This is a genomic window from Natrialba taiwanensis DSM 12281, from assembly GCF_000337595.1.
GTDB classification, from domain to species: domain Archaea; phylum Halobacteriota; class Halobacteria; order Halobacteriales; family Natrialbaceae; genus Natrialba; species Natrialba taiwanensis.
Map to the genome: position 1 here is coordinate 114745 of NZ_AOIL01000019.1, position 57671 is coordinate 172415.

At 55.7% G+C, this 57671-nt stretch carries 40 protein-coding genes and 8 pseudogenes (2 of these 48 only partly in view); 20 read left to right on the plus strand and 28 right to left on the minus strand.

Annotation, left to right across the window (positions count from 1 at the left end):
* Positions 1 to 708 (minus strand): annotated as a pseudogene (locus C484_RS24200) (IS4 family transposase) (it extends 608 nt beyond the left edge of the window).
* Positions 709 to 1068: 360 nt separating this feature from the next.
* Between C484_RS24200 and C484_RS07265 the strand changes: the two are divergent.
* Positions 1069 to 2310, plus strand: a complete 1242-nt coding sequence (locus C484_RS07265) for an MFS transporter (RefSeq protein WP_049915125.1) — start codon at positions 1069 to 1071, stop codon at positions 2308 to 2310.
* Positions 2311 to 2378: 68 nt separating this feature from the next.
* Here C484_RS07265 and C484_RS07270 read toward each other — a convergent pair whose 3' ends face one another.
* The 6 genes and pseudogenes from C484_RS07270 to C484_RS22100 all read right to left on the minus strand — a co-directional run bounded on the left by C484_RS07270 (position 2379) and on the right by C484_RS22100 (position 10473).
* Positions 2379 to 2840 carry a DUF4383 domain-containing protein gene (locus C484_RS07270; RefSeq protein WP_006825297.1) on the minus strand — a complete coding sequence of 154 codons (462 nt, stop codon included), beginning with the start codon at positions 2838 to 2840 and terminating at the stop codon, positions 2379 to 2381.
* 87 nt (positions 2841 to 2927) lie between these two features.
* Complete coding sequence (locus C484_RS07275; protein ID WP_006825298.1) at positions 2928 to 5423, minus strand: heavy metal translocating P-type ATPase; 2496 nt, start codon at positions 5421 to 5423, stop codon at positions 2928 to 2930.
* Positions 5424 to 5437: 14 nt separating this feature from the next.
* Complete coding sequence (locus tag C484_RS07280) at positions 5438 to 6265, minus strand: sulfite exporter TauE/SafE family protein (protein ID WP_006825299.1); 828 nt, start codon at positions 6263 to 6265, stop codon at positions 5438 to 5440.
* Positions 6266 to 6380: 115 nt separating this feature from the next.
* Entirely contained in the window at positions 6381 to 8369 is a 1989-nt protein-coding gene (locus C484_RS07285; protein ID WP_006825300.1) for a copper resistance CopC/CopD family protein, read from the minus strand.
* Between the two features lies 1 nt (position 8370).
* Positions 8371 to 9580, minus strand: a pseudogene (locus C484_RS07290) (YncE family protein).
* A gap of 155 nt (positions 9581 to 9735) precedes the next feature.
* Positions 9736 to 10473: a uroporphyrinogen-III synthase gene (locus C484_RS22100; protein WP_006825303.1), complete on the minus strand. Its 738-nt coding sequence runs from the start codon at positions 10471 to 10473 to the stop codon at positions 9736 to 9738.
* 202 nt (positions 10474 to 10675) lie between these two features.
* Between C484_RS22100 and C484_RS24205 the strand changes: the two are divergent.
* Positions 10676 to 12049 (plus strand): annotated as a pseudogene (locus tag C484_RS24205) (pyridoxal phosphate-dependent decarboxylase family protein).
* A 33-nt stretch (positions 12050 to 12082) separates the two neighbouring features.
* On the opposite strand, the gene C484_RS07300 reads toward C484_RS24205, so the two are convergent.
* The 5 genes and pseudogenes from C484_RS07300 to C484_RS07315 form a co-directional block, all read right to left on the minus strand.
* A complete protein-coding gene (locus C484_RS07300) occupies positions 12083 to 12304 on the minus strand; it encodes a hypothetical protein (RefSeq protein WP_006825304.1) in 222 nt (73 codons plus the stop codon).
* Positions 12305 to 12584: 280 nt separating this feature from the next.
* A pseudogene (locus C484_RS07305) lies at positions 12585 to 12800 on the minus strand (ISH3 family transposase); the annotation flags it as partial.
* Between the two features lie 365 nt (positions 12801 to 13165).
* Positions 13166 to 13734 (minus strand): annotated as a pseudogene (locus C484_RS22105) (IS6 family transposase); the annotation flags it as partial.
* 163 nt (positions 13735 to 13897) lie between these two features.
* Positions 13898 to 14158 (minus strand): annotated as a pseudogene (locus tag C484_RS24210) (catalase); the annotation flags it as partial.
* 25 nt (positions 14159 to 14183) lie between these two features.
* Positions 14184 to 15380: an MFS transporter gene (locus C484_RS07315; protein ID WP_083867302.1), complete on the minus strand. Its 1197-nt coding sequence runs from the start codon at positions 15378 to 15380 to the stop codon at positions 14184 to 14186.
* Between the two features lie 504 nt (positions 15381 to 15884).
* Between C484_RS07315 and C484_RS07320 the strand changes: the two genes are divergently transcribed.
* Complete coding sequence (locus C484_RS07320) at positions 15885 to 16823, plus strand: hypothetical protein (RefSeq protein WP_006825307.1); 939 nt, start codon at positions 15885 to 15887, stop codon at positions 16821 to 16823.
* Positions 16824 to 17923: 1100 nt separating this feature from the next.
* On the opposite strand, the gene C484_RS07330 is transcribed toward C484_RS07320, so the two are convergent.
* The 3 genes from C484_RS07330 to C484_RS07335 all read right to left on the minus strand — a co-directional run bounded on the left by C484_RS07330 (position 17924) and on the right by C484_RS07335 (position 21613).
* On the minus strand, positions 17924 to 18901 hold the full coding sequence (locus tag C484_RS07330; RefSeq protein WP_006825309.1) for a deoxyhypusine synthase: 978 nt from the start codon (positions 18899 to 18901) through the stop codon (positions 17924 to 17926).
* Between the two features lie 674 nt (positions 18902 to 19575).
* Positions 19576 to 19755 carry a DUF5786 family protein gene (locus C484_RS22870; RefSeq protein ID WP_152422659.1) on the minus strand — a complete coding sequence of 60 codons (180 nt, stop codon included), beginning with the start codon at positions 19753 to 19755 and terminating at the stop codon, positions 19576 to 19578.
* 727 nt (positions 19756 to 20482) lie between these two features.
* Entirely contained in the window at positions 20483 to 21613 is a 1131-nt protein-coding gene (locus C484_RS07335) for a transposase (protein WP_006825312.1), read from the minus strand.
* Positions 21614 to 21768: 155 nt separating this feature from the next.
* Between C484_RS07335 and C484_RS07340 the strand changes: the two genes are divergently transcribed.
* From C484_RS07340 to C484_RS07350, 3 genes are all read left to right on the plus strand, one after another.
* A complete protein-coding gene (locus tag C484_RS07340) occupies positions 21769 to 23175 on the plus strand; it encodes a transposase (protein ID WP_006825313.1) in 1407 nt (468 codons plus the stop codon).
* A 335-nt stretch (positions 23176 to 23510) separates the two neighbouring features.
* Positions 23511 to 24845, plus strand: coding sequence for a Trk system potassium transporter TrkA (gene trkA, locus C484_RS07345; protein WP_006825314.1), 1335 nt, complete (start codon positions 23511 to 23513; stop codon positions 24843 to 24845).
* 46 nt (positions 24846 to 24891) lie between these two features.
* A complete protein-coding gene (locus C484_RS07350) occupies positions 24892 to 25173 on the plus strand; it encodes a hypothetical protein (RefSeq protein ID WP_006825315.1) in 282 nt (93 codons plus the stop codon).
* A 335-nt stretch (positions 25174 to 25508) separates the two neighbouring features.
* Here the strand turns inward: C484_RS07350 and C484_RS07355 are convergent, their stop codons facing one another.
* Complete coding sequence (locus C484_RS07355; protein ID WP_006825316.1) at positions 25509 to 26309, minus strand: IclR family transcriptional regulator; 801 nt, start codon at positions 26307 to 26309, stop codon at positions 25509 to 25511.
* A 97-nt stretch (positions 26310 to 26406) separates the two neighbouring features.
* Positions 26407 to 26832, minus strand: a complete 426-nt coding sequence (locus C484_RS24900; protein WP_394295306.1) for a hypothetical protein — start codon at positions 26830 to 26832, stop codon at positions 26407 to 26409.
* On the opposite strand from C484_RS24900, the pseudogene C484_RS22115 reads away from it, so the two are divergent.
* Positions 26782 to 26967, plus strand: a pseudogene (locus C484_RS22115) (multicopper oxidase domain-containing protein); the annotation flags it as partial. The gene C484_RS24900 and the pseudogene C484_RS22115 sit on opposite strands and share 51 nt — an antisense overlap.
* Before the next feature lie 155 nt (positions 26968 to 27122).
* Here the strand turns inward: C484_RS22115 and C484_RS25145 are convergent.
* A pseudogene (locus C484_RS25145) lies at positions 27123 to 29364 on the minus strand (AMP-binding protein).
* A 274-nt stretch (positions 29365 to 29638) separates the two neighbouring features.
* Between C484_RS25145 and C484_RS07370 the strand changes: the two are divergent.
* Positions 29639 to 30595 carry a transcription initiation factor IIB gene (locus C484_RS07370; RefSeq protein WP_006825319.1) on the plus strand — a complete coding sequence of 319 codons (957 nt, stop codon included), beginning with the start codon at positions 29639 to 29641 and terminating at the stop codon, positions 30593 to 30595.
* A 60-nt stretch (positions 30596 to 30655) separates the two neighbouring features.
* Positions 30656 to 31189 carry an Rrf2 family transcriptional regulator gene (locus C484_RS07375; protein ID WP_006825320.1) on the plus strand — a complete coding sequence of 178 codons (534 nt, stop codon included), beginning with the start codon at positions 30656 to 30658 and terminating at the stop codon, positions 31187 to 31189.
* A gap of 114 nt (positions 31190 to 31303) precedes the next feature.
* Here C484_RS07375 and C484_RS07380 read toward each other — a convergent pair whose 3' ends face one another.
* A complete protein-coding gene (locus tag C484_RS07380) occupies positions 31304 to 32161 on the minus strand; it encodes an MBL fold metallo-hydrolase (protein WP_160164224.1) in 858 nt (285 codons plus the stop codon).
* Positions 32162 to 32423: 262 nt separating this feature from the next.
* Here C484_RS07380 and C484_RS07385 point away from each other — a divergent pair, with 262 nt between their 5' ends.
* On the plus strand, positions 32424 to 33242 hold the full coding sequence (locus tag C484_RS07385) for a transcription initiation factor IIB family protein (protein ID WP_006825323.1): 819 nt from the start codon (positions 32424 to 32426) through the stop codon (positions 33240 to 33242).
* Between the two features lie 90 nt (positions 33243 to 33332).
* On the opposite strand, the gene C484_RS24235 is transcribed toward C484_RS07385, so the two are convergent.
* Positions 33333 to 33716: a DUF7405 family protein gene (locus C484_RS24235; RefSeq protein ID WP_152422660.1), complete on the minus strand. Its 384-nt coding sequence runs from the start codon at positions 33714 to 33716 to the stop codon at positions 33333 to 33335.
* Between the two features lie 552 nt (positions 33717 to 34268).
* Entirely contained in the window at positions 34269 to 34412 is a 144-nt protein-coding gene (locus C484_RS23375; protein WP_160164225.1) for a hypothetical protein, read from the minus strand.
* Positions 34413 to 34645: 233 nt separating this feature from the next.
* Between C484_RS23375 and C484_RS24240 the strand changes: the two genes are divergently transcribed.
* From C484_RS24240 to C484_RS07410, 4 genes are all read left to right on the plus strand, one after another.
* On the plus strand, positions 34646 to 36268 hold the full coding sequence (locus tag C484_RS24240) for a transposase (protein ID WP_006825326.1): 1623 nt from the start codon (positions 34646 to 34648) through the stop codon (positions 36266 to 36268).
* Positions 36269 to 36752: 484 nt separating this feature from the next.
* Entirely contained in the window at positions 36753 to 37112 is a 360-nt protein-coding gene (locus tag C484_RS07400) for a VOC family protein (RefSeq protein WP_006667125.1), read from the plus strand.
* Between the two features lie 110 nt (positions 37113 to 37222).
* Complete coding sequence (locus C484_RS07405; RefSeq protein ID WP_006825328.1) at positions 37223 to 38881, plus strand: transposase; 1659 nt, start codon at positions 37223 to 37225, stop codon at positions 38879 to 38881.
* 505 nt (positions 38882 to 39386) lie between these two features.
* Complete coding sequence (locus C484_RS07410) at positions 39387 to 41045, plus strand: transposase (RefSeq protein ID WP_049915100.1); 1659 nt, start codon at positions 39387 to 39389, stop codon at positions 41043 to 41045.
* 64 nt (positions 41046 to 41109) lie between these two features.
* Here the strand turns inward: C484_RS07410 and C484_RS22120 are convergent.
* Together C484_RS22120 and C484_RS07425 are read right to left on the minus strand one after the other, a co-directional pair.
* Positions 41110 to 42110 (minus strand): IS630 family transposase gene (locus C484_RS22120; RefSeq protein ID WP_086009387.1). Its coding sequence is split into 2 segments (ribosomal slippage): positions 41110 to 41618 and positions 41618 to 42110, totalling 1002 coding nucleotides; the frame shifts between segments, so codons are not numbered across the junction.
* 224 nt (positions 42111 to 42334) lie between these two features.
* Positions 42335 to 44047 (minus strand): L-lactate permease, encoded by a 1713-nt coding sequence (locus C484_RS07425; RefSeq protein ID WP_049915129.1) that lies wholly within the window; start codon positions 44045 to 44047, stop codon positions 42335 to 42337.
* 181 nt (positions 44048 to 44228) lie between these two features.
* Here C484_RS07425 and C484_RS07430 point away from each other — a divergent pair, with 181 nt between their 5' ends.
* From C484_RS07430 to C484_RS24920, 4 genes are all read left to right on the plus strand, one after another.
* On the plus strand, positions 44229 to 44735 hold the full coding sequence (locus C484_RS07430) for a LutC/YkgG family protein (RefSeq protein ID WP_006825333.1): 507 nt from the start codon (positions 44229 to 44231) through the stop codon (positions 44733 to 44735).
* On the plus strand, positions 44736 to 46919 hold the full coding sequence (locus C484_RS07435) for an LUD domain-containing protein (protein WP_006825334.1): 2184 nt from the start codon (positions 44736 to 44738) through the stop codon (positions 46917 to 46919). It begins immediately after the preceding gene.
* A gap of 357 nt (positions 46920 to 47276) precedes the next feature.
* Entirely contained in the window at positions 47277 to 47867 is a 591-nt protein-coding gene (locus tag C484_RS07440; protein ID WP_006825335.1) for a DUF7342 family protein, read from the plus strand.
* A 3-nt stretch (positions 47868 to 47870) separates the two neighbouring features.
* Positions 47871 to 48353: a hypothetical protein gene (locus C484_RS24920; protein WP_083867303.1), complete on the plus strand. Its 483-nt coding sequence runs from the start codon at positions 47871 to 47873 to the stop codon at positions 48351 to 48353.
* 679 nt (positions 48354 to 49032) lie between these two features.
* Here C484_RS24920 and C484_RS07455 read toward each other — a convergent pair.
* On the minus strand, positions 49033 to 49371 hold the full coding sequence (locus C484_RS07455) for a DUF6176 family protein (RefSeq protein WP_006825338.1): 339 nt from the start codon (positions 49369 to 49371) through the stop codon (positions 49033 to 49035).
* A 124-nt stretch (positions 49372 to 49495) separates the two neighbouring features.
* On the opposite strand from C484_RS07455, the gene C484_RS07460 reads away from it, so the two are divergent.
* Positions 49496 to 51154, plus strand: coding sequence for a transposase (locus C484_RS07460; protein ID WP_006825339.1), 1659 nt, complete (start codon positions 49496 to 49498; stop codon positions 51152 to 51154).
* 392 nt (positions 51155 to 51546) lie between these two features.
* Here the strand turns inward: C484_RS07460 and C484_RS07465 are convergent, their stop codons facing one another.
* From C484_RS07465 to C484_RS22130, 4 genes are all read right to left on the minus strand, one after another.
* Positions 51547 to 53277 (minus strand): transposase, encoded by a 1731-nt coding sequence (locus tag C484_RS07465; RefSeq protein ID WP_152422668.1) that lies wholly within the window; start codon positions 53275 to 53277, stop codon positions 51547 to 51549.
* 166 nt (positions 53278 to 53443) lie between these two features.
* Positions 53444 to 53872, minus strand: coding sequence for a universal stress protein (locus tag C484_RS07470; RefSeq protein ID WP_006825341.1), 429 nt, complete (start codon positions 53870 to 53872; stop codon positions 53444 to 53446).
* Positions 53873 to 53910: 38 nt separating this feature from the next.
* Positions 53911 to 55089, minus strand: coding sequence for an inorganic phosphate transporter (locus tag C484_RS07475; protein ID WP_049915104.1), 1179 nt, complete (start codon positions 55087 to 55089; stop codon positions 53911 to 53913).
* Positions 55090 to 55358: 269 nt separating this feature from the next.
* The gene (locus C484_RS22130) at positions 55359 to 55781 is read right to left on the minus strand and encodes a universal stress protein (RefSeq protein ID WP_006825343.1); all 423 of its coding nucleotides are present in this window, start codon (positions 55779 to 55781) and stop codon (positions 55359 to 55361) included.
* 159 nt (positions 55782 to 55940) lie between these two features.
* Between C484_RS22130 and C484_RS07485 the strand changes: the two genes are divergently transcribed.
* Positions 55941 to 57671, plus strand: the 5' portion of a protein-coding gene (locus C484_RS07485) for an SLC13 family permease (RefSeq protein ID WP_006825344.1). It continues 150 nt past the right edge of the window; the window shows 1731 of its 1881 coding nt (coding positions 1-1731); it begins with the start codon at positions 55941 to 55943; the stop codon falls past the right edge of the window.

The following is a 57671-nucleotide window of genomic DNA, read 5'->3' on the forward strand; positions in this document are numbered from 1 at the left end:
GCTGTTCCCTCACCACGTCCGGAGCTCTTCGACGATCTCGAAGTTCGCGTTCGCTTTGGCGCGAGAGACGAACCAGCCGTCATTGGCGTCAATGCGGTCGAACAGCCAGAAATCGTAGTACCTGAGATCGAACAGGATGAGGGCGCCAGCTACCCACCGGAGAGTGGGTAGCTGGCTCCGTTCATGGGTGCTCGCGTCGGTTGTCTGGAATCGCGTCGGAAGCCCAGTCGAGAGCGATTCGGTGAGATGGAGTTTCGCCCCGGCTCGGTCGTCATCGAGTGCGTAGACGTCTCTGGCATCTTGGTAGATCAAGATGATCGTGGCGTCAACGATCAGGACATCTCGGAACCGTTCGAGACGTCCGGTCAGCTCGGTTTGGCCCGTATCGAGATTCTCGATGGCGTCATCGAGAATCTCTCGGAGGAGTGCAACGAACTCCGGTTTGAACCAGCCGTGAAAGGTCGCATACGAGAGTTCGTCACAGTCAGCCATCTCGACGTAGCGTTCGAGAAACGCCTGAATTGGCCGATCAGATCCGGCAGCGAAGCCGAGGGAAAGCGTGTAAAACAGGGCGACGACGTCGAGTTTCCGCTCTCGCTGGATGAGATTCGTTGCGCGAGCACGCTCGCGCAACTCATCGGATGGAAACGCTCTTTGNGAAAGCGTGTAAAACAGGGCGACGACGTCGAGTTTCCGCTCTCGCTGGATGAGATTCGTTGCGCGAGCACGCTCGCGCAACTCATCGGATGGAAACGCTCTTTGTATGCGGTTCACAACTACTGAGTCCGGTGGTTTGTACACACTTCCCACCGGATTCTCACTTTCCTAGTTACTAACTATTCTAGCTCGGCGTCTCTGGATACCCCGATCTGTTAAACTAGAACGGATGGCCACCTTTCACAACAGGGGAAACTTGGAGCGTGTGGCGGGATTCCAAGCTCCACCTTCAACTATAGTTTGCTTCTTGAAATAATTAGCGTAGAAGCATGACCAACTCCACCTACTTTGTCGGAACACTCTCTCGTGGAAGTCGCACTCATTTTTACCCCCGCCCACCTTCTCTCGATCATGAAGAAGAACGACCGGACCATTACGCTCTTCACGATGGTCGGTCATGCGTCGTTCCACCTGTATGAGATGGTGATTCCGCTCTTCGTTGTGATCTGGCTCAACGAATTCGACGTCTCCGCAGCTGTGTTAGGGGCTGTCGTTGCCGTCGGATACGGGGCGATCGGTGTCGGTGCTCTTCCGAGTGGCGCACTGGCCGATCGGTATGGATCGAAGCAACTCGTCGTCCTCTCGATGAGCGGGATGGCTGGTGGCTTCGCTCTCATCAGTGCAGCGCCCACAATCTGGGTTCTCAGCGCGGCTCTTGTTCTCTGGGGCGCTGCAGCCAGTCTGTATCATCCAGCAGGCCTCTCCTTGATTACTCGAGGAACAGACCAACAGGGGACGGCACTGGCATATCACGGTGTTGCCGGGAATGTCGGCACTGCAACCGGTCCACTTGCAGCCGTGCTCTTGCTCACCGTTCTCGACTGGCGGTTCGTCGCAGGCCTACTTATCGTTCCGGCACTCGTCGGTGTACTCGTCGCTTCGAGGTTAACATTCGATGAGCGGGGGGAGACTTCGTCCACGGAGAACAACCCGGTCGCAGGACAATCTCTGGGTCTGAGGAGGTTTCTGAGGCAGTCAAAAGTACTGCTCGTCGGTGGGTTCATCGTCGCATTCGCGATTGCGATGCTCGCAGGCACGTATTATCGGGGTATATTTACGTTTCTCCCGGACATTCTTGCAGATCTTCCTGTGTTCGGATCCGTCGAGGTTGCAGGTGAGCCTCTCGAATCGAGCCAGTACGTCTATGCTGGCTTGCTCCTGATCGGTGGACTCGGACAGTACGTAGGCGGGAGATTGAGCGATTATCGGTCCCCCGAGTGGGCGATATTTGGCGTTTTCACGATACTGGTACTCATCTCGTTACTGTTTCCGTTCTTCGTCGGTGCGGGGCTCGTTGCGACGCTGGTGATCTGTGCCACGCTCGGCTTTTTCGTGTTCATGGAAGCGCCGATACACCAGGCACTGATTGGGAAGTACGCAGCAGCGGATGTCCACGGTCTCTCGTTCGGATATACGTATCTCGGTGTCTTTGGACTCGGAGCTGCCGGTGCCTCGATTGCGGGTATTGTGCTCACGTATGGCGGAATGAACTTGTTATTCACTACTCTCGCCATATTTCCGATAATTGGGCTGATCCTGGCAGGATATTTGATCACTAGAGGACGAAAACGGGTTGAAAAAGTCGTTCAGTGAGCCTCACGTTCCGGAATGAGGGCGGGATACTGCCGACAATCACCTCCGAGTTCAGCAACCTGTTCATACTACTGCGAGTCGGGCTTGATCGCAGTGAGAAAGCTGAACGCAGCTAACAATGTATGGGCCACGTTCGACCAGACATCCAGAGCGAATCCGCCTATCATGTGAACACCGCGTTCAAACCCGAACTCTCTCCAGCCGATAGCAGCAAATGTACCGAAAAAGAGTGTGCCGAACCCCATGTACTGGCGAGCAGCCTCGGGGTCACGGCTGGCTTGCAAGCCGAGCAAGCCGACCAGTACGTGTAACACTGAATGGCGTCCATTGATGGCGAACTCGCCCAGGAACAACCCGGGTTCGATGTTCACGAAGCCGTCGTTATCATTACCCCATACTGCAGGACCGACGAAACCGAGTATCCCAATAGAGAGCATGAACGCGCCGAACTTTCGAACAATAGTTTGTGTCTTGGATGGCTGCCTATTGCTCGATTGGTGCTCATCGAGACGTATTTCTGTAAAAGACATTATCTCCCACGTCGAGAATCCAGTATCCACAGAGAAGTAGCTTGGGGAAATAGAATGTACCACGGAGATCTGTTTGACTTCAGGTGATCACTCCGTGAGCAGCGACCGCGAGGAGTTCGTGACGACCAATAGACTGCTCGTCGCCATTGCGATGGCGGCGAACAGCGGATTGAGCAGCCCAGTCACCGCCAGCGGGATCGCGATCCCGTTGTAACAGAACGCCCAGCCGATGTTACCTTTCACGCGCCGATCCGTCGCCCGCGCTAGGTCGAAGACGGTCTCAACGGAAGCGATGTCGTCATTGACGAGGGCCACGTCTGCGGCGTCGGCGGCCATCGCGGTTCCGCCCCCGAGGGCGATGCCCAGATCTGAGGCCGCAAGCGCTGGCGCGTCGTTCGTGCCGTCGCCGACCATGACCGCCACGCCGGTTGCCCCGAGGCGCTCGACCGTCTCGGCTTTCCCCTCCGGGGGGACGCCCGCGAAGACGCGGTCGACGGCGGAGTGCTCGCGGAACCGCTTGCCAGCGCGCGGGTCGTCGCCGGTGAGGACGACGACGTCGGCGCCGGCGTCGTCGATCGCTGTCACTGTCTCTTCCCAGCCCGTCCGGAGTTCGTCGCCGACGACGACCATCCCTTCGGCGCGACCCTCGCGGCCGACCGCGACCGGGACGCGACCGGTGTCCCGGCTCTCGACGATCCGATCCGCGAGTTCCTCGTGTACCTCCCAGCCACGGGCCGCGAAGAGGTTCGGATGGCCGACGAGAACCTCCTTCCCGTCGACGATCCCTGAAACGCCGTTCCGGTGGTTCTCGAAGGACCCGACGCGGTCTCCGCCCGCTTCCACTTCGGTCGTGTCCCTGGTCGACGAGTCTGCCGTGACCCCGTCATCCTTCACCGAACCGGCGCCGACACCCTCGAGTCGCCCGCCGTCCGCGGCTGGCCGGACGGCGGCGATTGCCTCGCCGATCGGGTGAGCCGAGCGCCCCTCGAGTAGCGCTGCCTGTTCGAGGAGGTCTGCCTCGAGGTCCGTTTCGAGAACGGTCATATCGCCGGTGGTCAGCGTCCCGGTTTTGTCAAAGATGACGGTGTCGGCGTTGCGGATCCGCTCGAAGACGCTGTCGTCGAAGACGACGATCGAGCGTTGCAGTGCGTCGCGGATACCCGCGGCGACCGCCAGCGGCGTCGCCAGCCCGAGTGCGCAGGGACAGGAGACGATCAACACCGTGAGCCCGACGAGCAACGCGCTCGCGAGACCATTGCCGGTGGCGAGGTAGACCGCCGTGACGACGGTCGCGAGGACGAGCACCAGTGGGACGAAGATCGTCGCTAGGCGGTCGGCGAGTCTCTGGATGCCGTGGCTTGAGCTCTGGAGGTCCCAAACGAGCGCTGAGAGGCGATCGAGCGTGCTCGTGGCGTCCTCCCCGACCTCGACCGTGATCGCTCCGTCGGCGGCCAGTGACCCGCCGACGACGACGTCGCCGGATCGCTTTGTAACGGGGAGGGATTCGCCGGTGACGACCGCTTCGTCGACGGTGGCCTCGCCGTCGACGACCGCACCGTCGATCGGGATCCGCTCGCCGCCCCGAACCAGGACGCGATCGCCAGCCTCGAGGTGCTCGACGGGCGTCTCGACGGTCTCACCGTCGTCGAGGACGCGGCGGGCGTCGTCGACCTGCACGATGGTGAGGTCCGAGAGCCGATCCAGGGCTTCCCGTTTGAGCGTCGACTCGTAGTAGCCGCCGACGGAGACGATGACGATGATCGCGACGGTCACGTCGTAGTAAATGTGCGCGTTGCCGACAGCGATGGAGAGCGTGCTATAGAGATAGGCGCTGACCGCGGCGATCGCCACGAGCAGGTCCATGTTCGGCGTGCGCGTTCGGACGGCGACGTACGCCCCCTGCAAGATCGGCTTCCCGGTTACCCGCAGGATGATCGTCGTGAGCGCGAAGATGATGATGTAAAACGGTGTCGCGAGCGAACTCGCGAGGGTTTCCTCGAAGAATCGCATGGTCCGCTCGTCGTAGAACAATCCGCCGAAGTAGGTGGGATAGATGATCACCAGGTACTGCATCATCACTGCCATCCCCATGAGGACGCCGACGGCGATCCGTCCGACCTCCCAGTTGTCCGCTCGGCGGCGGCTGAAAGCGTCCTTGCGGTCGAAGGCCCTGTAACCGAGGCCGCTGATCTCTGCCTTCAGGTCGTCGACGGAAACGGCGTCGGGGTCGTGGTCGATCCGCACCGTGTCGGTGACGTAACTCGAGCTAGCGTTACTGACCCCCTCGGTGGCCGTCGCAACTGACTCGATGAACGCTTCGCAGGTCGTACAGTACATCCCGTCGACCTCGAGGAACGTTGTCTCGTGGTCGGGGTGGGGCTCGTTATCGTGGTCGTCCTCGTCGGTCCTCGCCCGCGTCGAGCGGACGTCCTTTACGTCGACATTCTCCACGTCGCCGAGGACCTCGTAGACGTCGCGGCAGCCGACACAGCAGAAGGGCTCACCATCGAGGACGACATCGCTACCCTCGATTGGAAGATCACACAGCGTGCAGCCGTTATCGGTCGTTGGATTCGAAGTCATCGTAATGTAGCGGTCTAATGGTCGTGTCCACCCGCTGTGGGCGCGTCGATACCGTCGTAGAACGGGAGTTCCGGGTGCGGTACGTGGATTCCGACGCTCATCAACCCGTGTGCCAGCAGGACGTACCCCAGGATGACGAATGCGAGCCCGAGCAGGCGGTGCACCCGCCGGCGGTGGACAACGTCGACGGCCTCGATAACTGTCCCGTAGGCGAAGACCGCGGGAATCGTTCCGATACCGAGGGCCGCAAGTGCGACCGCCCCGCCGGTCGGCGATCCGATCGCGAACGCGTAGAGGTACGCCGGGTAGAGCACCGGACACGGTAACAGGCCGTGTAGTGCCCCTAGTCCGACGATCCCAGGCCCGCTCGCGAGCCGGTCGACGTGACCCGTCAACCGACCAGTGAGCCGCTCGAGCCCCGGCAGGTGAACGCCGCCGGTTGTCCGACCGAGCAGGTAGTACACGCCGGTCGCGACGACGAAGCCGCCGACGACGATTCCGATCCCGCCGCGGACTGCGTCGACGATCGGCGTCAACTGGTCGGTCGTCAGGACGACAGCGGCCCCGAGCGTCCCGAATGCCGCTCCTAGTACGGTATAACTAGCGGCCCGTCCGAGGTTGAACAGTGCGTGCTGAGTCACCTCGTGGACCGTGAGTTGACCGCGTTGCCCGCTCGTTGATCCGGTCGCCGTTGCGGTCCCTCCGTCGGTCGCGGGCTCGGTCATCCGACTCGAGTAAAGTGTCACGAGCGGTCCGCACATCCCGATACAGTGGGCGCCTGCGAGGAGTCCGATGACGACGAAGAGAGCGACGTCGGTGCCAAAGAGCGTGAGAGGATCCATCGTGTCTCGTATCTCGACCGTTCGAAGGTGACCTTGTTTCTATCTATACACCTGGGGATGTTGTGCGTTTCGGCTTCAACGCTTGCCATCGCCCATGATCATCGACCGGCAGTGGCTACGACCGTTTCCGGAACTGTGTCGCCTCGATGGCGACTGCGACTGAGCCAACCACCCCGACCGCGACGGCCCCGAACTGAAGCAGTGTAGTGAACAGCGAGTCGTCGCCGTCACTACTGTGGTCCGTTTCATCGTGGTCGTGGGTGCTGGCATCGGATTCCACGTGAGCGCCGACCGTCTGGGCGACGAACTCGCTGTCGGGCTCACCGGTGATGCGGAGCTCCCAGTCACCGTCCGATGGCAGCGTCTGAACGGTCGCATAGGTGCCGTCTTCGGTCTCGTCGAGTTCGACCTGGAACCTGTCACCGGCCTCACTCTCGGCAAGCAACCGGACGGTCCGTTCTGACTCGAGGTAGTCGTCGCCGTCTGTGAACGCGACCTCGAGGACGACCGGTTCCCCTTGCTGGAGGCGGAGTCGCTCGTCGTTCGCGTCACGGTCGGCGGGCGTCGCCATCAGTTCGATATCAACGTCGTCCTCGCGCTCGATAGTCGCCGTTCCGGGACCGTCGTCACCGCCGACAACGGCTGCCGTCGGGACAGAGGTGAGCAGTCCCGAGAGGAGGACGACCAGGACGAGGATCGCAACCTCGAATCGAACAGCGCGGGTGAAGGCGGTGATCGCGCCGTCGTCGGGCTGACCGCCGTCGTCGCGGATCCGCGTCCCGGCGCCGCCCAGCACTCTGCCGACGAATCCGTCGCAATCCGCGTCGTCGGGCGACTCGAGTCGCCGGAGGAGGACGATCCTGGTGAATCCTCCCAGGCCGAGCCCTAGCAGGACCAGCAGCGTCTTCGTCGAGAGGGTGGCGCCGTAGACGCTCTCGCCGAGCGCCGCGAGGGACGGGACGTGCCAGGAGGCGAGACCGAGCCCCGTCGCGACCGCGAGGGTCACGCCGGCGAGCGCCAGCAGCGAGTAACGTCGGATCGCACTCGCGGCAACGGTCGTTCGGTCGGCGGGTGCCGTCTCACGGAGCAGGAGCGGGACGACCAGGGCGAGGACGACTAGGCCGCCGACCCACAGCCCCGCGCTGGCGACGTGCGCGAAGTCAAGGATCGCCCCCTGCAGGCGATTGATCGCAGTGGCCGAGTGGCTACTCCAGCTGACGGCCGCACCGACCCCGATCGCTCCGACCAGCGAGCCGCCGAGCCAGATGCGTCGAGGAATGCCACCGGCGACGGCGGCCCCGAAGAGGGCCAGCACGGCGGCAGCGAGGCCAAGCTGAACCAGCCACGCTCGGCCGAGGGGCATGCCGGCGAACTCGAGGACAGTCGCCGTCGAGAGCGATCCCAGCGCCGTTGCTCGAGCGAGCCCGAGTGCGGAGACGGAGACGAACAGCAACGCACTTGCAACGGTGAGCAGCCGCTTCAGTCGTCGGTCGACCGACCGCATCGACGAGCCGACACGATCGGCAATCGGGTAGACGGCGACTCCGGCCGTAATTGGACCACCGACGAGACCGACGAGCGCGACCAGCAATAGTCCCTTGGCGGCGGTCTCACCGGGCGGTACGCCTTCGTCTGGCTCGTCGTCCGCGTATGCCTCGAGGACGGCATCCCGGTCGAGCGGTTCGTCGCCGACGCTGAAGACGAACGACCCGGTCACCGTATGGCCGTCGTCGGCGAGAATCTCCCACTTTACGCTGTACATCCCCTCGGCCGCTTCGCCGTCGGTGGCACTCTCGAGGGGCGTGCGTACGAGCTGAGGGTCGTCGGAGTCAACCGTGGCGTCGCTGCTGACATCATCGCCGTCAGGACCGCTGACGGTGACATCAGCGGTTTGAACTCCGTCGCCGGAGAAGGTGAGCGTTACCTCTTGGGGAAGTGCCTCGACCTGTTCGCCGTTGGCGGGATCTGAATCGCTCAGGTAGGCGTGGGCCGCAACCGGCGTCGCAACGCTCGCCAAGACGACGACTACGACCGCGAGTATTGCGAATAGCCACAGCCGACGTCGACTCGCAAAAGCGTGTTCGAGCGATTCGTCCCAACTCATGCTATTCGGGGATGTACTGAACGGTGTCGACGCCGTCCTCGACAGGAACGTGCTCGATCAGCTCACGGTCCGCCATGTCGATCACCGCGACGGTGCCGTCGGCGCTTGCGGGCGTGAAGAAGTAGCCGTCGCCCGAGACGCCGGACCGGTGGAGGCTATGCGCGTCTTCTGGGCGTTCGATCTCGCCTGCGTCGATTCGATCGACTACCTCAAGTTCGTCAACGTCGACGACGGTCGCGTCGGGACTCATCGTGTTTGCGGTGAATCCGTATAGCGTACCGTCAGCTTCGTAGTACTCGAGGGCGTCGGGGCCGCCCTCGACGCCGACGGTGCCGACTTCATCGCTGTCCTCGCTCGTCGCGTCGAGGAAGCGAATCTCCTCCTCTCCGATGTTCCCCAGCAGTTGCTCGTCGGGCGTGAGATACATCCCGCCAGCGAGATCGAGTTCGTCGACGACCTCGTTGGACTCGATGTCGACCACGGCGGTCGTGCCGACACCGCCCGAGCGCTCGAAATAGGCAAGGCTGGTCTGCGGGCTATAGCCCTTGTAGTGGGTGCCGCCCTCGTCGCCGAGTTCGATGGAGTCGATTCGTTCGTAGGCGTCCATGTCGATGACGTGCGCCGCTGGGTCGTTGACGTTCGTCGCATACCCCGTCGAGCCGAAGTCTTCGTGATAGAGAAGCTTGCCGTGACCCTCGGCGCCGAGGCCGGCTTCGACGGTCTCGACGATCTCGTGGTCCGTCGTATCGATGACATAGAACGTTCCCTCGGCGTCTGAGTGAGCCCACATCTCCTCGTCATTCGGGTGGTACATGTGGGTACCGGCGGGGCCCATCGGGACCTCGGCAGTAATTTCACGGGTCTCGATATCGATCACAAGTACTTGGGAGGCCGACGTCTCGATGACGAAGAGCTGGCTCCCATCGTTCGTCACGACCGCGTCACCGTATGCGTAGCCCTCGACGCCGTCGGTGATCTCGTCGACAACCTCGCCCTCGCCCGGATCGATCAGGCCGATCGTCTAGGCCGATCGTCTCCGGGCCGAACGCGTAGGCGAGTCCGGCACTCCCCTCAGCGTCGGTTCCATTCTCGCTGTTCTCTCCATTCTCTTCAGTCTCATCCTCGTCGCCGCCGAGACAGCCAGCGAGGCCGATCGCGAGGCCGCCGCTCAGTACCTGTACAAACTGTCGCCGGTCGGTGGCTCGGTCCATATCGGGGAGACTGTCGCCAGGGTAATCGTGATTGTGGTATGATTTTCGAACCTAGTTCAGTCAGTTGTCAGTATCCGATCACGAGTGTTAGTTAATTAAATAATTACACCATCTAATTATTTATGGATATTAGACCGATGGAAGACGAAGTAAATTCACTGCTGGACCCTCTGAATCTGATCGACAGTAACCTCAACAAGTCGGGTAAAACTGACTGTATCCGGTACGACATTGACAGTACTCCCGTTTTCGAGAACGGCACGCTCTGTCGGGCCTCCAATCGCACCGACCACTGTTTCCTCTAACTCATGTTGTAGTGCAGCGACAGCGTCATATTCGGACGCAATCTGGAAGAAATGATCGACTGTCTTCGGCGATGTAAACAGGATCCCATCCAATTCACCGTCTACAGCGTGTGAAAGCGAGTGACCAGCAGTCTCTGGTCGTCGCAGGTGATACAAGTGCGTTTCGTGAACGACTGCACCCGCTGCATTTAGCCCCTCAATCAATACGTTGCTGCCGTGCGCACTTCGTGCGAGTTCGACGGTTTTCCCGTCGATATCAGCAGATAACTCGTCGACGAGGCCTGTAGACGAGAACGACGACGGAACGACACCGACCGAATATCCGTGGTTGCGTAACGCAGTCGCAGTCTGATCCCCCACGGCACAAACTATGGTTTCCCGTTGTTCCCATCCATCTGCAGCAGCCAGGTCAACACCGGTTTTGCTCGTGAAAATACAGTAATCTGCGTGCCATGGGCTCTGACCGGTCGGTTCTATCGTAAGCATCGGATCTGGGACCGGTGATACATTAAGCGACCGGAGATACCTGACCGCTTCGGCGATTCGGTTGTCGTCTGGACGGAGGACAGCTACTGTTGGTCGGGTCATACTAGTAGGTTAGCTAATGCCGAACTTGTGTGTATCGAGAATGAACTCCCAATCTTGACGATTCAACCGCACTCCTGCTAAAAAAGAGCCGTCTCCTCAGACAAAGAGTAGTAGACTTTAATATAGATACGATCGACATCTGAATCGTATGAATTCTTCCGACAATGTGCTAGAGCTCTCTCCAGAGGACCGGTCCCAAATGATGAAAGAGACAACGAATCGCATTTGGGACCACTTGGAGAGTCTACCGGATCAACCAGCTGCTGATACCGAGAAAAGTGCTGAATTGGCGAAACAGATACAAGAGCCGTTACCTGAGGAACCAACTTCCTTTGAAGAACTGTTAGAGTTCCTCTTCGAAGATGCTATTCCCTGTTCCGTAAATACTGCCCACCCGGGGTACCTCGCTTACATTCCCGGCAGTGGGCTCTTCCATGCTGCAGTTACGGACTTGATTTCGAATCCGGTCAATAGATACGTCGGTGCTTGGCTAACTGCACCGGCACTAGCCCGTATCGAAGCGAACGTAGTAGAGTGGTTCTGTGAGATTACCGGTTACCCGGAAGAGGCGTTCGGACTCCTTACGACAGGAGGGTCAATAGCCAATCTCATTGCGACAATCACTGCGACGCGAAAGTCTGTCAGAGGCGTTTCTTGACGGCACAATTTACACAAGCGATCAGTCCTACCACTCGGTAGCCAAAGCCGCAGTATTAGCCGATTTCCCGCAGAAGACGTCCGTTCAGTCTCAACCGATGAAGACTATCGAATTGAAGTGGATACCCTCGAAGAGATGGTAGAGGAAGACCGAGCTGCTGGAAAACGCTCGTTTCTCGTCGTCGGTAGCGCAGGGACGACTAATACAGGGGCAGTCGAGGATCTCGATGCGCTTGCAGAGATCTGTAACCGGGAGGATATGTGGCTTCACGCTGACGGAGCTTGCGGCGGCTTCTTTACGCTTACCGAGAAGGGGCGCAAGCAACTGGCAGGAATTGAACGATGCGATTCGGTCACCTTAGACACTCACAAAGGGCTATTTCTCCCTTACGGCACTGGTGCGTTATTGGTTCGGGACGGGCAGTCGTTGACTCGAACTCACGCAATCGATGCAGACTATATTCCAGATTGGGATCCTGACTCCGAGTTCGTCGATTTCAGCCATCTCAGTCCAGAGCTCAGCCGTGATTTCCGTGGGCTGCGTGTTTGGTTACCGTTGAAAATGCACAGTATCGAGCCGTTCCGGACGAATCTCGGGGAGAAACTCGAACTCGCGCGCATAGCTACGGCCGAGATTAAAAACATCGATCACGTTCGCGTAGTAGCAGAGCCACAACTTTCTACACTTGCATTACGCCTCAATCCGCCAGGTGTGGAGGGAGAAGAACTCGATAAACTCAATCAGGAACTACTTGAAGCGATCAATCGTCGAGGTCGTGTCCACCTATCGGGAACGACATTGAATGATCGGTTCACAATCCGTATTAGTGTACTCTCTTTTCGAACCCACGAAGAACACATTATCCATTGCGTAGAGGATTTAAAAGAGGGGATCAACGAAATCACTGCCGAGGAATAATTCTATAATCCTCCTGCGAAAAATACATGGAGATCAGAGCTCCTTCTCTTCAAGAAGCTGTACGCTTATCGATATGAAATAAACAAACATAAACAGGAAGAAGCCGCCGGTGAGCGGGATTAAAGTTCTTCCATCGAGACTGGTGGGGTTCACGATTGTTATTCCGATGATCCCTACAAGATAGACCGCAATAATGAACCCCCCAACTGCATAATAGAATCGGATATCGGAGTGAAAATACTCTTGCAATGGCATGGTACTTTCTTATAATTAGGAAAGGAAAAAGTTACGGGTTATATATAGTCCCTCACAAGGTTCTGCTCTTAGAGAATTTATCTCCATCCACTCTGAAACCACAAACTCAGTATCTCACAAAGCGTCTCTGATCACTCGGGCTGAAGCCGCAGTTTCATCCTGACCGGTAGTGATTGACGGGAGTTCTGACCGAAGATCGAGCAGAGTCGTCACTGTCGGCGGCGGTAAGCCGCCGACGCAACGGCATTGCCACTCGTAGGAATGCTGGCTCGGTCGGACGTTAGCGGTGGAACCGATCGTCCGGTGGCCGATTTGCAGGGACGGCCCTGGCGGTGCGTCGAGCCGTCCATGCTTTCCGGCACAGCATCTTGACGATCTCCTTGCACGACCAGAACCAGAGGCGACGCCCGCCACGGCGGGACATTGCCATGTATTCCCAATGCAGATACTGCCAAACGCTCTGTAACAGCAGACTCACCACGACGTACAACAGCCGGTACTCGTGGATTTCACTGTCTGCTTGCTGTTTGGAGTGCACATCCTCAACAAGCAGACGTTTTAACTAAGCTGCTTTGTGAAATACTGAACATTGTTCCAGTATTGGGTCGAACTATACTATCTATTATTGATGTTTCAACATAATTTGTATTTGAAAACTAGTCCGTATACCAACGGTGAACTCATCACGGAAAACAGGGCAACCATCCAGAAATACGACCAGTAACACGTAATAAAGTCGAAGACGGACGATAGAATAGCCGACATACAAAAGATGGCTATGATAGCGTGCAAAGCCAGGTTGATCGCAGATTTCTCCGTGGATATCGAATTGTAGAATAAAAGGTAAGCCGTGATAAGTACGTGGACAAACTGTTCAAGCCATTCTCTGGCGCTGGCCAGGCTGCCAACCCACGAGTTATGGAAGCGGTCGATCCTCATTTTGAGCGGGTGAAACCACTTTTCGATGTGGTTTCGATCGATGTAGTCGAGGTGACCGCTCAATCCTAATCGGTGGAGGGCAGTCAGGTATCCAGCACCATCGACGAGAAACTCGGCCTCGGAGAGATCGTGTTTCTCGGTGAGTCCATGCAGAAACGCAGCAGCTGGATCGGTGCCTCGCCGTCCAAAGAGCGCGACATCGAGAATGAGTTTCGTGTCAAGGTCTATTGCAGCATACATCCAAGATCGGTCGCCGTTAATCCTGACAGCGGTTTCATCAACCGCGACCCGCGACGGCTTGGCCGTCGGCGGGTCTGGCACGCTGTCAGCCAGCCGATGTACCCAGTGCCAGATTGCTTGATGAGAGCGTTCAACGCCGAGTGAGCGAAGAATCGCCTGTGTCTCCCGAAGCGAACAACCGTCCGCTCACGCTCCCAACATTCATCAAATTCCGCCGCGTAGCTCTCGCTGAGCAGGTCTGTGAGCATCATTCCAAACCAACTCTACGACCTGCTCACTTCTCAAACCGCGCTAACTAGTACCGTTCCAAGCGTCGACTGATGAGTGAAACCGATGGCATTCGTCCGGTTTCACCTATCAGTTCAGCTTTGGAACGCCACTAGACGGTGCCGTATCAGTACTACTCTTAGTCTATTAGCAGTCTTTCTGCTTGGAACTATCGCGGCCGGTGTGACTGCTGGCTTCTGGTGAGTGTCTACCGGACACTACACAGCTTCGTCGTCTCGTCTCACATGAGTAGGTGCCCAGCTTGGGAAGCCAGTAGAGCTTCACGAACCGCGATTCGCCATCGTCATTGATGAATCGAGACGTATGCACACCGAAGCCCTGTATCATGCAGTAGGCATGAGGTAATGCCCGATCGGACAGTAGCCACATCAACATATGGGAGATCTCGGGGGTGAACGAGTAGGCGAGGAGGTCACCGACTCTGTCTCGAGAGTGTTAGAAAACCGTACCCAGAGACGCCGAAGGCGAGGGCTGCGATACCGGCGATGAGGAGGGTATCGGCGTAGCCGACGATCGAGGCGATAGCGACGAATACTGGCGGGCCGAGGGTCGTCCCGAACTGCAGAACGCTCGTTCGGATACTCATAACTCCACCGCGGAACGCATCGGGTGCGAGCCTATTCAGCGCCGTATCGGTAATTGGTTCCGCGAACCCCTGACCGATACCGAAGAGAAATAGCGCACCTACTAGAACTGGGATCGAACTGGTGATCGCAGCAAGTGACATACCGACACCGTAGGTCACGAATCCGAGCGTGATGAGCCGCGGCGGCGAGAGATGGCGAATGAGACGGGACGACTGCGAGGACGTCATCCCCATCGTTACCGCCGGGAGCCCGAGCAAGAGTCCAATCGCACCGGAAGAGAGGCCGTAGGACTCATCGAGAATGAACGGTACAACTGTGAGCTGTGCGCCGTAGAGGATGAAGAAAATGCCGAAGATGGCGACGTACAACCCGAGGGCCGCCCGTGTTGGTACCGCTCGAACTGCGTTAGTGATGTACGAGATTCCGGTCGAGTTCACACTACTCGCAGGTTCGGTGAGAACTGCAGAGCCAACGACGGCGACGACGATTCCGATTCCGAAGCAGACGAACGGGACGGTCCACGAGAGCTGCGCTAGGCCACCGCCGAGGAGGGGATAGCCCGCTGCACCGATGGCGATGATCGCTGCGTTGAAACCGATAAGCTGACTCTGTCGTTCTCCCGAAAACAGGTCACCGAGCAACGTCACAGTGAGACTCATGATGGCACTTCCGGCTGTTCCCTGCACGACGCGGAGACCGAGAATCGTCGTGAACCCGTCGACAAATACGACTGCGCTGCCACTTACGCCAAACAAGAACAACGAAGGGACCAGCACGCGCTTTCGACCAATCCGGTCAGCGATGAGGCCGACGAAGGGCGTGAATACGACGCCGGGCAAGGTAAATGCCGAGATGAGGAGACTCGCTTGACTCGGCGAAATATTCCACGCTGCCTGAATCGTCGGTAGTGCTGGACTGATGAGAGAGACGCCCATCACACTCACGAGCGTACTCGCAAAGATCACGAGGACCGTCCGTGATCGCTGAGTATCTGTACGGGGGCTAGAGAGGCGAGATCTCATAGATAGTGTCCCTAGAAAGTCGTGCGTCTAAACACCACCGAATAGCGATACGGGGTCCGTTATCGTGGAACGGGGATACCGCTGGACAGGCAGTCGATTCGACCTCGAGTGGGCAGTCTGATACGCCTCGAGCGTCCGGTCGATGTCGTTATCAGTGTGTGCGCAGCTACCGATCTAACTCTCGAACTGATTCGGCGTGAGCGACACGTCCCGGTCGGCCGTCGCCTCGGGTTCAGTACGTGCAAACAGGATCTCGGAGTACACCCTGTATACCATCGAGTAGACTGTACATACTATATAGGGACGATCTCGAGAGTTCGACCAGATGATCAGTACTGTATCGATACAGTCATCAAATCAAACTAGACAATCTGTCAAAACGATCCGAGACTGGTCACGTGCCCGTCCTGATACAGACGGTTGGCTGATCGAGCGTCTGTTCGCTATGCACCCAACTATCCCCTCTCCTACGAGCCATAGAACGGCCATCGATCGGTGATACGTATGACCGGTGTGTTTCCCCTGACCTCCACACGCGCCATCCTCGTGGTCGGCCTCTGTACCGTCCTCATCACTGGTGCCATTCCGGCCGCCGTCGTGAGCGTCGCCGCATCTCAGTCCGACGACGCGGCCGCTGCACTGCCCGAGGCAAACGTCTCCGAACCAGCCTACGATCAAGCGGCCCCGGAATCGGGCGATCCGTTCTTCGAGGCGGCCGACCCGAACGATAACTGGATCAGCTACACGAACCCCCGCGACGGGTACCGCACGCCGTACCTCGGCGACGGCTCCGGCAAGATCTGCGTCACGCTGCTCAACGAGGCGGGCGAGCCGGTCGTCGGCGAGAGCGTCCCGAACACGACGGTGACGATCCCGACCGGCGAGACGCTCACGTGGCACGACCACGCAGATCCGATGACTGTGGAGTATCCACTGACCGACAACTACGAGTGGCCGCTCGACGCCGATCAGTTCGGGACGAGTCCGGATCTCCCGCAGGGAGATGGCTACATGGACTCCCACTGCATCGAGTTCCACGGACACCCGGAGGGCGCCACTGTCGAGTACGGTGAGGTGCAGGTCGAAGGCGATCACGCTGACAACATCGAACTCGTCGGGTACGTCGAACAGCCAAACAACGACTGGAACACCAGCGTCGATCCGATAGCCGATGCCGAATCGTACGAGGAGGTCGGCGGTAACTGGACCTATCGGAGCGAGGAACATGAGCGGTTACACGGCCAGGTCGTCGCCGTGCTCCAGCTTGACGTGGCGGAGGGCTACGTCGAAGCTAGCGAGGATGTCGAGTCCACTGAGAGTGAAACCGAAGTGGACTCCGAAAACGAGAGCGAGACAGAAGCTGCTGACGAGACGCCCGGGTTCGGAGTAGTCGCCGCAGCCATCGTGCTATTAGTGCTCGCCTTCGCCCGCTACCGACGGTGACGAAACCAGGAGACGATCTCCTTTTAAAACCGAACGTTTGCGCTGCGGGCGCGAGGAGCCGTCTCTCAGCAAAACGTCGGTGAAAAGCATGGCGCTACCCCTTCAGCCGCACGGCTGAATCGGCTTCGAAGACTTCCTTGTCCCCTCGATCACTTTGTTCGCTCGCAGTTGCAGCGGTAACACCTTCGCCTGTATCAAACGCACATCACCTAGGAGGGCTATGTTATTCACCGAGACCATCTTTCATCGATAGCAATTCTCACTAGTAGCCCCAGAGCGATTCCCATCGCTAACTCATCCAATACAATACCAAAAACCACTCCGAATCCAAGCCGGAACCCGCGTCCTTCTTCGAACCGTTATCCGGGGATATACTCCCGCTAAACGATACCCAGTGGTAAGTACGTTCCTGTACTTACCACAGAGGGTGTCACCCCTCTCGAGCGAACAGAATCGGCGCCCTCTTTACGTAACATTGTTCCAGTACTGGACCGAACTATATTACTCGTTATTGATATTTCAATACGACTTGTATCTAAAGACTAGCCCGTATACCAACGGTGAACTCATCATGGAAAACAGGGCCACCATCCAGAAATACGACCAGTAACCCGTAATAGAGTCGAAGACGGACGATAGAATAGCCAACATACAAAAGATGGCTATGGTCGCGTGCAAAGCCAGGTTGATCGCAGATTTCTCCGTGGATATCGAACTGTAGAATAAAAGGTGAGCCGTGATAAGTACTCCTGTCCAGAATAGCAACCTGAGTGCACTCATGACGGATACATCACTATCGGTGTAGCGAGTCGAATCCTAGTTCAACGTACTATGTCACGTCGCATATAGTTGCCGGTTACGAGGCTGCCTCCCACGTAAACTTCCTCTATCTACATATCGATCCCGCCGAGATAACACGGGACTCACAGCGGCAGTCCATATGGGGATAATGAAAGCCAGATGAGTCGCTGAAGTGTCTCCCCCAAGTCCTGCTCGAGAACGTAATCGGACCACTGTACCGATATGATCGGCTAAAGATTCTGAAACGAACGGTGATGCCAACCAAAGCGAGAGGTTCGAATCGGGCGCTGACTGTGCGGCTATCGATCCGTGAACGCACTCGCAACTAACAGCGGGAACACGAGCGTTGCTTCGGCCTCGACTTGCGTGTAGTTCGTTTGCTCGTCTTTGATCTTCCCCCACGACACCGCTTCGTTCGGCGGCGCTCCCGAGAGAGACCCGTCTCCTTCCATCCCCGTAGAAATGTAGACAACGTAGTCTGCACCGCCGCGGAACAGATTCGTCATGATCGCGTGGTGTTTTGGCACACCGCCACCGACAGCTATCAACCCCGTCGTATCCGCGAGCAACCCGTCCTCGATGAGCGAGTCATAGTCGTCCAAGATTTCGATCCCGACCTCCGGATCGTATCCTTGCCGGTAATAATAGAGGAAGTTACCGACTTCGGAGTCTGTCAGTGCCGGGCAGTAGACGGGGACATCGTTGTCCGCAGCCTGTTTCAAGACAGAATCTGCGTCGTCAAGCGTCTCTCCCAGTTCTCGTGCGAAGGCTGTCGGCGTGCGCACTTTTTCGTCCGCAAAAAAGTCGTCGAAGAAGTCGTAGAGGTACTCCTCGAGCCACACGTACCGATCGGACGGAACGAAAATATTCCCGAGACGGTTGATCCCTCGGTCGCGGAGTGTCGCTTCGTCAGCGTCCCACTCGCCCATTTTGAACGGTTTTTCCGTCTTGATAACGTCCTCCGTGAGCGACCCGGACGTAGTGATAAGTACGTCGACGTACCCTTCGCGGACCAGATACGCAACGACTTCACGCAATCCCGAGGAAATAATATTCGAGGTGAACGTGAGGTAGATCGTTGCCTCCTCTTCTTGCATTCGCTCGGCAATATCGACGGCCTTGGAGAGTTGTGTCGCCTGGAATCCCGTCGTCTCATAGGACGCAATAAGGTCGTGAAAGTCGAACGTGCCACGGAAATCGTATCCGTGGACGTCCGCCGTGGGTAGTTCGTCGTCACTATCCGGAACAACATGCTCACGAGAGTCGTCTTTCTCCATACGATTCCTTAACACGACGCCTGATTTGAATGTCTCGAGATGGATCGCTCGCTTCCCGATACGGCCATGTCCATCGTGAACGGATCGAATCCGTATCCGGCATCGTAGCGTCCTCGACCTCGATAATGCGCGTTTTGCCACATGATCATCTCTTGCAATTTTCGACGGGATGCTCGAGATTATCGCGGCGACGGTCCACTACTCGCTGTCCCTGGTCAGCATCGCCGAACGACTTCGAGGGAGCTGACCCCAGCGAATGTACAGATCGGGTCGGTTCAGCTGCTCGTTGATAGGGTGTTCGTGTATTCGCTCACATCTCGTCGGTGTCTGGAGAGCGAACTACCGGCTGGAGTCTCGGTTCACCTACTGATGGGGGCCAGCACCTTGAGGATGCTCATCGAACGTCACAGTTCGGTGAAAGTGAGAGGCGAGGCGTCCTGAATCATGTGATCGGATTCGAACATCTATCCAATGGTCATACTCGTAATCAGTAGGAGAGTAATTCCAGCTAGTAACACTAGTGTTAGCCATGCGAAGAAGATCGTCGCGGCTTGTCGGCCTGTGAGCTGGTCGCCGCTAAGGACCTCGTCGAGCGCCATGTACAATATCGATCGAGAGCGCCGTAGCTGTCGGATCGAGATAAATCGTTTGGTCTGGTTTATTCTCTACCTCTATCACGATTCGTTTGATTTGATTTTCTGGAGGTTCTCGAGGAGTTCGCTGGTTGAACTGCCGTCGTCGAACGTTATTTTACCTTGATACTCGTTCGGCTGGTCGTCCGAGTCGGACTCAATTTCGGAGATTGTCCGTTCGCGACGTTCGTACTCACGCTGGTCATAGTTACCCATTCCCATGTGAATACGAACGTTCGTGAGGAGTCGTAATCAAGGTATCGGTCACCGGCAGAGCAGCGGTACAGACACTGCAGGAGGGTTTTGATAACTCCACTCTTAATAGTACAACATAATTGGATTCAGTTGTCCGCGTTTGTTTCCCATTCAATCGTCGTTACAACCGTACGCCTGTAACTACAGTGCTGGCATCGATATTTCCATACAAAATCCAGAGTATTATACAAATTGTGGGAGCGCCGTATCCAGAGATATGATTTCTGAATCAGTACTTCAATATAATAATCCAGCTATATCGAATAGTTCTCTCGTGCTATCGAATGAGCGTGTGACCCAGTCACGGTGGCTGACTCACTCGAGCTACACGATTGGCTGGTCAACAATCTATCAGACGGTATCAGCCCCCATTTGAGAGCCTCTGAGACGAGATCGGAAGCTGTCGTGTCTTCGGTTTGGATGACGGCGGCCCGACCGTCTGTGAGAGTTTGTGTCTATTACAGAGATAACAGGAGAAAGCCCACGGCTTTACAGTAGTTGCTGATTCGATTGGGGAAGCTGCGGAGACTGAAGTTCTGCACCGGCTCTGAGTTTGTGAAACCGTGTTCGGTGCTGATCGGTGAATGTAGCAGCTGCCGAAGCTTCCCGTCAGCCGTTGTTTTCCCAGTCTTGCCAGTACGGAGGGGCGTACTGACTCGGGCTGATCAGCCCGAGTCAGTCGTCGAGACAACCGCTATCCGTACGGTATTTGCCCGAGAAACGCGCGAAACAGGGCGGTCGGGACGACTGGATCCGTCCCGACCGCCCGACGTGGGGTCACGAGCAGATTCGTCAACACCCACAGATTGTACAGCGCGACAGCGAACAGAAAGTAAAATAGCCGTACTGAGAACGTTGGTGACGACGTTCTCGGGAGAAACTCCGTAATCTTGCGGTAGGACGTTTCGATCCCCCAACGGCGGCGATATGCTTCAGCCAGTGGCCGAGCGATCTCGACGTCAGTGTCGACGTCGAAATCGCGGTTGGTAACCAGACAGAAGTGATCGTCGTCTCGTGTTCGGTGCGGAACGACGACGAGCCGGACTGACGTCCGGCCCGTCGGCGGATTCGATCGGGCCATCTCGTACTCTGCGATGAACGTATCGCTGTCGTGGTCGTCAATGAATTGCTGTACCTTCCGTGTTTGCGGCGCACGCATCAGGAACTCAACGTCGAGGTCTTCAAGCGCTAGAGCGAGGTGAACACGATAGAAGCCACGATCGAGGTAGAGCCGATTGATATCGACGTACTCGCGGACTTCTGAGACGAGTTGGCGGAGTGAATCCGCCAACTCGTCGGTATCGCTGCCTTCCAAGACAACCGATCCGAGCGTGAATCGGACGCTCGGATCGACAATACAGACGGTAGCGAACTTGTACGCGCGATCGGTGCCCTGCGCTGGATTCGTTGTACAGACGTGAGGCGTCTCTTCGTCCCCGTAATAGAGCCAGTCGTGAACGTCGATTGCGACGTCGACTGGCCGAGTAAACACGCGGTTGCGAGCTGCTTCGTCGAGGATTGCGTCGCGGACGCGGTCGAACTGGTCGTCGACCGCGCCCGCGTCGAGCCCACGCAAATGGTAGAGGAGTGCCCGTGCGAGCGGATTTCGAGCGGTTGCGTCAATGGCAATATCGTCGCCACGGGCGAGCTGATAGGCTTTCGCCCCAGTGTTGGCGAACTCGTTGTCGAATGCGATCCGAGCGAGGACTCGCTGGAAGTCCTCGCTCGGATAGGTGCCGTTAGCAGCGATCTCGAAGTCAAGCTCCGGGAATAGTAGCGACGACGCTGCTCGAGTCACTTGCGTTGCCTCGGTTGTCTCGACCATATCGAGACAACAACCGCGACAACAATCGTCGCTTGGCCACTTCAGCAACTACTGTTTAGCCGTGTGGATGAATCCGTCACTGCTGAATTAAATCATAATACCGTAGCCCACCTGCAATCCCAACGTTTACAATCCATTCTACCAACATATAACATGTGAGCGACCGGCCACAACGGACAAACGAATACATTGCCGAAGCCACCACCGAGCGGTATCGGCAGTGCGTGTTCGAGTGGTTGGCCGCCCACGCCCCCTTGTGGAACCAGATCACCTACCGACGCCGACAAGCATACTTCGCCGAAGACGGTGACGTCTGGAACGCCGAATACACGGATCTCTACGATCAATACGCACCGATACTTGGCAAAGCCACGTGCCAGCAAGTCGCCCGCAAGAACAGCGAGGCGTGGCGGAGCCACTTTCACCTTCTCGAGAAATACCACGACGACTCAGACCCAACAGTCACGGAGAAACCCAGCCCACCAGGATACTGGGGCAATCGCGACGACGGCTACGAGCTACACGGCCTCGTCCGGAACGACCTCTATGACCTTGATTGGGGCGAAGACCGGAGTACGCTCGAGTTCGGCGTCGGTGATGTCCTCGAAGAGAAATACGACTTCGGCTACCAAGAGCGCGTTACACTCGAAGTCCGTGGGAATCCACAGTGGGATGGTGATGATTCGCGGTTGGAACTCGTCTACGATGAAGCGGCTAACACGCTTCGTGTCAAGCATCCGGTTCGCATCCGGCCAGACAACCTACGTGAACAGCGACTGGATGCTTTCACTCACACACTCGACTCCGAGAACACGACGTACACAGCCGCGATCGACGTCGGCGCGAACAACACACTCGCGATCGTCACCTCCACCGGAGAAACCACAGTCTATCACGCTCGACCAGAGTTCGAACGATACCAGGCCCTATCCGCATTGATTGCCGAGTTGCAATCAGACCTTCCCGACGACCAGTATACAAGCAAACGGATTCAACGCGTGTACGATCAACGTGGAGAGATACGCGATCATAGCCGTGATGCGGCGGTGAAACACGCCGCAGACTGGTTGTTGGAGCGGAACGTCGACACGGTGTACGTTGGCGATCTAACCGACGTGTTAGACACCCATTGGTCGGCAGAAGTGAACGAGAAGACACACGCGTTCTGGTCACACAGACAGTTGATTGATCGGATCGAACTCACGCTGGGAGACGTCGGAATCAGCGTCACCCAGGTAAGCGAACGCGATTCGAGTAGCGAGTGTCCTGAGTGCGGAAGTGACGATGTCGTTCGGGATGGCGACGAGTTTCGGTGTCACGACTGCGAGTTGGACGCGCATAGCGATGTTGCAGGGGCGTGGAACCTGCTGCAAACTGAGATTGGGCCGATGGCGCGGCCCGCCGCCCTATCTGCTGAACGCGATGGGGACGCACCCCTCGGTCGTGAGGGGGCGTACTGGGAGTGGAACGGACACGATTGGACACCCGCCCGTTTTGGGAACCAATCGAGTCCGCTTGACCAAACCAGCGTCGGCGAACCCGCAAGTTCACAGCCGGGGTAATCTGCTGGCCGGATTGCCCACGGAGGAATCCCACGACTTCAGTCGTGTGGAGGACGTCAATACTCAGCGTTCACCACTTAGCCTGGAAGCAACGGTGGATCGATACCGATAGTAATCGACTCGGTCGTCGTTGCACCGGAATTCGGGACTGTCCGGGAACAGAATCGTCCACGAACGGAACTCATAATGGTCCACGAACTCTATACCTGAACACATCCGGGACGAGACGACCACATGGTCGGTCGATCGGTCTGTCGGATGATCCATAGAAATCAATGACGGTCACTGATGCCGCTCTCAGGTCACCATTCAAGTATCAGTCGAACACGAGTCCGATGCGTATAACGGTCGTCGGAGCTGGTGAAGTCGGACGAGCGATCGCTGCGACGCTCGCGGACCTTCACGAGGTCGTCGTCGTCGACTGCGACGAGCGAGTCGTCGACGAACTCGCGTACGCGTACGATGTCCTCGCCATCCACGGAGACGGCAGAGATATCGAAACACTACGCGAGGCCGAAATCGATCGGGTGGATCTCGTGATCGCGTGTACCGACGGTGACGAGGTCAATACCATTATCTGTGCGACCGTAACGATGGTCTCCGACGCGTTCACTATTGCTCGAGTGAGACGTCGAACGCTCTTCGAAACGTGGAACGACCGTCCGGACGCGTTCGGTGTCGATTTCATGATCTGCACGGACTCGTTGACGTCCGAAGCGACGTTTCGGATCGCAGGACTCCCTGCTGCACAGGAGGTTGATACGTTCGCCAACGGTCTCGTTCGAATGGCTGCGTTCGAAGTCAACCCCGAGAGTCCGTTCGTCAATCGAACTGTGCGCCAGATCGATCTGGACAGATCGGTCACGGTCGCAGCGATCTTCCGCGACGACGAGCTAGTGCTTCCCACCGGAGAAACCGTAATACGGGCCACCGATCGGATCGTAGTCATCGGAAGCGCTAGCGGCGTTTCGAACGTCGCGAATCGTATTTCTCTGTCATCGCGAAGTCCAACCGACGAGGTCGTTATCGCCGGAGCGAGCGAGATTGGCTTTCGAATAGCCCGACTGTTCGAAGAGCACGGTTATCATCCTCGAGTAATCGAACCGGATCCCGATATCGCCCGAACTGCGGCCGAAGCACTCCCATGTACGACAGTACTCGAGGGAGACCCCGCAGACACCGGATTTCTGGAACGCGAACACATCGAAGACGCCGATATCGTCATCGCTGCTTTGCCGGACGACGAACGGAACTTACTCGTATCATTAGTAACTCGTCAGTTCGGGGTCGGCGAAACCATCGCTATCGTCGAGGACATCGAGTACGCCGAATTATTTGAGACTGCCGGCGTCGATGTGACCGTGAATCCGCGCGAAGAAACCGCCGAAGAGATCATTCGATTTACCCGACTGATTCCGACCGAAAAGATCGTACTGCTCAACCACGATCGTGCGGAAGTGATCGAGATCGTCGTTACTGAAGAAAGTATTCTCGCAGATCGCGAAATCAGGGATTCTACGGCGATCCTTCCGGACCAAGTCGTTATCGGTGCGATCTCTCGCTCCGGTGAACTCGTGACGCCTCGCGGAACGACCGTAATCAGACCGGGAGATCACGTCATTTTGTTCGTTGATACAGATGTACTCGAGGAAGTCATCGAGGTTATCTAGCGCAGAATCAACACAGCTTATAGGCCGCAACCGTCAGTACGTATGTATGGCAGACCTCAATCCGACCGCGAAACGAATACACCAGATCAGTCCCGACCCCGTCGAGTTGACGCTTGACGACGGAACGACAGCCATATTTCATATTTCCGGTGCCGAATTCTTTCAGCAGGAATTTCAGGCGGAAGGTGTTTGCGAGGACGATGACGCGGACTATCGATTCATCACGAGCACGGATAACGAATCGATTCTGGTCGGACGGAAGGGCGTAGACGAATCGGCGTGGACGATGATCGGGACGATAGTTGAAGTCAACAGAGACGGATCGTAATTACCTGTTCGCTACGAATCATACCGTGCTCCCGCTCGCTACGTATCGCTTATCGCACTGTGAGGGAGAATTCTCGTTCTACTCGGTTCTTCGCCGACCTAACTGCTGTCAGTACGGTTGACGACGGTTGGCGGTTCTCCTGGAATACAACGTGTTCGTCCGACAGTATATAATAGTCCGAGTTTTCCGAACAATGTCGGTGACGGATTTAGGGTTTTGGGATTACATCCATACCACTGTAATGATGATTGGTCATCTCGTCCCGAAAACAGGGGTGCATATAATGATACAGCATACTCGGATTATTTGCTAAACCTCGTGAGAGATCTGATTATTTAGCGATAATCGTCCAAGTACGAATCGCTGATTTCGGTCTCGAGGTCGTCGACGTATTCTATCAGGATCTCCGGCAACTCGGTGGTGTACCGTTCGTCCGTGAATCGATACTTCGGGCCGATGATGGCGATTGCACCGAGAACGCTCCCATCAGGACCTGTCACACGTCGCCCGACTTCTCTGAGACCGTCGACGTACTCTTCATCGGCGAATGCAACGCCTCGATCGCGAATCTGCTCGAGTTCGCGGATAAAATCGTCTTGGTCCGTGATGGTGTGTGCTGTCTGTCTAGGGAGTCCCCTGTCGTCCAGTACTGCTTCGACGCGCTCGTCGGGTAATTCGGCGAGAATCGCTTTGCCGGTTGCAACGCTGTGGAGATAATAGTAGATCCCAGCGGAGCTAGGTGCGGTGGATATATGTCGTTCCTTGGACGGAAAGTGGCTGTCCGGATGGAAGGATTCGTGGACGAGAATGCCGCGATTATCGTTCTCCACGACGAATTCGACCTCTTCGTCGATTCGGTCGGAAAGTTCTGTTACTGTCTGCTTCGCCAGTGTGTACGCCTTCTTGCGTGAGCGTGCATACTCGCCGTGGTTGAGGAACCGTAATCCGATGTGATATACCGCGCCTTCCTTCGTGAGATACCCTTCTTCGAGAAGGGTCTGGAGGTGAAGGTGAATCGTACTTCTCGCGATCTCTAATTCACCGGTTAATTCATCGAGTGTTGCACCGCCCAATTTCTGGATCGTATTGATTACGGCCAATGATCGTTTCGTCGTTTTCGCCGTCTGTTTGGCCATACCTCTTCGTACCGGTTAAATATGCATAAAGATTCGCTCTAGTCGGATTATTAAGTACTACTGCCACTCCTATCAGCAATTCGTATGCAGCGCACGGTTAGCGGAGGTGCTCTCGTAGGATTCGATAGCGATACGATCCGTTGTATCCTCTCGACCACTTCTCCAAGTACGGTCGACTTTCACAGAATAACCCGAACAACTCCAGAGAGAACCGGTTGTCGATCTCGCCTTCGACACCCTCGTACAGTACTCGTGATTTTATGTAGGGTCCTCTCGTCGGGTGATCCAGACACTCCGTTTGTAGATACGCTCGCACTACGTCGTCGGTTTCCGCGATATCGAACGTCTGTAACTGGGAAGGGACTTTGGTCATGGTTATCGAGGTGCCTCTAGCGGCTACCGAGGGGCGTATAGATAGTTTATTCCGGATGAACCATAATGATGTTGCTGTGGCCACATCGAACGCGGGTAGCATGACGTGGTCACTGTAAACCCCGCCGAAGTCGTCCACGTTGTCGTCCACTTCGGAGAGTACGACGGGGTATTCAACGATCAGACAGGGTGGCATTGCCATATGATCGAGCACGAAGATCATGATATGATGCGCCCGCTCGAGGTTCTACCCCGCGAAGACGATGCTGACACTCGTACTGGATAGGACGCAAGGCGTCGGCCCCGAATAGACGAAAGAGGCGACACGAACGTCTCTCACCGTTGCCTCCAGATTCGAACCAGCCAACAGAGACTCGAGACCGCGAAGATACCCCGTCACCAGCGGACGAGACGGCGTAATCGGGTACACTCTTGTCTTGCTCACTCCTGATTCCAAATCGTCGTAAGCTCACCGACGACTTCCGGATTTCTGAGGGCGTCACTATCCGTCGGCAGTCGGTCGTTGACAATGCGCTCGAGGAGTTTGTACATCGTCTTTCCGGAGTAGGTTTCGGGTAGTTCGGGTGTAAATACGACGTTCGCTGGTCGTGCGAACTCACCGACGTGCTCAGCGACTGCATCCGCAACCGCGTCCTGAATGGCGGTCCGATCCTGCTGCCCTTGCTCAAGTGTCGCAAAGACGCAGAGCGCGGTCTCACCAATAGTACGCTCAGCGACGGCAGCGGCTTCGGTAACGCCGTCAACGGTCGTTATTGCAGCCTCGAGTTCGGCCGTTCCGATGCGACGGTTGCCGATCGTAATGACGTCGTCGTTGCGGCCGATGATCGTCACGTACCCGTCGTCGTCGACGACGGCGCGGTCGCCGGTGAAGTACTGCCAGGAATCCGCCCGTGGGTCCGAAAACGCCTGCCAGTATTCTGCGAGAACCCAGTACCGGTCTCCCTCGAGCGGAACAAGCATCGACGGCCAGGGACGGTCAATCGTCAGATAGCCGGGTTCGCCCGGCGGGAGCTCGCGGCCGTCTTCGTCGACGATCTGGATNGAACAAGCATCGACGGCCAGGGACGGTCAATCGTCAGATAGCCGGGTTCGCCCGGCGGGAGCTCGCGGCCGTCTTCGTCGACGATCTGGATTTCGATTCCGGGTAACGGAGAACCGACTGAACTGGGCTTTAACTCGTCGATTCCAGGACGGACCGAGATGAGGACGCATCCAGTTTCGGTCTGCCACCACGTGTCGACGATTGGGCACCGTTCCTCGCCGACGTGGGTGTAGTACCACTCCCAGGTGTCCGGACCGATCGGCTCACCGACGCTACCGAGTAGGCGCAACGACGAAAGGTCGTGTGACGAGGGAAACGACTCACCCCACTTCATGAACGTCCGGATTACTCCCGGCGTCGTATAGAAGACCTCCACACCGTTCCGTTCGATCACCTCCCACGGACGGTGGCGGTCCGGATAGCGGAGACTTCCCTCTGCGAGAACGACCGTCGCACCCGAGAGCAGTGGCCCGTAGACGACGTAGGAGTGACCGGTAATCCATCCAGCATCGGCTGTACACCAGATCGTGGTCCCCGGCACGAGGTCGAATACGGTCTGGGCCGTCCACGCGACACCTGTAAGGTAGCCCCCGGTCGAGTGAGTCATCCGTCGCGGTTCGCCGGTCGTTCCTGACGTGTGGATGTGAAAGAGCGGGTCGGTTGCCTCCCGCGGAACTGGGGACACGTTCGCCCCGGCAAACGCCTCGACGAGATCGTCATAGTCGTATTGGTTCTCACCGAGGTGCATATCGTGACTCGAACCGAGTCGATCGACGACGACCGTCGGGAGCGATTCTTCGATCGATGCCAGTGCCGTATCGGCTTTCCGCTTCTGATCGATCACGGTCTCCTCACGGAAGCTACCGTCACATGTGACGAGCGCGCGTGAGTCGACACGTTGCATCCGTTCAGCGAGCGCGTTGGGGGCGAACCCCGAGAAAACGACGTTATGGAGCGCACCGATACGAGCACAGGCGAGCATCGTGATCGGTAACTCGGGGAGTTTCGGCAGGTAGATCGTGACGANACGTTATGGAGCGCACCGATACGAGCACAGGCGAGCATCGTGATCGGTAACTCGGGGAGTTTCGGCAGGTAGATCGTGACGACATCGTCCTCTTCGATGCCGAGTTCGCGGAGCGCGGCTGCGACAGCTGACACCTCGCGATAGAGATCGTAGTACGTATAGGTTCGACGCTCGCCACGTTTCCCTTCCCACCGCAATGCGACCTGATTCTTCCGCTCCTCGAGATGGCGATCGATGCAGTTTTCCGCGGCGTTCAAGCNGGTTCGACGCTCGCCACGTTTCCCTTCCCACCGCAATGCGACCTGATTCTTCCGCTCCTCGAGATGGCGATCGATGCAGTTTTCCGCGGCGTTCAAGCGCCCACCAACGAACCATCGGTAGAACGGCGCATTTTCCGTGTCGACGATGCGCTCATAGGGCTCGCTCCACTCGAGCAACGATGCGGCGGCGTCCCAGCACGCCGGCCACTCGCGATCGGAGCAGTCGCCATCGGCTGGCTCCGTCGCAGTTCCGTCGCGACCGACCGCTTGTGGAGTCCGGCAGCGAACCGTTCGGTTATTGGAGGATAGATATACCGGTCTCTCTTTGGTCATAGATTCGTCCCTTCGACGCCCATCTTCCTGTAGATTCTGTTTGTTTCCGCATAGTACTGTGGTTTAAAAATCGGGAAAGGAATACTAGATCACTCCGTGGTCGCAGATCACCTGCTGGAGTTCTTCGTAAGGCCACACTGCTGGTCCTACTAACACGTTTGGGTATGCTATCAAGGAGGAACAATCTAATTTTAGGCTTAAAATTATAGAAATAAATGGTGTGTTATCTCGAGATTCAAACTTTATACTCCTGCATCTCCACTATTAAATAACAATGGTCTGGTCTGTTCGGTTCAGGGACGACGAGCAGGAAACGGGGCAAACCGAGTCCGATGCAACTATCTCTACATGTTCAGAGTGTGGATCGAGTAACGTAGTCCGACACTCTGACCAAGGTGAGCGAATTTGTGAGGAGTGCGGTCTAGTGATTGAGGAAGCAATGGTTGATTCGGGTCCAGAGTGGCGTGCATTTAACCACAAAGAACGACAGGAGAAGTCGCGTGTCGGTGCCCCAACTACTCAGACAATGCACGACAAGGGGCTCACCACCCAAATCGACTGGAAGGATAAGGATGCATACGGCCGCTCGATTTCCTCGAAGAAGCGTTCGCAGATGAACCGGTTACGGAAATGGCAGAGCCGTATCCGGACGAGAGATGCCGGTGAGCGGAATCTCCAGTTCGCGCTTAGCGAGATCGATCGGATGGCCTCGGCACTGGGTGTCCCACGATCGGTTCGTGAGGTAACAAGTATGATTTACCGGCGAGCGCTTCAGGAAGATCTCATTCGTGGACGATCAATTGAGGGCGTTGCCACAGCTGCACTGTATGCTGGCTGTCGGCAAGAAGATATTCCGCGCTCATTGGAAGAGATCACAGAGGTTTCGCGTATCGAACGAATAGAGGTAAGCCGTACCTACCGATACATCTCGAACGAGCTCGGTCTTGAACTGCTTCCTATCGATCCGAAGCAGTACGTACCTCGCTTTAGCTCAAAACTGGACCTCCCACAGGAAGTCGAAGCTAAGGCCAATGAAATCATCGAAGAGACCGCTGATCCATTACTCTCTGGGAGAGGTCCATCGGGATTCGCTGCTGCCGCTATTTACGCTGCCGCCTTGCTTTGCAACGAGAAACGGACCCAGAAAGAAGTAGCAGATGTCGCTCAAGTCACAGAAGTTACAATTCGTAACCGGTATCAGGAGCAAATCGAGATGCTTGGCATACAGTAATTGTACTTCCAAAGGTACTCACCCGCCGGGCTTAAGGCATACAATTACGAACAATTCACCATGTCGTCCATTGAGCTCACTCCGAGCCAGAAAAAGATTCTCCGCGCACTAACGAACCTCCACAAGGAGTCCGAGGGTGCCATCAAGGGCGAAGACATCGCCGAGCAAGTTGACCGGAACCCAGGGACAATACGCAACCAGATGCAGAGTCTCAAAGCGCTCCAACTGGTAGAAGGCGTTCCCGGCCCGAAAGGCGGCTACAAACCGACCGCTACAGCCTACCAAGCACTCGATATCCAGCAGTTGGATGACCCAGTCACTGTCGCCTTCGAGCACGAGGGAGACCTGGTCGAGGACGTCGTTGTCGAGGAAATTAACCTCTCGAGCGTTCACCATCCCGAACTCTGTCGCGCGGAGATTCACCTGCAGGGAACCATCAGTGACGTCGATGAGGGTGACCCAATCACCGTCGGCCCAACCCCTCTTTCGAAGCTCGTTATTGATGGCCGCGTCGACGGTAAGGACGATACGAACAACATTCTCATCCTCAGAATTGAAGACATGATTGCTCCAGCCGAAAAACCCGAACACTGACCACACACATCGCCGGTGTCTCGTTCATTCCCTACTCATTCAAATCCACATTCTAAACCCCAGGAGATCGTCGTCGGTTGGTCCACCGTAGACAGTCAAAGCTGCATCGGCTGCCTACGGAGTGAGGGTGAGGCCGTCTTCAGCGACGACCACGTCGCCGTCGAAAACCGACTCGGCATCGCGTTGCATTGCGTCGAGGTCGCGGTACGGCATGATGTGCGTGAGAACGAGCGTCTGCACGCCAGCGTCCTGTGCGATCTCACCGGCGTCTGTCGCATCGCAGTGATTGGCAGTCAACGTGGACCTGTCGAGTCCTTCTTCCCCTGCTGCGTGCTGTGGCCACACGAACTGCTCGTCCGCGTTCGGGACGCGGTCTTCATCGACTGGAGCGGTGTTGCAGTTCTGAATGAGAATATCTGCATCCTCGGCAAACTCGGCGAGCGACGGGATCTTCCGCGTGTCACCAGAGAAGACGATTGACGACCCCGTTTCGTGCTCCTCAAACCGGTAGGCGTACGTCTCGATGGAGTGTTCGACTGGTAATGCGTCGATATCCCAGCCGTCCATCTGGCGACTGAATCTATCCGTCACGAGTTCGGTTTCGATACCGGAGATGCCGTCCGTCGGGTAGATATCTTTGCGGTACTCGATGTCTTCCGCGTAGACGTCGTACAGCGTATCGACGAGCCGGTCGGTACCGTCCGGGCCGTACACTGTGAGCGATCCACGACCGGCCTCGGTCCAGCTCGTGAAGGCGAAGTGGAAGAACGACGCGTTGTGATCCATGTGATGATGGGTGAAAAACAGCGTCTCGATCTCACCCATATCGACGTCGGCGTCCATCAGGCTGTAGACCGTCTTGGGTCCGCAGTCGATCATCACCGTGTCGTCTGGAACGTCGATCACGAGACTCGTGCCGCCACGTACCGAAATTGGGACAGGGCTTCCAGTCCCGACGAGGGTAATTTCCATGGGAGGACGTAGCACGGCTGCGGCTTTGTATGTTCGTGCAGCAAACGAACGATATGAGGAGACGACGTTCGAATTCCAGTTCGAGAACCATGGGGCTACCAACCTGTCTGTACGGCTGGCGGGGCAGAGTAACGCTGAGTATAACGTCGTCGAAACGCTAGAAGCGATCATCGGTCGATACCGATACAGCACACTCAAATATCGACTTTGAACGCTCCTCAGTACTTTACAAAACTCACAGGACGCTGATTGAATACAGAATATGCCTACAGAACCTCAAAACGCCGTCCTCGAACACTTAACATCGATCCAACAGTCCCTCACTCTGGACGAGAATATTCAGCAGTACGCGGAACTCCTCATTTCAGAAGTCACGACGCAAGAACTGCAGATTCGATCCCCTGCTCGTACGGCTGCAGCATGCTTCCTCATTGCCTGTCGCTTGCGAGAGACTCCGGTTCGCGTGACCAGGATTGCCGACGCTTCCGATGCTACCAAATCAGAGATTCTCAACGAAAAGAAACGCATCTCGGACACGCTGGAGCTCGGAATACCGAATGACGATCCAACTGTGATCCTCGAAGAAGCGTGCGAGGACCTTTCGCTCTCTGATGACATCCAAACTCGTGCACAACAAATAGCAGACTTGGGTGCCGAAGCCGGAGTCATCAGTGGTGTCTCTCCATATACATACGCGGCAGCTGTACTCTACATCACAAGTTCAGCTGCCGACACCGACCTCTCCCAGACCGATATCGCCGACAAATTCGACGTATCGACAGCCACACTCCGAGACAGACGTGACGACCTACTCGACACAACTGGAAGCCACCTGTTCAAACTTCAATACCCGACAGCACCGCCCGAAGCCATCTCGCTCGTCGACGACCTGCTTCACCACGCACAAACCGCTAAATGGGCACAGGGCAAACGTCACATGGGCATCCTCGCTGGAGCATGGTTGTATACTGCGAACAAATATCAAATCGAAACCAGCGTATCAGAACTAGCGGCTCTCACTGGCGTGAGTGAATCAACCATCCGTGCTCGCTCTAAAGACTTTGACCGGCCGTTCTCATGATGACTACTAAATATTATGTACTAGCTCTGTTGAACCCCCATTAATTCGATACCTTACCAACTGAATCAGCCGATAGGTGGGTGTGCTTACCTATCGGATAGCATTTTCCATCACGAGAAATTCAAAGTCATAGCTCTCCTGCGAGACTGTCTCGACGTCTTCATACCCACGTTGGCGGTACATCTCCGGGAGCGACTGTTCGAAGCGACCGAAGTACGTCGGAGAGTAACCCACGGTCATCAGAAGTCCGTCGCCGCTTCGTTCGTATGCGTGTTCGATGCCTTGTAGCGCAGTCTCCATCGTCTGGCGGTCGCTGTCGGTCGGCGTACCTTCTCTGTTGTAGTTTAAGAAAAGCAGCCCGTGGTGGCGTGGGACAATGGTATTTCCGTAGTCATCTGTCGAGAGAACACTGTTCCAAGCGTGCTGTCGTTCGGGTAGTTCTTCCAAGTTAGATGGACCTCTCGGAACGTCCACTTGTTCACGACCGACGCACGCGCTGAAAGCTGCTGCCCCACCAATAGCGACAGCGGATTTCAAAAATTCACGACGTTGGATGCCTCTCTGCTTCGTCATCAGCTTATGTAGCCCCCCTCGCCGCGTCGGTGGCCCTCTCGCCCACACTATTGTATGCCATAGGTTTAGGTCTCCCTAAAGATCACAAAACCGTTTCGAAATTTAGGCCGACCTAATGTGCCAGAGAGGGAGCACCGCAGCGGGCACACTTCGGGGCTAACCCTCTGGGTATTCGAACCCGCAACGAAGGCACGATTCGTCGACAGAATGTCAGCAGAGCGGCCGGGATGGTTGGTGGGTCCTCATCTTCACTCGTGACACCATCGAGTCAGGCTCGGACCAAACGCTACTCTGGGACGCTGCGAGTAGTCCAAGCAATTCGACCGCCACCTCATATGGGTTTGCATCACCGAGCCGCCCTTGGAGTGGCTCCACTGCCTTGGCCTGCTTCGCTGGAGACTCCCATCTAACAACCACCAGCGCTGTACAGAGGTAATACTGGACGAGTTCTTTCTACTCATCGGGATGCTCGGTCAGCGATGCTAACTGGTAGCGAAGCCGGCTCGGATCGCCGAGTACAACATAGGCTAACGTCTTCGCGAGTTTCTCTTTGACCGCCGATTGGTTGAATTCCACCCCGATGCAGAGATCAGCCACCATCTCCTCGTGAGGCCCGGCCTCGAAAAGGTCAGTCAAGCGGTCTAGTGTTGGCGGCCGGTCTGGTTCACTTATCGGCGCGGTTGGTATGTGACTGGTTTTCACAACCAGTCGCTTCAACCGGTGGTTCTGCGCTGACCTGCGAAGTCTCTAGTGAGCATCTGTATCGAGGGAGGATACTGATATAGACGAGACCTCGGTCACTTCGGTGCTGCCGCTGTAACCGAACCTCGATGTCGGAGACGCTTGACCCGCTCTCGGATCGTGCCTGCCGGATGACCCACGCCTACAAGACCGGAATCGAGCTCAGAGAGACCCTACGTGATGGAGCGTGCCTCCGGGCTGCGGTGAGCGAGGTCACCATTTATATGGAGCATCTCGAGGACAGCTATCCGGAGTGGCACCCAGCACCCGATTCGTTCCGAGGAATGGTCCGGCTGTTCGTCTACCGAGAGATTACGGGCGACAATTACCGAACGCTCGAAACGTATCAGGAACTCGCCGAGCCGTTCGGACTGGATCATGTCCCCGACGAATCAGTGCTCTCACGGACCTGGCGCAATCGCTTCGACGACGGCGTCCGTGAATACGTGACCGTCGCCGCCCACTTTGTCGTCAAGGAAATCCATGACCACGGTCCTGCTGTCACCGCAGTGCGCCCGAAAGAGGAGGTCACTAACTCGAAGCCGGAGTTGGCCGACGACGATGAGCAGGATGAGTCTGGGGGCGTTGAGTTCTCGGACGAGCAGATTCGACGGACGACCCGCCTCGCACGGGACCACGGCTTCGATGGGTTCGACTCTGGGCGGGCCAAGAACGCCTCCTACGAGGACGTGCAATTCTTCGAGTTACAGACGTTCATGGGGATGGTTGGTTGTGGCACTGCTCAGGGGGCTGCTCGGTTTCAGTTCCGACGGGGCGAAGAGTATGGCCCGCACGGAGATACGCATCTGCGGGCGGTCAAGCAATTCGAGCCGGAAGCGCTGATCGAAGGGTTCGATCAGGCTAGTGATCGATTGCTCTCCGCTATCGCTTCGGAGGTATCGTTTCGCCGGCCGGTGACCGCGGCAATCGACATCACGACGATCCCGTACTACGGCGACGTAGAAGGGATGTCGATGGTTAGTGGGATGCAGGGCGAGGAAGAGCGGGCGTTCAAATTCGCGACGCTGTCGATTGTCGGCGAGAACATCCCGCTCGTGCTCTCTGTGGAGCCGATTCGGGAGAGCTCAGCCTGGGATAGGAATCCACCGAATCAAATTCACCGTGTCGTCCGGCGACTCGTTCAACGAGCGAAGGAACACGTCCCTGTAGAGACGGTGCTGTGTGATCGTGAGTTCGATTCTAAGCGAGTCTACCAGACGCTCTCTAATCTCGGCGTTAACTATCTCATCCCCACACGAATCAACAACACTGAGCGCGAGGTCATCGAGACGATGGATGCTGATGGACAAGGTGTGGCGGTTGAATCAGCGTCCGTTCACCTCGAATCGGGCAGCCACTCGATGCAGTTCCTGTACATGCCGTCGACGAGTGGTGAGGGAACGACTGTCTTCGCCACGAATCTCCGCGTCGGCCCAGAGGAAGCCGAGTCGTTCTGTCGGCGGTACAGCCGTCGCTGGCAGATCGAAAACGAGTACAAGAGTATCAAGAGCGACTTCCTCGCGAAGACTTCCTCAAAAGACTACAGAGTGAGGCTGTTCTACTTCGTGTTCGCGGTCTTGCTCTACAACATCTGGCGACTCACGGATTTTCTGCTGAAAGCGGGCGTTGATGGCGAGATGGACTACGCACCCGTGTTGGCCGCAGGCGAATGCGTCGAGATTGTCGTCTCTGCACTGATCCCGCCTGACTAAGACTTATTCCTCGCTGGGTTCGCCGATTGGGAGTGGCAACGCTCTGTAAGAGCACCTGAATACGCGCAATATCCCATACTCACTCGGTTATCTCGTTCAGAATGGACAGAAATTAAGCAATTAGAACACGAATTGACGGTGGCTCAGCCCAAAACTGGCTCATCCTCCGAAACTGTGAACTTCAGAGGAATGTGGAAGTTGAGACTGCGTCGCCCAATGCATATGGAATTGGTATCGTTTCGCCACTTCGTTTCAGCAAATCTTCACTGGAAGAGTCTATAGAGAGAAAGTGCTTGTTGATCACTGCGACCTTTATCAGATCTCTATAAGGTATCTCATCTTGTGCTGAATAGCAAGAGAATATGGTATCAAATGTTGCTCTAATTTTCTTTATTCCGTCATTCGATTGCATTATAGTAGATTTTATAACGATTATCACCGTGACCGGTAAGCTTTCATTGGAACCGCTTGATGCTTGTTGTGCATGACTCAAATCAAAACTATTACTTTCGCTTGTGAAAACTCGAGTCAGCTAGCATCGTTTTGGGCAGAGGCTATGGAAGGCGACCGCCGAGATCTTCCGTCCTATATTGATCCAGAGGTGGTTAATTTACCAGGAGAGGGACCAGATTTATTGTTCAAAGAAATGCCAAAGGGGACGCAACGAGATTTGCCGATTCACATTGATCTGACTGTAGAGGACCGCGAGTTGACCGTCAAACGGTTCTGTGACCTAGGAGCGTCCGTCCGCGAGACTAAGACTGAGACCTACGGACCGAACACGGAAACTTGGACAATAATGGAGGATCCAGAAGGCAACGGCTTTTGTGTGACTGAACAGTAAATTACCATCATCTGTTGTTCGATACACACCCAAATCAATCAAAATAGCTACTCCGCCTGTACTGATCAGTATAGATAGGCTCTTGCGCTCGACTCAGAAGCGTTCGACCAATGGCCTCGACGCAGACTTCGCGACGTGACGTCTTTCGAGCGATCGCAACGGGTTCGTACCGAGAGTGGCCAGCATACGACACGACAGGGTTATACGACCGAAGCTCGCTCGGGGCACTCGAAGAAGATATTCAAACTGTCACATCTGCCTGGTTTGCTCACGAAGCCCACAACTCAGTTGACGAGTTCATTTGTGAACTCCCGCTGCGATACGTTGATCTGACTCCCCATGATCAGTACGACGAGCCAGCAACGTACGCAATGCGAACGCTGGTACGGGTGTTTCTGCTGAAAGAAGCCTACGGCTGGGACCACGAAACAGCGCTCCTGGAGTATCTCAAAGACCAGCCAGTGATTCAACAGCAGCTTGGCTTTGAGACGCTTCCCGATCAGTCAACACTCTGGCGGACGTGGCACTGCCGGTTCTCATCTGATCTCCAGGAGACGATTCAGAAGAGCGCACAAACTGTTCTCATCAACGCTAACAGAGAAGACAGCGAAGTTCCCAGAGACCCGCTTCGTACCTCTGAGAGCCATGAAGAGACCAGTCCCACCAATCACGAAGTGCTCACCCATGCAGATGAGATTGCTGAACAAGTGAGTCATATTGTTTATCCGGTGTTCTCGCTCAATCGCGGAGACGGTTGTGAGATTCATCCGAATGCATTCTGGGATCTCCAAACGTACCTCGGGCTTCGGGAGAACTTGGCGGCGAACGAAGGAGCGCGCAGCTTTCTCTATGACTCCCAGCGAGATCGGACACCGTTAGGACACGCTCATCGGGATCATATCCGTGGTCTCTCGATTGAGTCGGTTCGCGAGATGTATCACGAGGTGTTGCAGCGGCTCATCGACCGAATGTCGGAGACAGAAGTTTTCCATCGTGCTGGACTCGTTGCGATCGACACGACCGAAGCAAAGCCTTTCACAGGCGATCGAACAGGCCACGAGGACGAGATACTCGGTACGAAAGATGGCGAGTACGCTTACCAGTGGGCAACCGTACAGTTGGTTGGGAAGGCTGTCCCGTTAGTCCTGGATGCTCGGCCGATCCGAAAGGGCGAGAGTCGCCGCAAGATCGTTGAGGACCTGCTAGACTCGGCGCAGGACCTTGTTCACGTCGATCGTGTGTTGATGGATCGAGCGTTCGACAGTCAGCATATCCTCGAAGAAATCGATCAACGCGGCCTCGGATATGTTGTTCCAAAGCGGATGCACACGAGTGAACGAACTCAAGTAAAGCGTCTACTTCGGTGGGATCGAGACCGCTACGTTACTGACCGCAAACTCCACTTGGGGAAGAATGAGTGGCATGAGACCACTCTAATCTACAGACGACGAGAAAACGCTGAGAGTAACGATTACACGCAGTACAGTGTTTTCATGACGAACTGCCGTCCAGGAGCGGTTCACTTCTATGGTTCTCGGTGGGAGATTGAAAGCGGCTACAAGAGCATCAAGCGATTCATGGCGGCAACGACGTCGAAGAACTTTGTGCTACGGTTCTTCTACTTCGCGTTCGCATGCCTGTTATACTCGATTTGGAGAGCTGTCGATCTACTCGTACAGATTGAGTTGACTGGCGAGTACGAACAGACACCACTCGTAACGGCTGAGAACACACTCACGCTGCTACAGAAGGGGACAGGAATTGGGTGAAGAACCGCTCTATCCGTATGAAAGAGCTGTTTCTGAGTGGCGATACTGCAAAGAATCTCGGAAGATCGCCGAGCCTATTCTTTGATGAATAGGAATTGGCGATGAGAGGGAGTCTGAAGTATCTTCGCTGGACCGATTTCTCTGAATTCACCCACTATAGGCCTGCTCAACCTACTGTAATCTCATCTTCCGGGCTCGTCCAGTAGTTGAGGCTGCGTCGCCCAATGCATATGGATCGACATTCGCTTCGCTACTTCGTTTCAGCAATCCTTCACGGGAAGAGCCGCCACAGAGGAATGCACACGTACCTTTTTCTCGTCGGGTTCGCTCGCGAGGCTCGCTCACCACTCCTCCAAAAATCTACGCTAAAAAGCCGCCTCGCGGGCTTCGCCCGCTTCGGCGGGGAACCGCTCGCTTCGCTCGCGGATGCTGGCGGTGATATCTGTTCCGCCTGTATTGATCAGTATAGATATACTCTTGCGATCGAGTTAGAAGCGTTCGACCATTGGCCTCCACGCAGTCTTCGCGACGCGATGTCTTTCGAGCGATCGCAACGGATTCACATCGAGAGTGGCCAGCGTACGACACAACACAGTTGTACGACCGGAGTTCGCTCGGGGCACTTGAAGAGGATATTGGGACTGTCGCATCCGCCTGGTTTGCTTACGAAGAGCACAACTCAGTTGACGAGTTCATTTGTGAACTCCCGTTGCAATACGTTGATCTGACTCCGCATGATCAATACGACGAACCAGCAACGTACGCAATGCGAACGCTGGTTCGGGCGTTTCTGCTGAAAGAAGCCTACGGTTGGGACCACGAAACCGCACTCCTGGAGTATCTCAAAGATCAGCCAGTGATCCAACAGCAGCTTGGCTTCGAGACGCTTCCTGACCAGTCAACACTCTGGCGGACGTGGCACTGCCGGTTCTCACCTGATTTGCAGGAGACGATCCAGAAGAGCGCACGAACCGTTCTCATCAACGCCAACAGGGAAGGCAGCGACGTTCCCAGAGACCCGCTTCGTACCTCTGAGAGCCATGAAGAGACCAGTCCCACCGATCACGAAGTGCTCACTCGTGCAGATGTGATTACTGAACAGGTGAGTCATATCGCCTATCCGGTGTTCTCGCTCAATCGTGGAGACAGCTGTGAGATTCACTCGAACGCGTTCTGGGATCTCCAGACATACCTCGGGCTCCGAGAGAATCTGGCAGCGAACGAAGGAGCACGTAGTTTCCTCTATGATTCTCAGCGAGATCGGACGCCGTTGGGACACGCTCACCGAGATCATATCCGTGGCCTCTCGATTGAGTCGATTCGCGAGATGTATCACGAGGCGTTGCAGCGGCTTATCGACCAGGTGTCAGAGACAGATGTTTTCCATCGTGCTGGACTCGTTGCGATCGATACGACCGAGGCAAAGCCGTTCACTGGCGATCGAACAGGCCACGAGGACGAGATACTCGGGACAAAAGATGGTGAATACGCTTACCAGTGGGCGACGATACAGTTGGTTGGGAAAGCTGTTCCATTGGTACTGGACGCTCGGCCGATCCGAAAGGGTGAGAGTCGTCGTGAGATCGTTGAGGACTTGCTAGACTCGGCGCAGGACCTTGTTCACGTCGATCGTGTGTTGATGGATCGAGCGTTCGACAGCCAGCATATTCTCGAAGAAATCGATCAACGCGGCCTCGGGTATGTTGTTCCAAAGCGGATGTACACGAGCGAACGAGCTCAAGCAAAGCGTCTACTCCGGTGGGATCGAGACCGCTACGTTACTGACCGCAAACTCCACTTGGGGAAGAACGAGTGGCATGAGACCCCCCTAATCTACAGACGACGAGAAAACGCTGAAAGTGACGATTACACGCAGTACAGTGTTTTCATGACGAACCGCCGTCCAGGAGCGGTTCACTTCTATGCTTCTCGGTGGGAGATTGAGAGCGGCTACAAGACCATTAAGCGGTTCATGGCAGCGACGACGTCGAAGAACTTTGTGCTACGATTCTTCTACTTCGCGTTCGCCAGTCTATTGTATTCGATTTGGAGAGCGGTTGATTTGCTTGTACAGATTGAATTGACCGGCGAGTACGAGCAGACACCACTCATAACGGCTGAGAACACGCTCACGCTGTTGAAGAAGGAGACCGGAATCGGGTGAACAGCTGCTCTATCCACATGAGAGAGTTAGTTTTGAGTGGTGACACTGGAAGCTATAGTAGTAGTTAGAAATAGTTGCTCACTTTTGGCGTAGAGAGTTGATCAAGAGCTGTATCAATCGCTGTCGTCAGCTCGTCAAGTGAATCAAAGAAGCGGTTGCTAAGAGACGCTTGAAGCTGTCTCCAGCATTCCTCGACAGGGTTCAGCTCTGGCGAATACGACGGCAACGTCACGAAGGCGAGGCCGTCACGGTCCGCAAGGTCCGTGACGGCCGACGCCTGAAAGTACGGCGCTCCATCGAGGACCACAATCAAGTCCTCCTCAAATTCTTTGCATAATGCCAAAATGAAATGTTTTGCGTGCTCGGCCGTGACGTACTCGGTGAATCGGGAGAAAAAGCGATCACCGTCTTCGGTGATTGCGCCGAGCAAACACGTCCAATCGCGTTGCCCGGAGAGTTCGACGGAGGGCCGCGTGCCGCGCGGGAACCACGCGGCACGCGGCTCGACCTGCACGGATTTCTTGGTTTGGTCGATGCAGACTATTGTGGCGTCCATCTCCCGCCGCTTTTTTTGATCTCGTCACGGAACGCTTCTTGATCGTCTTCATCAGCTTCGGCGGCTGTACGACGCGGTTTTTGATAGCTGAGTCCAGCTTCTTTCAACAACCGCCGACAACTCGGATAAGAGTACTCGACGCCGTAGGTTTCTTCGAGAAATTCCTGGACGAGCGCCGGCGTCCACGCCGGCGCGTCGATCCCGGCTTCCTCGGGCGGTTCGTGAACGGTTTGCTCGAATTCTTCTTGCTGTGATTCTGAGAGCTTTCGTTTTCTTCCGGATCGATGAGCATCAGAGACGGCTTGCTCAAGTGGTTCGTCCGTATCAAGTCGTATCAGCCAGCTATAGATCGTTCTTCGCCCGGTATCGTGCCACTCGGCAAGTTCGGTCTGCGTGACGCCGTTCTTGTACGCAATCGCAGCTAACAATCGTTGTGTCGGCTTGTTTCCCTCAACATTGTTGAGGGCGTCTTGAAGTTCTTCGACGGAAATCTCGTCGAGATGGTCCATTACATATGGCAACACCTTCCGAGCTGAAAGTTCTAACGACTACTATAACCCTCGTATATCTCATTGTCTGCTTGCTCTACTTGGTTGGACTCAGCAAGCAGACTTCTCAATCAACGGCTTTGTAAAGTGCTGATAGAGAATCCACAAGCAACGGCCAATCTTACAAGAGACGCTAGTCACCGCTACATAACTGTGGTGTGAGGCTTAACCAAAGATAAATGGAATCAGAATAGGCCAGGAACCAAGATGTACGTCAGTAACATTCCGAATAGGCCAGCAAACACTGCAAATATGATCATTGGGATGATAGCTTTCCGCAGCAGGTCCCCTTCACGCCCGGTGATTCCAACGACACCACAGATAGCGGCGATGTTCAATACCGAGACCATATTTCCGAGACCGCCGCCGACGTTCTGAAGGCTGACGGCGATTGTACGGGAGAGACCAACTGTGTCAGCGGCATTGTACTGGAGCACGCTAAAGAGAATGTTCGAAGATGTATTACTTCCAGTCATGAACGAACCGATGGCACCGATCAACGGTGAAATGAGCGGAAGCAGACCGCCGGCACCCATAGCTAACGCACGGCTGAGAGCCTCCATCATACCAAGGAAGTCAGCGGTATTCGTTTGTGACTGGATCATTATTTGGGTCATCGAGACGGCAATAACGAGTGTGAGTGCAGCGGGAGCAACCTGCTTAACCGAGCGTCGCCACGCCATGCCCATTTGGGATGTGTCCATCTTGTGGATGAACCCGGTAAGGATAGCGATAGGGATGAACGGCATCGTTCCTGGAAGATAGAGGTACTGGAGGGTGTATCCAAGCTCTGTACCAAGAATTGAGTCAAGACTAATAGAGAAACTCTGGATCCAATCGAGAACGGCGACACCACTGATAGTAAGGTCTGGCCACCGCGTGATGAGTAGCGCAAGCGCAACGAGTAGGTACGGTGTCCACGCTAACAGCACGGACATCTCCTTTTTCGACTGGTCTTGGGATACCTCATCAAGTTCGAGGCCGCCAAGCCATGTATCGCTCCACCTTGACTCCTCGGGAAAGTCCCACTCGCTCTCGGGAATGAGGATATTGTTGTTTGCAAGCTGAAGACCAACCGCGAGGACCACAAATCCGGCAGCGATATCCGGCAGCGCGGGTCCGACGAACCACGCGATCACTAATTGTGTACCTCCAGTGACAACACCAAGGAGGAGCGCAAATGGTGCAATGGGAAGAGTGCTCTGCACAGCCTTTGAAATGCTACGTCCACCGCTGGCGTCACCAAACCAGTATGTTAAGAAGAATACGCCAAGTAAGCCCCAAAACACGTACGTAAGTCCCGTGACAATACCAGACCACGCAGAGACTGCCGAGAGGAACTCATTAACGCTCATCGAGCCGGACAGAGCCGGTTCAATAACTGCGCCGGTCCCGCCGGTAACAGGTGTCCCGGCCGCACCGAATGGCGGATTTGGGGCGTTGAAGTAAAGACCGAATACTGCGGCGGCTAACGGCGGGAATCCAAGACCAATGAGCAACGGTGCAGCGAGCGCGCCCGGAGTACCGAACCCTGCCGCGCCTTCAATAATAGTCATAAAGCCGAGGCCGATGAGCAACACCTGAATTCGCCGATCCTCTTCGATCTGACCGAAGTACCACCTGATAGTGGCGATAGCACCGCTCCCTTCGAGGTAGTTCATCAAGAGGATAGCACCGAAAACGATGAGAATGATGTCTACGGCTTGAAGCGCGCCGTAGATCGCTGACGCCAGTAGCCATGTTGGATCCATACTCCAGTACGTGAGTCCGATACCGCCCGCGAGCAACCATCCGACCCCCATTGCGCGGGCCGCTGACCACCGAAGTCCAGCCAGCAATACGAACGCGACGCCGATCGGAATGACACCGACAAGCGCCAGTGTGAGTACATCAGGCATAGTTACTGATTTTAGCTGTATTTCGGCGTCGCGTAACCAACCGTATATCATTTTCTTTTTGTTACAGCATCCACTATAGTCTTCCATGAATGTCTATTATATAATGGAAATATGTAACATATTCTATCAGAGGGCCTACAGAGGGAAACACCCATTAGGTTGTTTCATAAATTGTTGTTCTATGTCTGCCGAGCCAATCACGACCTTCGAATCGTCCCTTGAGGAAGTCGGGGTCGAACTCGTCCGGACAAGTACGGATCAGTTCGAGTCCACGCTGATCCCGCTTCTCAGCACACCCGCAGTCGGCGCTCCGCTCCCGTTCGAGAACGTCTCTCTACCGGACGCCGTAGAGACCGATCCTGGGGTAGAGGAACTCGAGGCCGCTAAAACCGGCGTCACCGCCGCCGGATACGGTATCGCCGAATACGGGTCCGTGATTATCCAAGGCGGCCCCGACGGCGAGGAACCGGCAAGCCTCTACGCCGACGAACACGTCGCCGTCGTCGCGGGCAGCGACGTCCTCCCGGACATGGACGCGACGTTCGATCGGCTCGCCGAGGATATTCGTAGCGACGCCGGGCAAGCTATCATCGCAACCGGACCGAGCGCTACGGCGGACATGGGCGCGCTCGTAAAGGGTGCGCACGGACCGGTGGAAGTCACCGTCGTTCTCCTGGAGGACAGATAGATGAGCGTCGATACCCGCCAACGGAAAGCTGAACGCATCCGCCACCTTCTCGAAACCGAAGGCGACAGCGTCCACAAGAACACGCAGGTCTTCAACAACGGCCGTTACGAGTCCACCGCGGATCTCGAGGACTACGAGGAACTCAAAGACGAAGCCCGCGCCATCAAAGAGGATGCCATCGAACGCCTCCCCGAACTCGTCAATCAGGTTACCGAAACGGTCGAAGCTAACGGCGGTACCGTCTACATCGCTGACGACGCTGCCGACGCGAACCGATACGTAACGGAGGTCGCCGACGGCCGCGACGTCGTAAAATCGAAGTCGATGACCAGCGAGGAGATCGAGGTAAACGAATCCCTGGAGGCCAGCGGGTCGGATGTCTGGGAAACCGACCTCGCCGAGTTCGTGTTGCAAGTCGCCGACGAGGCGCCCTCGCATATCGTCGCACCGGCCATTCACAAGTCCCGCGAGGAGATCGCGGAGCTGTTCAACGCGTATTTCGAGCCGGAGAAACCCCTCGAAACCGCCCAGGAACTGACGCAGTTCGCCCGCGAGTATCTCGGTGAGAAGTTCGTGGACGCCGAAGTTGGTATGACCGGGGCGAACTTCGTCACAGCGGATACCGGTACACTTGCATTGGTTACGAGCGAGGGCAACGCTCGCAAGTGCGTGCAGGCGACGGACACCCACGTCGCGGTCGCAGGCGTGGAAAAGATCATTCCACGTGTCGAGGATCTCCAGCCGTTTGTCGAACTCATCGGCCGGTCGGGGACCGGACAGGATATTACCTCTTACGTTTCGCTCTTCACGCCACCTGGTGATTCACCGACCTTCGATGTGGACGATGAACTTGGTTCCGGCGACGAGCGCGAATTTCACCTCGTACTCATCGACAACGGCCGCATGGAGATGCGTGAGGACGACCAGCTCCGGGAGACGCTGTACTGCATCCGGTGTTCTGCGTGCGCGAACTCGTGTGCGAACTTCCAGCACGTCGGTGGCCACGCTTTCGGTGGTGAGACGTACTCTGGCGGTATCGCCACCGGGTGGGAAGCCGGCGTTCACGGTGCCGACAGCGCCGCGGAGTTTAACGATCTCTGTACAGGGTGCAGTCGATGCGTGAATCAGTGTCCGGTGAATATTGACATCCCATGGATCAATACTGTTGTCCGCGACCGCATCAACCGCGGAAAGGATGGAGATCTCGACTTCCTTGTAAAAGGACTTACTCCTGATGAGGAACCTGGCGGAGTCGACCTCCAGAAGCGCTTATTCGGGAACTTCGATACGCTGGCGAAACTCGGTTCGGCGTTCGCACCGCTTTCGAACTGGGTCGCACAGGCCGGTCCCGCCCGCTCTCTGATGGAGCGGACTCTCGGCGTCGATAGCCGCCGTGAACTTCCGGAGTTCGAGCGTGAATCCCTCGTCGAGTGGTTCAAGAACCGTGGACCACAAGTAGATCCCGAAGAGGCACGCCGTCAGGTTGCACTATATCCCGATGCATACACAAACTACGTGCGCACCGAACGCGGAAAAGCCGCCATCCGCGTCCTCGAGGCGCTCGACGTCCGCGTCGACGTCCCGTCTGCCGGCGAGAGCGGACGCGCACCACTCTCACAGGGGATGGTGGCGACCGCCCAGTCCAACGCCGAGGACGTCTATGATGCCCTCGCACCCGCCGTCGCTGCGGGCCACGACGTCGTCGTCGTGGAGCCCTCGGACCTCGCGATGTTTCACCGGGAGTACGAACGGCTCCTCCCCGAGGACAATTACACTGCTCTGAAAAACCATAGTTATGAGATTCTGGAATACGTCTACGGTCTGCTGGAAAATGGCGCAGATATCAATGCACTCCCGGACGGAGACGACATGCAGATTGCCTATCACAGTCACTGCCAACAGCGCACGCTCAACCTCGAACCTTATACATTAGCGGTTCTCGAGGACTGCGGGTTCGACGTCAGGACCTCAGATGTAGAGTGCTGCGGGATGGCTGGAAGCTTCGGCTACAAGTCCGAGTACTACGAACTCAGCATCGATGTCGGCGAAACGCTCGTTGATCAATTTACGACGGAAAACACTGCGGACCGGACCGTCGTCGCCAGCGGCACGTCGTGTCTAGAACAACTTGACGCACTGCTTACGCGCCGGCCTGCACACCCAGTGCGTTTGCTGGATACATAGTAGTCAGATTGATGTCAGTACTTCAGAAAGTATGAATACTGCTAGAAAGAGGGAGGTCAGCCACCGTCAAATAAAATCTTAGGAGAGTTCCGTTAATATAATCTCTCCTCACACGTCTACAACGATAACTTCGTCAACAGAGCGCAGTCTCTCGGTTTCTCGGCTTAACCGAGCACGGATGCTGATTTGACCGAATTAACCGACAACAAGCCTGCTAAACGGACTGTAGTCTCCTCTTCCGGAACTGCCGCAGAAGTTGAGACCGGGATTCTCAATGCATACGCGTTGAACTCACCCAAATAGAGTAGAATACTACTTTAGCAAAGAACTATACTCCCCTATCTCGTTGGTGAAGACATGACCAATACAACTCCACCGGATGAATTCGCGGACATCAACGAGGTGGTTAGTGACGAGTGGGAGTCAGAGACAACCCCCTACGAGCGCGTTCGTCACGTTATCGCACACACCTACTCGCCCATGTCAGCCGATACTGTCGCTGAAGACGCGCGGACCTCACCGAAGACGGCACGGAAGCATCTGAACGCACTCGCCGATGAGGGATTCGTTGGTACTTCAACGGGGGAACACGGGGGGACGACCTATCAACGGTCATCGGAATCGCTCGTCGTTGAGCAGGCCGCAGACATCCTCGAACACGTCTCAACCGACGAACTCGTCACACGCATCACGGAGATGCGTGATCGGCTCAACAACTACCGGGCAGAATACGGCGTTGACTCACCTAAAGAGGTGATCATCGAGCAGACAAATCAAACTCTCTCCGAGACCGACTCCGATCAGTCCGATATCGACGCTGATACGCTCCAAGACTGGCAGACGACACGCCGAAATCTTGCATTCGCGAACGCTGCACTCTCGATTGCGAATGCCGAACGGTTTGTTGACGGTGACTCACGAACAACCGACGGTAGTGTCCCCGTCTAACAGATGGTGACGAGGAATGAGACAGACGAGTCCCACTCACTCCGAGGACCGATCGACCGGCCAGCGCTCCTCACGATTCGTGATATTATCGAGAGAGAAGAGCCACTCGCAGCGCCATCGCTTGATGACTACCTTAATCCGACGGTTCTGGAAGTCCTGCTCGAGGACGGACTCTGTCGTGCGAAATCCGCCCGGATTGATGTTCAGTGGACGACTCGAGCAGACTACAAATTTCACTATACGGACGCTGACGGCGTGAATTTCCGCTGGGGCAACCATCCACATGACGGTGACTACATCCATGTCCCGGGATGTGAGCACTATCACCCGCCTCCTGACGCCACTTCTGATCCTGACGACGTTGAAGAGTGCTGTATCAAGCAGTCTGTCGAAGTGCTCGTCACTCGAGCTGTTCTCAAACTATGGCGTGTTGCCTATCATACAGACTCCTACGACCCGCTGAATGCCGCGAGTAATCCGCCATAGGAAGTACAGGTAGCTATACTCGTTACTTTATACTGAGATACTTCAGCGGTGAGTCCTTCACCTGTACGTAGCGGCTGTTACTCTTGAGTACTGTTGCGCTCGTAGACGAACACACATTACGTAGAGTTGCAAATATATCAAATTGCGCAATTAGTCTTGACTGCGGTAATGGGAAGCGAACATTTCTACAAAGATCCCGATAACTGGAACAAGTAGAGCTACCGTTCCGCTAAGTTCGCCCATCGAGATGAGCAGGTACGAGGCATAGGTGAACCCACCGAGTATCAGCAGACAGCCTGCAGTCAAGGACAGGGAATTTCCTACTCCGTCGAAATAGAGCCGAGACGCGCCCCAAAGAACGAAACACACTGGAATAGTCCACCTGACCACGGGTAGTGTCTGTGGATACATCGTCAGCACCCCAGCTACGAGACCCCCACCAATAAGAAGAGTCAAGAGACGCCCAATCGGACTTTTCCAGACCATACTAGCCGATTGACCAAAATTCATTATCCGAATGTATTTACAGTTTCCAATAAGTCTTCTCTCTGTCTGAAGCGGACGTATTCCCACCGTACTGGAGCGTGTCATAGAATCGTTCCCACAGGGTTGTTTTCACCCTGACCTTCAATGAATCAGCTGGTAGATCGAGCGTGCGTACGACTCACTCTCAGTCAAGTTAACGTAGAGAGGGGTTTGTGAAATGCCCGATCGTCTCTAGTGTCTCCCAATCACCAGTGAGAGAGTCTCGCAACATCTCATGGTGTTCTTCGTCAATCTTGTACTCCTCTTTATCACCGGCTTCGACTGCCTTCTCTAGGTTTTCGGCTTCCATATACACATAGAGGTACGCTGTGTCATCAGATGACAAGGTGAATGCCGTCTCTGTATAGACTCGTTCGTGTTGGAGTGTCTCTATGACTTCGGACTCTCGTTCTTCTAATTCCTTAAACCACGAACGCAGCCGATCTGTTTTCCCGTCCTCAATACGAGCACGAACGAGTTTGACTTCCGACATTGCTGTATATTATTAAAACTTCATAATTAAACCTAACGAAAAACATCCCCAATTTCTGTTACGTACGTACCCTGTACTGAGCAGGATAGATAATCACTTGCGATCGAGTCAGAAGCGTTCGCCGATGACCTCGACACAGGCTTCGCGACGCGATGTCTTTCGAGCGGTTGCTACGGACTCGTACCGAGAGTGGCCAGCGTACGACATGACAAGGTTGTACGACCGAAGCTCGCTTGGCGCACTCGAAGAAGATATCCAAACTGTCGCATCGGCCTGGTTTGCTCATGAAGCCCACAACTCGGTTGACGAGTTCATTTGCGAGCTCCCGTTACAATACGTTGATCTGGCTCCGCATGATCAGTACGACGAGTCAGCAACGTACACAATGCGAACGCTGGTTCGGGCGTTTCTGCTGAAAGAAGCCTACGGCTGGGACCACGAAACCACACTCCTCAAGAATCTCAAAGACAGGCCATCGATCCAACAGCAGCTTGGCTTCGAGACGGTTCCCGATCAATCAACACTCTGGCGGACATGGCACTGCCGGTTCTCACCTGATTTGCAGGAGACGATTCAGAAGAGCGCACGAACCGTTCTCATCAACGCCAACAGGGAAGGCGGTGACGTTCCCAGAGACCCGCTCCGTACTTCTGAGACCCATGAAGACAACCGTCTCACCGATCACGAAGTGCTCACCCATACAGATGAAATTACTGAACAGGCGAGTCATATCGCCTATCCAGCGTTCTCGCTTAATCGCGGGGACAGCTGTGAGATTCATTCGAATGCGTTCTGGGATCTCCAGACGTATCTCGGGCTTCGGGAGAACTTGGCAGCGAACGAAGGAGCACGCAGCTTTTTCTATGACTCTCAGCGGGACCGGACACCGTTAGGACACGTTCACCGAGATCATATCCGTGGTCTCTCGATCGAGTCGATCCGTGAGATGTACCACGAGGCGTTGCAGCGGCTCATCGACCGAGTGTCAGAGACGGAAGTTTTCCATCGTGCTGGACTCGTCGCGATCGATACGACTGAGGCAAAGCCGTTCACAGGCGATCGAACGGGCCACGAAGACGAGATACCCGGTACGAAAGATGGGGAGTACGCTTACCAGTGGGCGACTGTACAGTTGGTTGGGAAAGCCGTTCCATTAGTCCTAGACGCTCGACCGATTCGAAAGGGAGAGAACCGCCGTGAGATCGTCATGGATCTGTTGGACTCCGCGCAGGAACTCGTTCAGGTCGATCGTGTGTTGATGGATCGGGCGTTCGACAGTCAGCACATTCTCGAAGAAATCGACCAACGTGGTCTCGGGTACGTTGTTCCGAAGCGAATGTACACGAGCGAACGAGCTCAAGCAAAGCGTCTACTCCGGTGGGATCGAGACCGCTACGTTACTGACCGTAAACTCCACTTGGGGAAGAACGAGTGGCATGAGACTACCCTAATCTACAGACGACGAGAAAACGCTGAAAGTAACGATTACACGCAGTACAGTGTCTTCATGACGAACCGCCGTCCAGGAGCGGTTCACTTCTATGATTCTCGGTGGGAGATTGAAAGCGGCTACAAGAGCATTAAGCGGTTCATGGCAGCGACGACGTCGAAGAACTTTGTGCTACGATTCTTCTACTTCGCGTTCGCCTGTCTGCTGTATTCGATTTGGAGAGCTGTCGATCTACTTGTACAGCTCGAGTTGACTGGTGAGTACGAACAGCCACCACTCGTAACGGCAGAAAATACGCTCACGCTGTTGAAGAAGGAGACGGGAATCGGGTAAAGAGCCACTCTACCCGCGTGGAAGAGTGGGTTTTGAGTGGCGACACTGGAAGCTACCTCGGAAAAGCGTCGAACCCCTTCTAAAACTAACAGGAATTAGCGGCTGAGAGGGTGTCTGAAAGATCGCCCCTAGACTGATTTGTCCGAATTCACCGACAACAAGCCTGCTAAACGGCCTGTAGTCTCATCTTCTCACGTTTTCGGGATCTACCACCGCTACAAACGAGATCAGAGAGAAGTTAGCTCGATTTGAGACATCTGTATCTGGATCGGCTGGGGTAGTTCACCGATGACCAGTGATATCTAGCAAACAACGGCTTCCCATGCAAGATTTTGCGGAGAGTACGAGTACTGCGGCTCTCGAAGAGCGGTCTATGGACCGCAACCGCAGCTTCAGCCGGCCTCGAGAAGATATTTTCCGATCGCTCGGACGAACGTCTTGGCGGTCACGACTGGTGGGGAGCGAATATCACGGCCCATCCCGACTTTCACCAGATAATCAGTGAGTCGCCAGAGGTTGTACAGCAGGGCTGCGAACATGAAGCTGAACAACCGCACACGGTAGTCCTTCGAGGACGTCTTCGGGAGAAACGCCTTCACCGACTTGTACTGGTTTTCGATGTCCCAGCGTCGGCTGTAGCTGTTGGTGACGTGCCTGATCTCGTCGGGAGCGACGTGGTCACGGTTGGTCACGAACACGGCGTAATTGCCGTTTGCCTCCTCGTCAGTTGCTGGCACGTACAGGAATTCAGCGGTGTGGTGGAGTTCGCCATCGATGGCGAACGGAACATCATGCTTGACAGCGGCGTCAACGCCCTCTTTGCTCTTGATTTTCGCAATCGACTCGTAGTCGTTTTCGTACTTCGGTACCGGCGTCATGTACACCAACCCACGGTCGTGGATCGTTGCGTACACGTCGTTGCTGTAGAATCCTCGATCGAGGAGCACTTCGTCGAGATCGACGTACTGTTGGGCAGTCGCCAGCAATCGGTCGACCACATCCGCCTTCGAATCGGCTGGCGTGTCTTTCGGTTCCCACGCAGAGCGTTCTTTGACTGGTTCGATACCCAGGATGATCGGGACGTTCTTCCCGACGAGGGTAATCGTCGCAAACGTGTATCCGTATTTGATTCCACCGTCGTCTTTGTACCCGCTGACCATCGGCGGATAGTCTGCCTTCGGGATTTGCCTGTCCTTGTTGATCCACGGCCAGACGTGGTAGGGAACGTGTGTGAAGTCAATAGCCGCTGTTACGTGACGGTCATCGAACGGATCTTCGTGGCGAATCGTGTTGAGAACGTTCTCGGTTGCAACGTCGAACGAACTCATCAGCGTCTCGCGAAATTCCTCAGTAAAGGCGACGACATCTTCGATACTATACTCCTGAAGTGGCTTTGGGAGTTCCTGACCCGCTGGCGTGGCGAATTTCTTAATCACCCGGAGAAACGTTGAATCATCACAGACGTCGTTCTCGTCAAGAAACCAGCCGGCTTCACCTTCAGAGTGGGCACTTCCTTGTGTTAGGCATGCGTTAGCGAACAGATCGAGAATCTGCTTGTCCTCGTAGATCCTGTTCCCAGCTCTCCCAGAGTCGAACTCGCCGAAGCCGTGGCGACGGGCGAGTTCAACGACCTTGCTGCCATGGTCATGTACGTACTCGCGTGTCGCTGTTGACTGATCTTCGGTCTCCTCGATGTCGTTCCCGCTAGGTTGTGGTGGTAGCAGTACGTCGGTGATAAGGCCCTGATCGTGGGCTTCCAAGAGGATTCCTCGTGAAGCAGTCTCAAGCGTGACTTTCGTTTGTTCACTGAACTGGCTCCAAGCATACGAGATGTTCTGCTGGGTCGGTGGTTTGGTCATCCCAAACCCCTTCAGGAGTGCTGGGCGATTTGCAAGGCGATCTGCGAGTTCGCTCTGGGTGAGGTCGTGAACCGTCTGGTAGATGTAGAGCCGTGCCATCGACTCGGTGCTGAAGGTTGCTTTGTTCTGATTGCGGGTATCGCTGAGTTCAGCAACTGGAATCGAGACTTGGTTGAGCAGTCGCCAGAGTGTATCAACTTGATCACAGAGTGTCTTCGCGTGATAGACGATCGCTCCCGCCAGTGCGGGAGCATCGTCGTCCAGCCTCGGCGTCAATTCGTGTGACACAGTAGGCTAAAATATATGAATAGACGTGTATGAATACATTAGCCGGACGTCCAAGACTAGCTATAGGACATCAAACAGAAAACAGATGAATAATTAGGTAAAGCCGATCAGTTCTCTCTCTCCAGTAGTCGAAGTACGTTGGTTAGTGGACGATAATTACTGGGACCGGTGACCGTTTAGACACGGTTTCAGCCACGTTTCCGACGAGAAACCGGCGTGTTGCGCGACTCCAATCTGCACCGTGTGCCCCGAGTACAATCGTGTCGTAATCCTCGGCTCGGTCGAGAATATTTCGGGCAGGGTGACCGATACCGACGATTGTATTGAGCTCTCGACCATGCTCGTCAGCAACTTCACGAGCACGCTTGAAAACGGGTTCAGCGCGTTCGGCAGCAGCTTCACTGATGTCGTCTTCGAGGGTGAGACCAACCGCCTCCCCCATCATCATTGACGGGACGCCGACAACGTGTAAGACAGTGACATCAGCTTCGGGATGGTTCTCAAGGGCATACTCAAGGGCGTGGCTAGCGTGCTCGGAGTCATCCATCGGAACGAGAATTCGTGAGAGCATATCTCAAAAGATGTCATCCAGCTACCTAAGTCCCAGCCTCAGGCGACTCCCGGGATGAGGATGAAGAACCCGTAGGCGAGGACCGTAGACACGGACGGGCCGATAATCCACATCGAGATGTATTTCATTATCGCCCGAGGATTGAACAGATCACCCGCCTTGAGCACCTCTTCTGGTTCCTCTTCACCGATTGGCGCGGCTGGTTTACCTTCCATCTCTTCGGCGGTGATTGCACCGGGGACGATTTCGGGTTCGCCCGTGTCCCGAGTAACGGCCTCACGAAAAGTAATCGGGCGAGTTGCACGACCCCACCCGATCCCGACGATTGTCATCACCGTCGCCATCACGAGACTGATTGGAATCCCGATCCACGAGAGAAGCGTTGTAATCGTCGATGCAGTGACCATGACGAAGAGGGCTGCGAGCAGCGGGATGTCACTGAGTTCGCCCCCGACAGATTCCATCGTCCGGCGGGCAATGGTGAATCCACCGAATCCAATCGCAAGCGTAGCGATGATAATCGCCGTATCGTCAGGGAGTCCGCCTACGCCGCCGACCAGTGGCGCGGCAGCATTCGGGACATTACTTGCCCCGGCGCTGAACGCCATGTAACAGCCGATAACGAGCACAACTACTGTGGTACCGAGTTCTGCCCACGTCGTATTTGGGCCGAACGTGGGCTTTGGAATCGTTCCGTCTCGGTCAAGGGCCAGTAATGGGCCAGCTGATTTCTCAATCTGTACCCGTCGGTTGACTTCTGGGTAGATATATCGTCCAATAACGCCGCCAATCCAGAACCCAATAATTGGCGTGACGATCCACCATGAGACGATCTCGGCAATGGTGGCGTAGTTGAGTGTACCTGTCGCTAGTCCAAGACCGGCTATCGCGCCGACGGTCGTCATCGACGTTGGAACGGGGACGCCGAAGATATTGGCGATGAGGATGCCCAGTCCAATGAAGAAGAGAACGGCGACGCCAGCCGTAAGCGTGAGATCAGTCGTGATGATACCTTCGCTCAACGTGTCCATCACGTTCCGTCCGACAGTCCATCCGCCGAGAAAGACGAAAAACGTCATGAGCGCTGCTGCCGTCGTCTTTTTGACAATACCAGCACCGACGGGTGGCCCCCATGCAATTCCGGTCGATGAGCCACCAATATTGAATCCAACAAAGATAGACGCGATAATTCCTATTGCGAGAAGGGATCCGACCATCGGCCGATGATACAAGTATAGTCGCAAAATAAGTACCGTAATAGCTGAAGATGGTATGTTAGGAACCCTGATGTATTGCAGCTATTTGTCCAAATTGGCACCCATGTGCGGGTATACCTGCTGTGACGCCAGGAATTCGAAACTAAGAGAAGAGCGTTTGGAGCAATATCGCACCCATTCGTTGTTATGAGTATTTGTCATACATTACGGATTGTATAGTCTCTGTCCTCTTGATACTAGGTACCGCTTAGCGATAGAGGGTCGCATTATCACCGGACGAGTATGACAGGGATAGATGCCCGTCTAGATACGGTCTCAGCTACGTTTCCAACGAGAAAACGGCGTGTGACACGACTCCAGTCTTCGCCGTGAGCACCAAGTACGATCGTGTCGTACTTCTCAACTCGATCAAGGATATTTCGGATGGGGTAGCCGATACCGACGGTCGTGTTAATGTCTTGATCACGCTCGCTGGCTATTTTGTTGGCACGTTCAAAGACGGGTTCGGCACGCTTAGCAGCAGCATCACTAATATCATTTTCAAAAACAAGGCCGACTGCTTCACCCATCATCATTGATGGAGCGCCAACGACGTGTAAGACTGTAATATCTGCCTCTGGGTAATTGTCAAGGGCGTATTCGAGAGCCAGGTTAGCATGTTCGGAGTCATCCATTGGAACCAGAAGTCGCATTACGCTGCTTCTACGCAGTGAAATGCGATAAAAGTACTGTCGATTAATCCCACTGCTTCTGCATAACTTATCAGAAGGTATTTTATATCCCTAGTCCAAATTAGAAGTATGATTCCTCCATTCCCTCTCCTGATATTGCAGGCTGCACTTCCAGCAGGCATGACCATCGACATGGTCGTTGTTTTTCTGATTATTCTCGGAGCCATCATCCTATTCGTGACTGAATGGCTTCCGATTGACGTGACTGCGATTGCAATCATGGTCACACTGATCATCCTCGAGCCCTGGACGCAGATCACCCCTGCGGAGGGTATCTCCGGATTCTCCAGTTCGGCAACGATCACCGTTCTGGCGATGCTCATCCTGAGCGCAGGAATCAGTCAGACTGGTATCGTCCAGATCATCGGCCGGAAAATATCTGCTTTCGTAGGTGACAGCCTCCACAAACAACTCCTCGCCACTATCGGCGTCACTGGCCCGACCTCGGGATTCATCAACAACACGCCAGTCGTCGCGATCCTCGTCCCGGTCATCTCCGACGTCGCACACAAGGGGAAGACCTCCCCCTCGAAACTCCTCATTCCGCTGTCCTACGCCTCACAGTTTGGCGGGATGCTCACCCTCATTGGCACTTCTACCAACATTCTCGCCAGCGACACGGCGGCTCGCCTCTCGGGCGAGTACCCCGCCCTCCACGCCTTCGATTTCTTCGAGTTCACCACCCTCGGCGTCATCGTCCTCATCACCGGCTCGGCCTATCTCCTCACTATCGGGCATCGACTGCTCCCCGAACGTGTGCCAGTCGAAGAGGACTACGTCGAAGAGTACGAGATCACAGAGTACCTCGCGGAAGTCGTCGTTCGAGACCACTCGCCGCTGACCGGGAAAACTGTCGAAACGGCCATCGAAGAGGCCAGAACGGACGCCGACATCCTCCAACTCATTCGCGACGGTGAACGGTTCACCGAACCACTGGCACGCAAACAGATTCACGCCGGTGACACCCTGCTCATTCGAGCGAGCAAGGACACGCTTGAACAGCTCGCCGATACCGATGACCTCGCTATTGAGGGTTCAATCGGGACGGACGAAGAACTCGAACCCCAGCAGACCGACGACCAGTCCATTGTCGAGGTTGTCATCCCGTCGAGGTCTTTTCTTGTCGGAGAGACGCTCACAAGCTCGACCTTCCGGCAGCGCTACGACGGCAATGTCCTTGCGCTCCGGAGCCGCGGTGAGGTCATCCGTGACCGCATGGATGACATTACGCTTCGAGAGGGCGACACGCTCCTGATTCAAGCCGACTCCGATAGTATCGACCGACTGGCTCAGAACAACGACTTCGTTCTCGGACGCGAGGCCGAGAACCCAGACTATCGAACAGACAAGATTCCACATGCAATCGCCATCATGTTCGGCGTTGTCGGGTTCGTCGCCATCCCCTGGGCGTTCCTTGGGAACGGCCTCGCATCGCTCACTGGTGTCGAACAATTCACGATGCTCGCTGGGGCACAACAGGACATTCTCGTGACTGCACTCGCCGGTGTCGTGGCGATGGTCATCGCGGGGGTGCTCAAGCCAAACGAGCTGTACGACTCGGTCGACTGGGACGTGATTTTCCTGCTGGCTGGTGTGATCCCGCTGGGAATCGCGCTCGAACAGACCGGTGCCGCGAGGCTGCTCGGGAACCTTGTCGCCGCCTCCGCCGAGTTCCTCCCCGTGATACTTGTCCTATGGCTGTTCTACATCGCCACGGGCCTCATCACGGAAGTCATCAGCAACAACGCCAGCGTCGTGCTGATGATCCCGGTTGCCGCGGCAGCGGCGACGTCTATCGGCGCGAATCCGTTCGCGTTCGTCTTAGCGGTGACGTTCGCCGCTTCGACCGCA

What these genes read in the sequence shown, in the direction of transcription:
- C484_RS07470 (WP_006825341.1), bottom strand. Translation starts at nt 53,872, where the DNA reads ATGCTCTCACGAATTCTCGTTCCGATGGATGACTCCGAGCACGCTAGC.
- C484_RS24240 (WP_006825326.1), top strand. Translation starts at nt 34,646, where the DNA reads ATGTCGGAGACGCTTGACCCGCTCTCGGATCGTGCCTGCCGGATGACC.
- C484_RS07275 (WP_006825298.1), bottom strand. Translation starts at nt 5,423, where the DNA reads ATGACTTCGAATCCAACGACCGATAACGGCTGCACGCTGTGTGATCTT.
- C484_RS07285 (WP_006825300.1), bottom strand. Translation starts at nt 8,369, where the DNA reads ATGAGTTGGGACGAATCGCTCGAACACGCTTTTGCGAGTCGACGTCGG.
- C484_RS07315 (WP_083867302.1), bottom strand. Translation starts at nt 15,380, where the DNA reads ATGAGATCTCGCCTCTCTAGCCCCCGTACAGATACTCAGCGATCACGG.
- C484_RS07440 (WP_006825335.1), top strand. Translation starts at nt 47,277, where the DNA reads ATGACCAATACAACTCCACCGGATGAATTCGCGGACATCAACGAGGTG.
- C484_RS07430 (WP_006825333.1), top strand. Translation starts at nt 44,229, where the DNA reads ATGTCTGCCGAGCCAATCACGACCTTCGAATCGTCCCTTGAGGAAGTC.
- C484_RS07330 (WP_006825309.1), bottom strand. Translation starts at nt 18,901, where the DNA reads ATGGAGAAAGACGACTCTCGTGAGCATGTTGTTCCGGATAGTGACGAC.
- C484_RS07350 (WP_006825315.1), top strand. Translation starts at nt 24,892, where the DNA reads ATGGCAGACCTCAATCCGACCGCGAAACGAATACACCAGATCAGTCCC.
- C484_RS07435 (WP_006825334.1), top strand. Translation starts at nt 44,736, where the DNA reads ATGAGCGTCGATACCCGCCAACGGAAAGCTGAACGCATCCGCCACCTT.
- C484_RS22870 (WP_152422659.1), bottom strand. Translation starts at nt 19,755, where the DNA reads ATGGGAATGGGTAACTATGACCAGCGTGAGTACGAACGTCGCGAACGG.
- C484_RS07380 (WP_160164224.1), bottom strand. Translation starts at nt 32,161, where the DNA reads ATGGAAATTACCCTCGTCGGGACTGGAAGCCCTGTCCCAATTTCGGTA.
- C484_RS07375 (WP_006825320.1), top strand. Translation starts at nt 30,656, where the DNA reads ATGTCGTCCATTGAGCTCACTCCGAGCCAGAAAAAGATTCTCCGCGCA.
- C484_RS07475 (WP_049915104.1), bottom strand. Translation starts at nt 55,089, where the DNA reads ATGGTCGGATCCCTTCTCGCAATAGGAATTATCGCGTCTATCTTTGTT.
- C484_RS07400 (WP_006667125.1), top strand. Translation starts at nt 36,753, where the DNA reads ATGACTCAAATCAAAACTATTACTTTCGCTTGTGAAAACTCGAGTCAG.
- C484_RS07280 (WP_006825299.1), bottom strand. Translation starts at nt 6,265, where the DNA reads ATGGATCCTCTCACGCTCTTTGGCACCGACGTCGCTCTCTTCGTCGTC.
- C484_RS07385 (WP_006825323.1), top strand. Translation starts at nt 32,424, where the DNA reads ATGCCTACAGAACCTCAAAACGCCGTCCTCGAACACTTAACATCGATC.
- C484_RS07425 (WP_049915129.1), bottom strand. Translation starts at nt 44,047, where the DNA reads ATGCCTGATGTACTCACACTGGCGCTTGTCGGTGTCATTCCGATCGGC.
- C484_RS07405 (WP_006825328.1), top strand. Translation starts at nt 37,223, where the DNA reads ATGGCCTCGACGCAGACTTCGCGACGTGACGTCTTTCGAGCGATCGCA.
- C484_RS24920 (WP_083867303.1), top strand. Translation starts at nt 47,871, where the DNA reads ATGGTGACGAGGAATGAGACAGACGAGTCCCACTCACTCCGAGGACCG.
- C484_RS07370 (WP_006825319.1), top strand. Translation starts at nt 29,639, where the DNA reads ATGGTCTGGTCTGTTCGGTTCAGGGACGACGAGCAGGAAACGGGGCAA.
- C484_RS07265 (WP_049915125.1), top strand. Translation starts at nt 1,069, where the DNA reads ATGAAGAAGAACGACCGGACCATTACGCTCTTCACGATGGTCGGTCAT.
- C484_RS22100 (WP_006825303.1), bottom strand. Translation starts at nt 10,473, where the DNA reads ATGACCCGACCAACAGTAGCTGTCCTCCGTCCAGACGACAACCGAATC.
- C484_RS22130 (WP_006825343.1), bottom strand. Translation starts at nt 55,781, where the DNA reads ATGCGACTTCTGGTTCCAATGGATGACTCCGAACATGCTAACCTGGCT.
- C484_RS07300 (WP_006825304.1), bottom strand. Translation starts at nt 12,304, where the DNA reads ATGCCATTGCAAGAGTATTTTCACTCCGATATCCGATTCTATTATGCA.
- C484_RS07320 (WP_006825307.1), top strand. Translation starts at nt 15,885, where the DNA reads ATGACCGGTGTGTTTCCCCTGACCTCCACACGCGCCATCCTCGTGGTC.
- C484_RS07355 (WP_006825316.1), bottom strand. Translation starts at nt 26,309, where the DNA reads ATGGCCAAACAGACGGCGAAAACGACGAAACGATCATTGGCCGTAATC.
- C484_RS07460 (WP_006825339.1), top strand. Translation starts at nt 49,496, where the DNA reads ATGACCTCGACACAGGCTTCGCGACGCGATGTCTTTCGAGCGGTTGCT.
- trkA (WP_006825314.1), top strand. Translation starts at nt 23,511, where the DNA reads ATGCGTATAACGGTCGTCGGAGCTGGTGAAGTCGGACGAGCGATCGCT.
- C484_RS07270 (WP_006825297.1), bottom strand. Translation starts at nt 2,840, where the DNA reads ATGTCTTTTACAGAAATACGTCTCGATGAGCACCAATCGAGCAATAGG.
- C484_RS07335 (WP_006825312.1), bottom strand. Translation starts at nt 21,613, where the DNA reads ATGGTCGAGACAACCGAGGCAACGCAAGTGACTCGAGCAGCGTCGTCG.
- C484_RS07455 (WP_006825338.1), bottom strand. Translation starts at nt 49,371, where the DNA reads ATGTCGGAAGTCAAACTCGTTCGTGCTCGTATTGAGGACGGGAAAACA.